The organism is Anoxybacillus sp. J5B_2022 (assembly GCF_026847645.1).
GTDB lineage: Bacteria > Bacillota > Bacilli > Bacillales > Anoxybacillaceae > Anoxybacteroides.
The window spans coordinates 1-55,959 of record NZ_JAPSMC010000007.1 but is presented as its reverse complement, the minus strand read 5'-3'; the positions used below and the strand labels follow the sequence as shown (position 1 = coordinate 55,959).

The following is a 55,959-nucleotide window of genomic DNA, read 5'->3' as shown; positions in this document are numbered from 1 at the left end:
GTACATCAAGTCGTTCTTTTTTCCCTTTCATCGCTCATGCCCTTTTTTGTTTTCTTGGTATCATTGTTTTCACATGATCCACGACGTGTGCTGTTGTTAAGCCGATTTCTTGCAGCAATTCTTTTACACTTCCGTGTTCAATGAAACGATCCGGAATGCCCATGCGCTGAATGACCGCCTGATGGTAGCCATGATCGTGCGCAAACTCGAGCACCGCACTACCGAAGCCGCCTTGTAACGCCGCTTCTTCAATCGTTAATAGCGGCATATTGCTTCCCAGCAACTCATGCAGCATCGTTTCGTCCATCGGCTTAATAAAGCGGGCGTTCACGACTTTGACGGAAACATTTTCTTTCGCTAATTTTTCCGCTGCCTCAAGCGCCATCGGAATCGTCGTTCCGAACGTTAAAATCGCAATGTCCCGTCCTTCACGCAACACTTCCCACGTGCCGATCGGGATGGTGCGAAGCTCGTCGTCCATTTTTACGCCAAGGCCGTTTCCGCGCGGAAAGCGAAGCGCAATCGGACCATCGTCGTATTGAATCGCCGTATACACCATATGCTGTCCTTCATTCTCATCTTTCGGCATCATGAGAACAAGATTTGGAACGTGGCGCAAAAAGGCAATATCAAACACCCCTTGGTGCGTTTCTCCGTCTGCGCCAACGAGTCCAGCCCGGTCGATCGCAAAAAAGACGTTTAAATTTTGCCGACAGACGTCGTGAACAACTTGGTCATACGCCCGCTGCAAAAAGGTGGAGTAAATCGCTAAAAACGGCTTCATGCCTTGTGTAGCGAGCCCTGCGGCCAACGTCGTCGCATGCTGTTCTGCAATGCCGACGTCGTACATTCGGTCTGGAAATTCGCTCGCAAATCCTTCTAGCTTCGAGCCGACCGGCATCGCTGGAGTAATCGCCACAATACGCGAGTCCGTGCGTGCCAACTTTCGCACCGTTTCGCTAATGAGTTCACTCCAAGACGGCGCTTGGTGGACCGGTTTTAAAAAGTCGCCCGTTTCAATTTTATAAGGTCCTGTTCCGTGCCACGTTCCGATTTTGTCATTTTCCGCCGGATGGTACCCTTTTCCTTTTTTCGTGATAACGTGAAGCAACACAGGTCCTTTAATTTTTTTCGCATAATGTAAATTCTCGAATAAATCATCAAAATCATGACCGTTGACCGGTCCGAGATACGTGAACCCAAGCTCTTCAAAAAAGACGCCGGATACGAGCAAATATTTTAGGCTATCTTTAATTCGTTCGGCGGTTGCTGCTAATTTCCCACCGACGGCTGGAATTTTTTTTAGCAGCATTTCTAGTTCATCTTTCACCCATTGATATTTTCCAGCGGTCCGTAAACGGCCGAGCACGTTATGAAGCGCACCGACATTCGGCGCAATCGACATTTCGTTGTCATTCAACACAACGATCATATCTTTTTTCTCATGGCCGATATGGTTAAGCGCTTCGAGCGCCATTCCGCCCGTTAATGCTCCGTCGCCGATAATTGGAACGATGTACTCATTCGTTCCTTTTAAATCGCGGGCAATCGCCATCCCCATCGCTGCTGATAACGATGTCGAGCTATGTCCTGTTTCCCACACATCATGCTCGCTTTCGCTTCGTTTCGGAAAGCCGCAAAGCCCTTTATATTGTCTTAACGTATCAAACTCTCCCGCACGCCCGGTTAAAATTTTATGGACATACGACTGATGACCGACATCCCACAACAATTTATCTTTCGGGCTATCAAATACTTTATGAAGCGCAATCGTCAACTCCACTACCCCGAGATTCGGTCCAATATGTCCGCCTGTTTTCGATAGCTTCTCAATTAAAAATTGCCGGATATCCGCGCTTAACTGAATGAGCTGCTCTTTAGACAGCGATTTTAAAAAGCGCGGATCTTTAATTTCAGTTAAATTCAAACGAGATCACTCGCTTTCGTTTTATCGTTCACTTTCAGTGCCCTGATATAATACAGATATTAGTTATTATACATGATAAATGAATAAAGAAAAATGTTCCGCCGCTATTTTCCTCACAAGCGAAAAAAGAGCCGCTAACACAAATGTGATAACGGCAGACCTCCATTCTTTCACTATAACATAAGAAACGGGGAAGCAGCAACGACCTCTCCTTCTTTTCAAGGAAACCTCCCCTTGAAACATATGGAAGAGGATTTAGCTTCCTCCCACAAACATTTTACTCATACCCGCGTTTAATGATCGCGCGTAGCGACTAAATCGCAAATATAGCGCAATACATCATCTTGTACGTCCGCAGCTTGCAAATAGCGCTTTGCTTCTGCAATATGAAAGTTTAGCTTTTCCTTAGCCCCTTCCATCGTCAATAGTAACGGATACGTTACTTTTTCATTTTCAATATCACTACCGACTTTTTTGCCGATTTTTTCTTCTGATCCTTCAATATCAAGAATATCGTCTCGGATTTGAAACGCTAGCCCTAAATGCGAAGCAAACGCATCTAAATTCGCTTTTTGCGCGTCATTCGCCCCCGCTAACAACGCTCCGGCCAGCACGCTATATTGGAGCATTTTCCCCGTTTTATGACGATGAATATACTCCAACTCTTCTAGCAAAAGCCGCTGTCCTTCTCCTTCCATATCCGCCACTTGTCCGGCAACCATTCCTTCGGGCCCTGCCGCTTTGGCAAGTTCAGCGATCAGAGTCAGTTTAGTCGCTGGCGTCACTTGCGCATCCGGCATATCGGCAATGACTTGAAACGCATACGTAAGCAATCCGTCCCCCGCCAAAATTGCCATTGCTTCGCCGAATACTTTATGGTTTGTCGGCTTTCCGCGCCGCAAATCGTCGTTATCCATGCTCGGCAAATCATCGTGGATTAACGAATACGTATGAATCATTTCAATGGCGCAGGCAACCGGTAGACCAATTTCTGTTTCTTTATGAAACGCATGCAACGTCGCCAATAAAAGGAGCGGACGGATGCGCTTTCCGCCTGCTTCAAGCGAGTATAACATCGCCTGTTTCAACGTGTCCGGTGCGTTCAATTCCGCGATATAGCGGGGAAGTTGTGCCTCGATGCGCTGTTTATGTTCCCGTAAAAATTGCTCCACCACCGTTATTCCTCCTCAATGGAGAAAGGCGCTAATTGTCCGTCTTCGCGCAAAATGTACTCCATTTGTTTTTCGGCATGTTGCAGTTTATCATGGCACCATTTGGAAAGACGCATTCCTTCTTGAAAAAACGAAATTGCCTTTTCAAGCGGAACGTTGCCTTCTTCTAATTTTTCCACGATTTCTTCAAGCTGTTTCATCGCTTCTTCAAACGTTAATTCTTTTTCTTCACTCATCGAACGCTTCCTCCATTCCCCATACGTGACAATCAAGACGCCCATCTTGCAAGCGCACTTGAATCGTATCTCCCGGCTGAACTTGCCGAACACTTTTTACTAATTCCTCTTTTTCATTATAGACTAAGCTGTAGCCGCGCTCCATGATTTTTAGCGGGCTTAACGCATGAAGCTGCGACAAAAGAGAGGTAAACTGCCATTGCTTTTGTTTCAAAAGCGACTGCATTTCTTTTTCTAACGATTTTGTCAGCGCTTGTTGTTTTTCCACCATTTTTGCTAACTGTTCCGCTGGATGATGGGCCTCTAACTTTAGGTGAAGCTGTTCGAAGCGCTCCCGTTTTCGCTCGAAAAGCCGCTCGGTTTGCCGCTTCAGCCGTTCTAAAAGTGTGTCCAGCTGCTGCTCTTTTTGTTCGTACAGTTTTTTCGGATAGCGAAACGCATACGATTTTTGCAGGCGGCTTAACCGCTCGGATTCGGCTGCCATTTTTTCTTTCATCGCCCGAATCAATCGCACTTTTCGTTGCGTCATCCGCTCGATCAATTCGGCGACATGAGGCACGGCTAATTCCGCCGCCCCGGTTGGCGTCGGCGCCCGCAAATCAGCAACGAAATCGGCGATCGTAAAGTCCGTTTCATGGCCGACCGCCGAAATGACCGGAACGCGGGAAGCGAAAATCGCCCGCGCCACCTGCTCTTCATTGAACGCCCAAAGCTCTTCAATCGACCCGCCGCCGCGGCCAACGATCAGCACATCGATATATCCGAGTTCATTCGCTTTTTCAATCGAGCGGACGATCGAATCGACCGCATGTTCGCCTTGAACGAGCGATGGAAACAAAATGACCGTCCCAAGCGGATAGCGGCGGCGAATTGTTGTGACAATATCGCGGATCGCCGCTCCGGTCGGCGATGTGACGACCCCAATATAGCGCGGAAAAGACGGGATCGGCTGTTTATGCTCTGGGGAAAACAATCCTTCTGCTTCGAGCCGCTGTTTCAGCTGTTCATAAGCCAAATACAAGTTCCCGATTCCTTCCGGCTGCATTTCTTTCACATAAATTTGATAGTTGCCGCTCGGTTCGTAGACAGAAATTTCACCGCGCACAAGCACTTTCATGCCGTTCTCCGGCCGAAACGCCAAATAACGGTTATAGCCCGCAAACATGACGGCTTGAATGCGCGCATTTTCGTCTTTGAGCGTAAAATACATATGGCCACGCGAATGATACGTAAAGTTGGAAATTTCCCCTTTAATCCATAAATCTTGCAAATGCGGATCAACTTCGAATTTGCGCTTAATGTATTTCGTCAGCGCCGTCACCGTTACATATTTAATTTCTGCCACAAGACCGTCCTCGCTTATCGCTGAACTTGTTGCGCATATTCGCGCGCTGCTTCTACCGTATTATGAAGAAGCATTGTAATCGTCATCGGACCGACCCCTTTTGGCACAGGCGTTAAATAGCTGGCCACTTCCTTCACTTCATCAAATCGGACGTCACCGCATAATTTTCCATTTTCCGACCGGTTGACGCCGACGTCGATGACGATTGCCCCTTCTTTTACATGTTGCGCACCAATGAGATTTGCCTTTCCGACCGCCACAATTAAAATGTCGGCTTGGCGGGTAATGGCAGCTAAATCTTTCGTTTTCGAATGGCAATACGTCACTGTGGCATGTTCCCGTAAAAACAGCTGACCGACTGGTTTGCCAACAATGTTGCTACGGCCGACGACGACGACATGTTTGCCGGCAATATCGACACCGAGCGACTGCACCATAAATAAAATGCCGTACGGAGTGCACGGAAGAAACGCCTTTTGTCCGACCATCATGCGGCCGACGTTAATCGGGTGAAAGCCATCAACATCTTTTTCAGGTGCAATCGCTTCGATCACTTTCAGTTCGTTAATATGGCTTGGAAGCGGGAGTTGTACTAAGATCCCGTGAATCGCCGGATCACGATTAAGCTGTTCGATTTGCTGCAATAAAAACGATTCTGTAACCGTTTCTGGAAACGTCAACAATGTCGAACGAATGCCGACTTCGGCGCACGCTTTTTGTTTCCCTTTCACGTATGAATGGGATGCTGGGTTGTCACCAACAAGAATGACCGCAAGTCCTGGCTCAATCCCTTTGCTCTTTAGCTCCTCCACTTCTTTTGCCAATTGGGCGCGTTTTGCGCTTGCTAATTCTGTTCCATTAATGATTTGTGCTGCCATCGTTCCTACTCCCCTTTTCTGATCGTTCATTTTGTGTCGTTTATATTTGGCATTGTATCAGCAATCATGACATTTGCAATGCGTCTTTCACTTTTGAAAGAACCGCGTTAATAAACCGGCTTGATTTATCATCGCCAAATTTTTTCGCTAATTCGATCGCTTCATCAAAGCTTACGTTCACTGGAACGTCGTCGATATATTTCATTTCGTATGTTGCCATGCGCAAAATGGAACGATCGACGTTTGCGACCCTCTCTAACGTCCACTTTTCAAGGTTGCTTCGCAATAGTTCATCGATTTCCGCTTGATGTTCAATGACTCCGAACACAAGCTGGTGTAAAAACGGATCCACTGCTTCGTCTTGGACGACGTTTTGAATCGCTTCTTCTGGCTCAATCCGACCGACGTCAATTTGAAACAGCGCTTGGAGCGCCTTTTCCCTCGCTGTATGTCGCTTCATCGTTTCCCTCCTTGTTTTCACTAGTAGCGACAGAGCTATACAGTCGCCTTCGCTTTTCGTATTGTCTAGCTACGGCTCCTAGCTCTCTTGTGCCAAACAACCTTCCTCCGTCGAAGCAAAAAGCGCTTCTCGTCGGAAGAACGTCTGGCTTCGAGAGCTATACAGTCGCCTTCGCTTTTCGTATTGTCTAGCTACGGCTCCTAGCTCTCTTGTGCCAAACAACCTTCCTCCGTCGAAGCAAAAAGCGCTTCTCGTCGGAAGAACGTCTGGCTTCGAGAGCTATACAGTCGCCTTCGCTTTTCGTATTGTCTAGCTACGGCTCCTAGCTCTCTTGTGCCAAACAACCTTCCTCCGTCGAAGCAAAAAGCGCTTCTCGTCGGAAGAACGTTTGGCTTCGAGAGCTATACAGTCGCCTTCGCTTTTCGTATAAACGAACGTTATGTGATGATCATACCATATTTTCGTGATAAACGACACTATAATCCGTACAAATCATTAATGTAGCACATGAAATTATCGCCTTTTATAATTCCTATAAAAAACGCGTCCGTTCACTAAGATAACAAATTTTTTGCAAAATACAAAGGGGGCTTTTTTTATGAGCCCCCGTTTTCTCATTTATTCGTTTTCATGCTCTTGTTTCGCCGTATCGAATTGAACACCAACGACGTGAACGTTAACTTCGCTCGTTTCTAATCCCGTCATATTAAATAGCGCTTGACGGACGTTTTCTTGAATTTTTTTCGCAACGCTCGGAATGGAAACGCCAAATTGAATAAAGCAATAAATGTCGATCGCAACCCCTTCTTCTCTTATGTCGACTTTGACGCCTTTTCCGTGATTTTTTTTGCCTAACCGCTCCACAACACCTGCTGCGAAGTTGCCGCGCATTTGCGCAACACCTTCCACTTCGCTTGCCGCAATACCAGCAATCACTTCAATTACTTCCGGAGCAATCTCCACCTTCCCTAAAGTAGGCTCTTGTTCCATTTCAAATACGTGCTCAGACATCTCCAGCACCTCCTATGATTTCATCACATCATACAACTCAAGAAACTTTGTGTTGAAGTCCCCTTGCACGAATTTTTCGTGCTCTAATAATTTTAAGTGAAAAGGAATCGTTGTATGAATCCCTTCGATAATAAATTCGCTGAGCGCCCGTTTCATTCTCGCAATCGCTTCTTCACGCGTCGGGGCATGGACGATGAGTTTAGCAATCATCGAATCGTAATAAGGGGGAATCATATACCCTGGATAAGCCGCCGAATCGACGCGCACTCCTAATCCTCCAGGCGGGAGGTACATTTGAATCCTTCCCGGTGACGGCATAAAGTTTTTCTCCGGATTTTCGGCATTAATTCGGCATTCAATTGCCCAGCCATTAAACGTCACTTCCTCTTGTGTCAACGATAGCTTTTCACCAGATGCGACGCGAATTTGTTCTTTAATTAAGTCAACGCCTGTAATTAATTCAGTAACAGGATGCTCCACTTGAATGCGCGTATTCATTTCCATAAAGTAAAATTTTTTCGCCTTATGGTCAAAAATGAACTCCACCGTTCCGGCACCGGAGTAGTTAACCGCTTTGGCTGCTTTAACAGCTGCTTCCCCCATCTGCTTACGCATGTCTTCATCTAATGCCGGAGATGGCGCTTCCTCGACAAGCTTTTGCAAACGGCGCTGAATCGAGCAATCACGTTCCCCTAAATGAATGACATTTCCATAAGAATCGGCGAGCACTTGAATTTCGACGTGGCGGAAATCTTCGATATATTTCTCGATGTATACACCCGGATTTCCAAACGCAGTCGCCGCTTCTTGTTGCGTGATGTTAATGCCTTTCACAAGCTCTTGTTCGTTTCTCGCGACGCGGATTCCTTTTCCGCCGCCGCCTGCCGTTGCTTTAATAATGACAGGATAGCCGATTTCGTCCGCTAAAGCAAGCGCCTCATCGATGTTTGCAATGATTCCTTTCGATCCTGGAACGACCGGAACGCCAGCCTCGCGCATCGTTTCGCGGGCAATATCTTTAATGCCCATTTTTGTAATCGCTTCCGGGCTTGGCCCGACAAACGTGATATTGCATTCGCGGCAAAGCTCCGCAAATGCGGCGTTTTCCGCCAAAAACCCATATCCTGGGTGAATGGCATCACAACCAGTTAAGGTGGCGACACTCATAATGTTCGTAAAGTTTAAATAGCTGTCTTTTGAAGCTGTCGGTCCAATACAATACGCTTCATCGGCTAATTGAACGTGTAGCGCTTCCCGGTCCGCTTCCGAAAACACCGCCACCGCTTCGATGCCAAGCTCTTTGCACGCGCGAATGACGCGAACGGCGATTTCCCCCCGGTTTGCTACTAATAACTTTTTGATCATGGCCCGTCCTCCTTATTATTCTGGCTTCACAAGGAATAGAGGTTGTCCATATTCGACGAGCTGGCCATTTTGGACAAGAATTTCTACGATTTCACCGTTGATTTCTGCTTCGATTTCGTTAAAGAGCTTCATCGCTTCGATGATACAAACAATCGTATCGGTTTTGACTTTATCGCCCACTTTGACATATGGCGGTGCGTCTGGAGATGGCGCGGCATAAAATGTTCCGACCATCGGCGATGTAATTTTATGCAAATTGTCTGCTTTCACTACTTCTTGTTTTGGCGGTTCTTCTTGCTTCACTTCTTGCACAGGCGCTTGCGGCGCTGTCACTTCTGGAACGACCACTTTTGGCGCTCGTTCCACGACCGTTTTAACAACCGCTTCGACCGGAACATTTCCGTTCGGTTTTTTCATATGTACTTTTGTGCCCTCGTGCTCGTATAAAAATTCCTCAATGTTTGCTTGGTCAATTAACCGAATGAGTTCACGAATTTCTTGAATTTTCAACATTGTTCACACCTCTCGCCCCATAATTGTGTCATATACTACCATCATACGACAGACCTTCCTTCATATTCAACAATAGAATGTGACTTTTCGGCAGATTTACTACCTAGTCATATAAACAATTATTATTATATAGCATTAAAATCATTTTTCCACTGTAAAAATAAAATACCCTTATTTTCAGAAAAAAAAGCCGGCCTCTATAAAGAAGCCAGCTTCTTCGCTATTTTACCGGTTGAAACTCGACAGCAATATCTTGCATGTCGTTCATCTCGCTTTTCACAAGTTGAATGATTTCATTGGCCGCTTTCGCAGAGCTAGTTTTCGCTTTTACGGTTACTCTTACCGTATCCCCATCAGCGCGAACGAGCACGTCTTCATACCCTCCTTTTGATTTAATGAGCGTTTCTAACGTCGCTTCTTTTTCAGCAAGCGCTTCAAGCTGCTGAATTTTGTCAATGGCTTCGCTCTTCTGCTCAGCGGTTGCGCTTGTGGAGGCAACGACCGCATTTAATTGGTCGCGCAAACGGCTGCGTTCGTCGTCAATTTGCATGCGCAAAGCGGTAAAGACGTCATCGCTGGCGATGCTCGATGTCACTTTGCCATCCTGCACATCCGTTTCTTCCACAGCCATATCGGCCCCTTTTGTTTCAGTTTGTTTTTTCGCATCGTTTGTTTTCGTTTGATCATTCATAAACGCTACACTATCATTCATATCTTTTGGAGCCGTCACATAATATACAGACAATACAACTACTAAACTTAACATCGTTAATAGCCAGACAGTTTGTTTTTTTAACATTTTGATCGATCCTCCCTTATTTTTTTGGCAAGACGGCGACGCGATAACTTGGTACATTGAGAACGCGTGTTACCGCTTCGACGATCCATTTTTTAATTTGCAAATTATCAGCCCCCTTAGCAACGACGAGCACTCCGCGAATGTCCGGTTTTTTCGTTGTTACAACAATCGGTTTTTCGCTTTCCCCATCGCGGACGATGACGACTTGTTCGTTAAATGAATGATTTTCGATTTTTCGTTTGCCGCCTTCACGGTCTGTTTCGTCCGTTGTTTGTTGCTGAGTGACCCGGTTTTTTTCTAACACTTTTATTTCGGTGGCATCAACGTTGACAACGACCGTTACGTCGTCTACTCCTTCAATGGCTTCTAGTGCAGCTTTTAGCTGTTCTTCATACCGCTGTTCATACTCAGCGATGACTTTTGCCTTCGTATCGGACGTTTGCCCGAATGCTTCAACTGCTTTGTCGGTCGCTTTTCCCGAAACCGCAACAGCATTTGTCGACGATGGAGCTTTCCACGTATGGTTCATGAGCATCACCAACACCCCAACGAAAAGCAGGAGCAGCACGTAAGAAGCGGGTGTAGGCTTCTTTTCTTTTGTCTCTTTTTCCGACGGCGCAAGCCATCGCTTAATGAACGGAAACATCCCCCCAGTCCCTCCCCTCGATTTGGACAACGATTTTTTCTTCGTGTACTCCCCATTTCGCCGCGAAAAACGACGCAAGCTTTTTTCGTAACGCTTCATCTTCTGCATTGTTTGGAATGGGCTTTGACACGTCGATCATAACAGGCTGAATCGTTTCTTGCTTTTGCTCCTGCTGCTGACTGACAATTACTTCAATTGCTTGAATATCGTCAGGAGTTTGCAATGATGAACTTTCTTTTGTTTGCAAAGTGATATGTTGCACGGTCAATCCATATTGTTTCATCAACTCCCCAGCTACTTGTTTTTTCATCTGGACAGCCATTTGTTCTAAAATATATGCACGTTGTGAGGCTTGTATTTCTTTTTTCTTCTGTTCTAGTTCATTTTTCATCGTTTCTTGTTGCCCGCTTCCTTCCGCTGTCACTGTTGCTAAAAGACGATCGACATCGATGGAAAAAATGTTTAACAGCGGGGATAGCATAATGAGAAGGAGAATAAGCCCGACGACCATTTTTACGTATTTTTGAAAACTTGAAGAAGGGAGTAATAAATCAATGACGATCGCAAACAAAATAAATACGATAATATTAGTGACCCATTCAATGATGAAGTGCACGGATTCTCCCTCCTTACCGAACCATCATCGTAATATTTCCAGCGGTAATGATGACCGTTAAACTAAGAAAAAACATGAGCGAGACGATCGCTAACGCAGCCAAAATATAGAGGATACTTTTGCTAATGATGTTTAAGCAAGAAATGACAGGACCGCCGCCGAGCGGTTGCAAAACGGCAGCAGATAGTTTGTAAACAAAAGCAATCGTGAAAATTTTTAAGGCCGGAAATGCAGCGATGATGAGCAATAATGCCACTCCAGCGACTCCAACCGCATTTTTCAACAACATCGAAGCGGTGACAACCGTATCCGTCGCGTCCGTAAACATTTTCCCGATGACTGGAATGAAATTTCCCGCGACAAATTTAGCGGTCCTTAACGCGATGCCGTCTGCGATCGCCGATGTTGCTCCTTTGACAGACATGACACCGAGAAAAATAGTTAAAATCGAACCGAGCGTTGCCATCCCTACTTTCGTGAATAAATCGGCTAGTTGCGTCACTTTATAATGTTCAGACATCGTACTGACGATGTTTAACAGCGCTGCTAAAAACAAAAGCGGCAACGCCACATACTCAACAATCCCTCCCGTCACATTCATTAAAAAAAGAATCATTGGGTGGAAAAAGGCAGCCGAAACAAGCCCTCCGGAAGAAGCTAACAGTGCCAGCAACAGCGGAATGAGGGCAATCATAAAATGAGTCATTGTTTGAATGGCCTCTTGGGCGTATTCCATCCCCAGCCGAAAGCTGTTTAGTGCGAGGATCATCAACACCATATACACGACTGCATATGCTACTTTGCTGACAGCTTGTTGTTCAAACGCGGTTTGCAGCGATTGTAAGAACATACTGAACACCGTCAATAAAATGAGCATACCGAGCAGCTTGCTATTCGCTTGCAGTTCGTAAATGAGAAATTTTAAAAACGCCGTAAGCCACGCTTTTAGCGACCATTCTTTCTCCCCTTGCAAAAATTCAACAAGCGACCCTTTCTGGCTTTCCGGCAAAAAACCGCCGTACTTTACGATGATGTCGTTCCAATAGTTTTGGATGTCCTTTATATCTATTGATTCCAGCTGTTTTTCGGCAAGTTGCTCTTCGTTAGGCGCAGCTTGTACTACATACGGCAACAAAAAAAAGGAAGCGGCAACTAACCACGAAATGATCGCTTTTTTCAATAAATCACCCCCTTGATGAAGGAATCAAGCCAATCACTGTTTCGATAATGGCCGTTAAAATCGGGATCGCCATCGCTAAAATTAAAATTTTGCCGCCAAGTTCGATCTTGGAAGCGATTGCTCCTTGCCCAGCATCTTTCGAGATTTGCGACGCAAATTCTGCGATATAAGCAATACCGATAATTTTTAAAATCGTTTCAAAATACACCATATTGACGTTCGTGTCAGAAGCCACTTTTTGCAACATGCGCAAAATCGCGCTAATTTGGTCAATTAAAAAAAGAAAAATGATGCATCCGACAAACACCGTTAGTAAAAACGCCACGCTCGATTTATGCTCCTTTAGCAGCACGACTAAAAACGTGGCGATCAATCCTATGCCAACAATTTGCAACATTTCAATCGCCATCTCCCCCTAACTTCGGAACAAAAACACGTCTTTTATCTTTTGGAACAAGTCGCTAATGACGGAGGCGACCATAAACAAAATGTAAATAAAGCCGAGCAGAGTGACCCATTGTGCAAACTCCTTTTTCCCCATTTGATCAAGTACTGTATGCAGTAAAGCGATCGCGATGCCTACTCCAGCGATTTTAAAAATGACATCGACATCAATCCCCATCATCGTTTTCCTCCTAGAGTTAAATCAATAAAATAATGAGAAGCAGCCCTACAAGAAACCCTAAACTTTTCGCCATCTTTTCATAGCGGGCTTTTTTTTCGAGCGCATCTTGTTCTTCGCGGTCAAGATGGACAAGCGCCAAAGCAATTTGCTTTTGTTGAGCAACTCTGTCATATTGGCCTAACGTTTCGCCAAATTGCTTCATCACTTCAAATTCTCCTTGTTTTAGCGCGGTCGCTCGCCAAATCGCCCGCAAGCTATCTTCCCACGCTTCGTGGACGCTCGTTTCCCCCGTTTGTAGTTTTTCAGCAAACCGCTCAAAGAAGCGCGAAAACGGAAAAGCGAGCTGCCGCGCTAAATGCAGCGCCGCTTCCGCTAACGGAGTGTGGCCATACATAATTTCCGCCTCTAGTGCCTGCAACGCTATTTTTAACTGCCGCAGTTGTCTAGGACGTTCGCTTAACTGACGCGATGCCTCAAATCCGCTCCATGTCGTCGCAAGCAAAATAAGCAACGCTCCAAACCACTTCATTTTCTCACCTCCGCCCCGAATAATACCGTCCCTGACCTGTCAATAATGCGCCGAATCGTTCCGGGACCGCGCTCATTCGTCAGTTCAATAAACCGTTCAAATACGCGTTGTTCGATGAGCGGACGCAACGTCGGTCGTTGGGCGATGTCACCCCAATTTTTTCCGTGAACGGTCGTCCATACGCAAACACCGGCATGAACGGCTTCCAACATCGCCTCGCTATCTTCCCAGCGCCCAATTTCATCAACAATGAGCACGTCTGGGCTCATCGATCGAATCATCATCATCATTCCTTCTGCTTTCGGGCAAGCGTCAAGCACATCGACGCGATGCCCTAGCTCAAATTGTGGTATACCTTTGACACATCCAGCAATTTCGGAACGTTCATCGACAATACCTACTTTTTGCGCCGGAATGTTTTTCGCTGGGACACCGCTGCTAATCGTGCGGGCAATGTCACGAAGCAAAGTTGTTTTTCCTGTCTGAGGAGAGCCAATAATCATCGTGTTGCACCACCGTCCGTTATGCACATATGGAATGAGCGGTTGGGCGATGCCGATTTTTTGCTTGGCAACGCGAATATTAAAAGAGGTGACGTGACGAATTGCTTTCACACTTCCACCGTCGGTAATGACTTTCCCTGCTAATCCGACACGATGTCCGCCTTGAATCGTAATAAATCCTCGTTTTAATTCTTCTTCGATCGCATAAATCGAATAATGGCTGAGCTTGTTCAAAAGGTGAACACCGTCTTCCGCTGTCACTTCATAAGGCAGAAAGTATGGAGTGCCTTTCGCGATCACTTCTAACGGGCGCTGCACGCGAATGCGAATTTCCTCGATCTCGCTTTTCAACGAAAACGGCCATTGCTCCAGTGCAGCAGCAATTGTTTTCGGCAACACGTCCATGATCGTTTGCATACGCCCCCGCCTCCTTATGTATTACTTATAAATTCCGAAGAGAATGAACGCGACACCGAGCCCGATCCAAAATAGTTTTGCAAAAGAAAGCTCGTCCGTTAGCGAAAGAAGGCCGATGGTCATCGTCATGATGAAAATGATTGGACCGACGATCGCAAGCAGTGCATTGATTGCCACCGCTTTTTTCACATCGTTGAAAGCTAACATCGTCATCGCTGCCGTCAATTCAATTGCTGCGGATAATAAACGCAATCCTGCCATCGAAAGAACCGTTGCATCGATCAGCGCGAACCATCGTTTCATTGAATCCCCCTAAAATAATATGATTAGTACAAACTATGCAAAGCCGCTTCGTTTCAGAAGTGGTTTTTAGGCAAAATCAAGAAAAACGGAGCTAAGCAATAAAAAAACCCCTTGCTATACAGCAAGGAGTTTCTTATAGTTACGCGCGGGATACGTATGTTCCGTCTGTCGTATTGATGATAAGTACGTCGCCTTCGTTTACGAAGAACGGCACTTGCACGACAAGGCCTGTTTCCAATGTTGCCGGTTTAGAGCCGCCAGAAGCCGTATCGCCTTTAATGCCTGGCTCTGTTTCTACGACTTTTAGTTCCACTGTGTTCGGAAGCTCAACGCCAATCGTTTCGCCTTGATACATCATAATGAATACTTCCATATTTTCTTTTAAGAATTTTAATTCGTGCTCGATTTGTTGCGAAGAAAGCTCAATTTGCTCATATGTTTCCGTGTCCATAAAGACGTGTTGATCACCGTTCGCATATAAATATTGCATTTTCCGGTTGTCAATTTGGGCACGGTTGACTTTTTCACCTGCACGGAACGTTTTTTCTTGAATCGATCCAGTGCGAAGGTTGCGTAATTTAGAGCGAACGAACGCCGCTCCTTTCCCTGGTTTCACGTGTTGGAACTCGATGACGCGCCAAATATCGCCATCTACTTCGATCGTTAGTCCTGTACGAAAGTCGTTCACTGAAATCATTGACAAATGTCCTCCTACTTCCAATATTATAAAATAATTAACTCTTTTGGTGAGCGAGTCAGCGACTCGTTACCGTCCGCAGTGACAACGGTATCGTCTTCAATGCGCACGCCGCCAAGTCCTGCTATGTAAATACCCGGCTCTACGGTGACGACCATCCCCGGCTCTAGCACGATGTCGGAACGGGCGGATAACGCTGGTCCTTCGTGCACTTCCAATCCGATTCCGTGACCGGTAGAATGGCCAAAATATTCACCATATCCTTTTTCGGCGATATAGTCACGAGTGAGCGCATCCGCTTCCCGACCGGTCATCCCTGGCTTAATACCAGCCATGCCGCGCAATTGCGCTTGTAACACGACGTCATATATTTGTTTCAGCTCGTCGCTTACATCACCGACCGCAACGGTTCGCGTAATGTCTGAACAATAGCCTTTGTAATAAGCACCGAAGTCAAGGGTAACAAACTCGCCTTTTTCAATGACCTTCTCGCTTGCCACTCCGTGCGGTAACGCCGAACGATAGCCAGATGCAACGATAATATCAAATGAAGAAGAAACAGCGCCTTGTTTGCGCATAAAAAACTCTAGCTCATTCGCCACTTCGATTTCGGTTACGCCAGGGCGGATAAACCGAATGATATGATCAAACGCTGCATCCGCAATCTCCGCTGCTTCCTTTAATATCTTAATCTCTGCGGCTGACTTAATCAAGCGCAACTTTTCAACGATGCCGGAAACAGGCACAAGTTCGGCCTTTATTTCTTTTGCGTATGTTTGGAACGTTGCGTACGACATATGGTCTTGCTCGAAGCCAAGCTTCTTGATTCCAAGCTCCGTAACTTGTTTGGCGACCTCTTCGATGATTAGCCCAGTATGTTGAACGATTTCGTACCCTTCCACTTGTCTAGCAGCTTGTTCTGTATACCGAAAATCGGTGATGAATACCGCATGCGCGGGTCCGATCACGACAACGCCGGCCGTACCAGTAAACCCCGTCATGTAACGGCGGTTATAGCCGTTCGTGATCAGCATGCCATCGATGCCGTATTCGGCAAAACGTGCACGCAGTTTTTCTATTTTCTCCATATTTTCTCTCTCCCTTTCACCTTCTCTAACAGCGCCAAAATCGCCAACCGATAACCAGTAAAGCCAAGCCCGACAATTTGTCCGATCGTCACAGGTGCAATGACGGACACATGGCGAAACGGTTCGCGGGCATGGATGTTGGAGATATGTACTTCCACGACAGGGACAGTAACACTAGCAATCGCATCGCGAATGGCATAACTATAATGAGTAAACGCCCCTGCATTCAAAATAATGCCGTCATATGCGCCTTCGGCGGCATGAATTTGTTCGATAATATCTCCTTCATGGTTGCTTTGAAAACAAGTAAGTTCTGTGTCGTGCTCCGCGGCAAAAGCAATGAGTTGCTGCTCAAGGTCGTGCAACGTATCGCTGCCGTAAATGTGCGGTTCACGCTTGCCAAGACGGTTTAAGTTCGGACCGTTAATGAGAAGAAGACGCGCCATGTTCACCGCCCCTTAAAGAAAAAGAATGTTCAAACAATCCCATTTTATCATAAAATACCTATTATCACTACTCATTTGCGGTTTTTGTCGGTTGTTTTTGTTGCTCGTTTTCTTGCGCTTCAAATGAAATCGAATAGCCGACGAACAGTCCATATAAAATGTACAAGCAAATGGTGGTGATGATCGTATTTCGTTCTAGTTGTGAAACAGGGCGCAATCCTGGGAGCATTGGATTGAACACGTAAAAAACGAGGATCCATAGCGCAAGGCCATAGCCGATTCCTACCCACATGCTTTTCATTTTGCGAAGCAGCACGTAATAAAGAAGCGCTACGACAATCGAAAGTACGCCAATGAGGAAAATCGCTAAATAATTTCCTGTTTTTCCATATTTCCAATCCCCGATCTTCCACGGCAATAAAATCATGTTTGGACTTAGTTCTGTAAAGTGAAAAAAATGTGCTAAATAGCCTAATAAGCTCCAAAATACGCCACCAACAAACCCAGTGATGGCTGCTTTCATCCATAACGCCATCGGTTGTTCTCGTTGATTTTGTTCTAACTGTTGATTGTCTTTCATGACCGTTTGCCACCTCCGTTTTTAGTATGGCCTTTGGCGAGCAAGCTCATGAATAAATTTGCAAATACCATGTCTATCCATTTTTATTTTTGGCAATGATAATCATAACATCAACCTAGAGGTTTCCGACTATTTCTTGTAGAATAAAATAATAAGGAAGGCAGAGACGACAAACAAAATTGAAATAGGTTGGTGTAAACAATGGAGAAAGCGATGAAACCGGTATATGGCGGACAGGCGGTTGTCGAAGGAGTCATGTTCGCAGGAAGAAGGCATTCTGTGACCGCGATTCGCCGCAAAGACAAATCAATCGAATTTTTTCATGTGCCTCGGCAAACGAATCCAACGTTGGCGACGCTGAAAAAAATTCCGTTTATTCGCGGGATTATTGCCATTTTAGAAGCAAGTGCAAACGGGGCAAAACATTTTCAATTTGCGAGCGAGCGTTACGATTTAGACCCAAACGAGGATAACATACAGAACGAAGCAAAGAAAGAGAGTTCGAGGTTATCGATCGTTTTAAGCGTCGCTGTTGTAGGGATTTTATCCTTTTTGTTTGGTAAATTTCTATTTACGATGATTCCAGCTTTTTTAGCGAACTTTACGAAACCTATTTTTCCATCAAAAATGGCGCAAATTTTCGTCGAAGGGGCTTTTAAGCTGTTATTGTTGCTGTTGTATATTTACTTTATTTCGTTGACTCCGCTTGTTAGACGAGTGTTTCAATACCACGGGGCGGAACATAAAGTTATTAACGCGTTTGAAAACGGGGTACCGTTGACCGTCGAGCACGTTCAACAACAGTCGCGGCTCCATTACCGCTGCGGCAGCAGTTTTATTTTATTTACTGTCATCGTCAGCGTATTCGTGTATATGTTCGTTCCGGTCGATCCGCTTTGGGTGCGAATTGTGAACCGTCTCGCGCTAATTCCGGTCGTTCTCGGCATTTCGTTTGAAGTGTTGCAGTTTACAAACCGACTAAGAAATGTGCCAGTATTGCGCTGGCTCGGATATCCAGGGTTATGGCTACAGCTGTTGACGACAAAAGAACCGACCGATGACCAAGTGGAAGTAGCGATCGCATCGTTTCAACAATTGCTTCGTTTAGAGGAACAGGAAGCAACAAAAGTCGCTCGTTAATTTTTCAAAGGAGGTGGGGGCGGAATGTTTCGGCGTACGACTCATCCGTTGATTGGGATTGTCCTTTTTCTTGGAGCGTTTGGGTTAGTGTATACGTTGTTTGCACAGCCGGCATTGCTTTTCCGTCGCATCATTTTTATCGGGTTGATTGTAGCCTTGCTTTACGCCATTTACTATTTTGTTTATCAGCGACGGATGGATAAAGAGAGAGCCGCTTATTTAAAGGCCGTACAACAGTCAAAAAAACGGCATGTGGAGCGAGGGAAAGTGCCGGCGAAATTATCCCATTCGAAAAAAGGAACGCACCACCGTTTACCGAAAAAACGCAGCACAACACATTTAACTGTCATCGAAGGGAAGAAGGGAAAAAAGAAAAATCGGGCTTCGTTTTAGCCCGATTTTTTAGTATGTCCACTTTTTTAAAAACTGTTCTGTTTTTTGTTTGCCGTATACAATTAACTTGTCGCGAACGTCGGTTGTCATTGCGAATTCCGTCGATAGAACGTGTCGGATAGGAATAAAGACGATATTTTTTTCGTGCCGTCGCGAAATGTAACGGGCGTCATGCGCTTCTTTCATCGCGTTAAATAACGCCTCGTACAGTTCGATTGCGTTGCGAATGTTCTTTTTTGGTCGTTCTTCTAGTTTGGCGCTCAGTTGAATGCCGAGGACAGGGCGTTTTTTCATTTGCTTTTCGTCGTCAAATAAAAAAAGCGGAAAGTTGCTTAACACACCACCATCAACAACAACACATGCTCCTTGCGGTGTCTCGATTTTCACTGGTTCGAAAAAATATGGGATGCTTGTGCTCATTCGCACCGCTTTCGCTACGGAAAACGTATTCGGGTCGATGCCATATTGCGGCAAGTCGGCAGGCAAGACGAGGATACGGCCGTTCGTAACGTCAGAAGCGACGATATGTAAACGGTCTTTTGGCAAATCAGCAAACGTTCGTACTCCTTTTGCTGCTAACGCACGTTCGAGCCACTCTTCTAACATTTTTCCTTTATACAATCCCATTTTCCAATATAAGAAAACCCATTTCATCAGGGGAAACGATACAGCTAGTTTTCGCACATCAAGCAGCTTTCGCAAGTCTAGCTCGTCGATCATCGCAATCATTTCGTCGCTCGTATACCCAGCGGCGATAAGGGCAGCAATGAGCGAACCAGCGCTCGTTCCTGCTATCCGTTTTGGCGTCATTCCTTTTTCTTCAAGCGCCTGGTACGCCCCAATAAGCGCAAATCCTTTCACTCCGCCTCCTGAAAACACGATGTCTACGTCCACGCAGTTCTCCCCCTTCTGGCGATTTTATATATGTATAAGAGGGAGACGGGAGATTTAGGTGTAAAAATAAAAAAAGAGTAAGAAACCTTACTCTACCGTCTGCTCATTTTGTTTTTGAATCGTGCGAAGCGCTTGAATACGTTCGGGATCTTCTTGAAAATATTGCACTAAATCGCCGATGCGGTCGATGGCATTCCAACTTAAATGGTGTTCGATTCCTTCCACGTCGCGATAAATGTTCTCCTCATCAACGCCGATGATGCGCATAAACTGCTCTAGCAACTCATGGCGGTACACGAGCCGCTTGCCGATTTTTTTTCCTTTCGCGGTTAATACGAGCCCACGATATTTTTCATATACTAAATATTCGTCTTTATCGAGTTTTTGCACCATTTTTGTGACAGAGGAGGGATGAACGGACAATGCCTCGGCAATATCTGATACGCGGGCATATCCTTTTTCTTCAATTAGGATATAAATTTGTTCGATATAGTCCTCCATGCTTGGTGTCGGCATAACAGTCCCCTCCCATAAACCAATACTATCAAAAATAGCAATCAGTATTATTATATCATGGGACAGTAAATTGACAAGGACATCTGCAGAGCCAACTTTTTATATTAAGAAAGGGGCGGAAATTTCCACCCCCTTTATGTTATAATCCACACTTTAATTGCGCACCGCAGCTTGTGCATGTGTTGCAGCCGCCGATTTCTTCGACCGTTCCTTCGCGGCATACTGGACAAATGTTTCCGACTTCCGAGCCGATCGTAACGTCGGTTGCGCGTAAATCTGGAATCGTTTCAACGAGGGCAACGGTTCGTTTTTTCGGTTCTTCTGGAATTAATTCAAGCTGTTCTTCGACTGCATTTTCTTCCGCCTTTAATGTCAATACTTGCGCATCGCGGCTGCCGTCAACATAGACCGTACCGCCTTTTGCGCCGCCTCTCCATAACCGCTCGTACACTTTTTGCACTTGCTCGACCGTATAGCCGCGCGGTGCGTTCACTGTTTTTGAGAGGCTGGAGTCGACCCAGCGCTGGATGATGCATTGCACATCGGCATGCGCTTCCGGCGGTAAATCCATCGCGGTTACAAACCAATGCGGCAAATTGTTCGGATCTGCTTCTGGATGGTTGTCCAAATATTCTTGGACGATATCCGCCTTCACTTCAATAAACTTGCCAAGACGGCCGCTTCGATAATAAGAAAAGGAAAAATATGGTTCAAGCCCTGTGGACACGCCGATCATGGTTCCGGTACTCACTTGTGTTACTTCTATCTAAGCAATATTTTAGAATAGAAGGTGAATGAATAAATCACTCACTCCATATGTCGCCATATGGGTCAGACTATATCTTCAACCAAATCTCTTGTGAATGTCTTTTGCGATGACAAGGATATTCACATAAGGTAATTAAATTAGATAATTCATTTGCCTTTGCCCAATCACCATTGAAAGCCCTAAATGGTATAATGTGATGAACTGATAATTCACGCCCATATTCCGCTTCTGTTATCCCACAATCTTGACAAGTAAAATTATCTCGTTCTCTAGCCTTTCTACGCTGAATTCTCCAATTGGGCCCATAATATTCTATATCTCCTCCTGCCCAAGCACCATTGTTTTCTCCAGAGAACATCCCAGTTCTTTCATAATAATTGCTCATGCAATGCACAGAACAGAAATTAAGGTTTCTAACAACAGAAGGTTTTTTCTCGATTTTTTTGCCACAATTATTACATGTGACAATAATTCGCTTTTTATATTGAGCTTTTCCTCTTTCCCCGTTCGCTTTGCCTAGACATGTTCTCGAACAATATTTTGCGCTTAATTTTCGATTTTCTGGGACATCGAACGTTTTTCCGCAAGTTTCACAAATTTTTTCGACACGTTTTCTCAAGTGTTGATTAATTTGATGGGCGTTCTGTATTAGATACATTCTCCTACATTGTTTGTTACAAAAATTATTTTTTTGAATAATAGAAGGCTTTCGAAGCATTTCCCTTCCACAAAACGAGCAAAAAACTTTAATTTTTTTACTCATCTTTTTCCAAAATAATGGTGGATTCTTTTTTTGATACTCTGTTTTGCAAGATCGAGAACAAAACTTTTTTCTTTCAAAGTGACTAGGTTTTACATAAATTTCTTCATCGCAATTAAGACATTTTTTCTTCACAGGAACATCTCTCCTTTTCTGTCCTAATATGATTATTATAAAACAGAACAAGTGTTCCTGTCACAAGATTTGGTTGCTCGGCGTATAGTCGTTGAGGGGTCAGCCACGACTTCCCTGCGGATTGTCTGGTAGGATAACCCAACACTCTTGCATTTTTACCTCTTTAATGTGCTGGCAAGGCACAGGTAGCAAGAGATACGCCAGATTTCCCCGCATATAGCCGAGTTTTCACTGTATTTTTACAAATACAGGGGGCAACTACTTACCCGTCGGAGCCACGGTCAGCAAATGCGAGTTGCGAATGCCGTATGTTAAAATATCTTGGCGAATATCGTCCGGCATTTTTTTCATATAACCGGTGTGAATAAACGCTTCACGCAGTTTCATCGTTTCTTCTTCTGTTTCGCCAACTAAAAACGGAAAGCTTCCTTTTTCTTTTGCGAGCTCAATCGACGCGCGGTATGCCGTTGTCGCAATTGTTTTAAACAGCTCGTCCACTAACTGATTGCCTTCTTCAGAGCCGTACTCTTTTTCGCAATAAATGAGCAAATCAGCTAATCCCATCACGCCGAGACCGACGCGGCGCTCCCCGAGCGCTTGCTTTTTATTTTCCTCAAGGAAGTATGGGGTTGCATCAATGACGTTATCTTGCATACGGACACCGACTTCAACCGTCCGCTTTAATTTTTCATAGTCGACGACTTTCTTTTCTTTATCGACCATATTCGCCAAATTAATCGCAGCTAAATTGCACACAGAATAAGGTGCGAGTGGTTGTTCCAGCTTATGTTACCCTATCGGCTTTTTATCCGATAGCTCTAACGGTTCATTTCCCGTTAGCTCAGCATACGTTTTCATTACACACGCTTTTCATAAACTTAAGAAGTTCTTTTCTCCCTAAATCTTTTCCAAAAACAGCTTTTGAAATCACTCTAAGATCCTTTACTCCAAACAAATCGTGAATTTCATTTAATAATGGGGCAATAACTGTACTAACTTTATTCAACTTAGCATTGAGAACAATCTCTTTATTTAGTTTCGACCATTGAATAGTGTAATCTCTTATTTCGACATGTAATATCTCCCTTTTACTAACGTACACTTCAGTCGCTTTTTTTATTGCATTCTTCCCAGCACAAGATTGACTACAAAATTTTCTTGATGAAGTTTTTATTACAGTGAAGCAGTCACCGCAGTTCTTGCAAACCCTTTTTTCCCTAGGAATTTTAATCTTTCCTTTTTGTGATAATCCAGACTTTCTTAAACCTTCTAACATTCTTTGCTTTGCATAGCTATCAGTTTCCCACAACTTCTTTGTATGTTCACCAATTTTTTTCTTTGTATCCTCTCGATGCTTCATACTGTAATGACCGTTTAAACTACCAGAAGCGACTTTACTAATAGTAGTCTCATTTGAATTTATCCATTCTTCGATAGTACCCGTCAACGTAAAAGGCAAATGTTCATAGATTACTCGCAGTTTCTCATAAGAAACTAGCTCACATTCAATGCCATATTTACGATGAATTTCAGTTAAATCATTTAAAGCCTTTTCTATCTCCTTCTTGTTCCTTGATTTAACTTCCACTATTCTGCAAACATTCCCATTATTATCGTAAATAAAGAAGTCTGGTTTATATAACCTATAACCTAGATCAAAAACTTGATCCTCGTAGCCCCATTGAATTGAATGATAATCTAAATATTTGGCATATGCATATTCATAAGAACTTCTCAAATAAAAACCTCTGTAAAATCCGGCATATCCCCTATTCATCCGGCAGTACACCGTCCTTGCGAAAAGCGTGTGTAATGCTGCGGCCTCTTGCGGAGATTATATTCTGCCTTTTTAGACAGGTTCACTCCGTATGCGTTGCCCCTGACTGAGTTTTTAGGCTCAGCCTTCGGTTCAGGTTCCCATCTCAGGGTTCCTGCTTCATTCCGCAGTTTTTTACGTGAGGCAAACTATTCACCACACGGATTTGTTGCGACTACTTTTTGTCCGTACGCTCTTGCATTCGTCATGTCGTTGGCGTTGTCGATAAAGAAAATGCCTGGTTCTGCTGAATACGTTGCGCAAATGTTAATGAGCTTCCATAGCTCGCGGGCACGAATTTTTCGATAGACGCGAACGCGATAACCCATTTTCTCCCATTCGCGCACATCGCCGACTTCGTGCCATTTTTCGTTGTAGATGCGCATTTCTTCTTCCGAGTACGTTTCCACATCTGGGAAGCGCAATTCGTATTCTTCATCGTTTTCTACTGCCTGCATAAACTCTTTCGTTAAGCAAACAGAAATGTTCGCTCCTGTTAAAAAGTCCGGATTGTGCACGCTATACGTACCACCTGTCCGCAACTTTTCTTCCGCATCTTTAATAATTTTTTCTGAAAAGCCGCCGTATCCTGGGATGTTTTTATAGTTGACGATCCCTTGATACATCGCGCGTTCTTGTTCGGTAAGTGGCGTAAACTTTAATTTTTCTTTCGCTGCTTTTTGAATACCTTCATCTTCTGTATTTTCAAGCAAATAGCGCAAAATGCGCGGATTTTGCATTTTTGAAATAATAAATTCAATAATGTCCGGGTGCCAATCGGCTAGCATAATCATTTGAGCGCCACGCAATTTGTTACTCACTCATTTGAGTGGGTGTGGTCATTTCTGCCACACTCTCTAGCTTTCACTAGAGGTCGGACTATCTCATCAAAGAGAAGCCTCTTTGTCTCGTGCCCCATCATCTCGTTTCCGAGCATGATAGTCTACTCCTTCCATTTTTGAAGCAGGAAGTTTCGATAGTCTCTGAACCTTCATCTCCGTTTCCAGAGATGCTTGGCTGCTGGTTGCCCATTGTTCCATCCAATTGATTTTCACACCATCACGCCTGCCGTTGCCAGCTACGTTGTGGTTCAATTGGCTTTAGGGTGTTCCAGCAATTCACGAGATTTTACTCCCGCCGATGGCGCTCTGTTAACGGGAGCCACCTTGTTCCACAAGATGGGTAAGTTTCGCAATGTCGTCAAGCCATGATACCGATCCGGACGATTTTCCGTTGACTCCGCGCGCGAGTGTATTGCGTGGGCGAAGGGTAGAACCGTTCGTTCCGACACCGCCACCGCGGCTCATAATTTCCATCACTTGTTTTCGATGTTCAGAAATGCCTTCGCGCGAGTCTTTAACAAACGGCATCACATAGCAGTTGAAGTACGTCACTTCTGTTCCAGAACCTGCCCCGTACAACACGCGTCCAGCTGGAACAAAGTTAAGGCTGACGAGCTGTTCATAAAACTTTTCAAACCATTCTTGCCGCTTTTCTTCTGTTTTTTCAACAGCAGCTAGCCCGGTTGCGTTCCGTTTCGCAATTTGCTCATAAAAAATTTCAAGCGGCTTTTCAATGACATCGAGCGAGCGAACAACAATGCCTGTTTTCGCCTCCTCTTCTTCTAACACATGACGATATTCTTCTTCAACGAGCACGTGTGCTTTTTTATTTTCCCAGTCCAACTCAACGATAAATCCAAGCCCGCGCGCCGGAAACTTCGGATCTTCCTTTACGGTTAAAACGACAAAATCTCCGACGCTTAACGTTAATTTTTCCGTATCTTTAAACGAGTAGCGGTCAAGCATAACTAAACGCGACACGCCTTTATGCGTAATGTGCATGTCCTCCGTAATCGGATGCACTTGCGGAAATAAGCGAATGTCCGCATTTAGTTTAGCAATATCCAATTTCATTCGTTCAGAAGACGCAACCGTCATTCTTCAATCTCTCCTCTTCTTTCAAATTGTCCACTTTCTGCCTGCAAATTCTGTCTAGATTAAATTACCATATCGCCAACAAAAAAACAATATATAGTATGATTTTTTTATCGATACATACTATATATTGTGTGTTAGGTCAACTATTTCTCATTTTGTCAAATAACAAAAACGAGAGAAACGAGAGAAAACAAAAGAAAACCGTTCGAAATCGACGTATTTTCCCGATAAACAAAACATTTTGCTGGTTGCTTTTCAACGAAAACGAAGAAACGCGGATTTTTCCGCGTTTATCGTTTAAAATTCCACTCATCGCTCGCATATTTTTTTTCCGCGAGCTCGTTCACATACGCCATTTCTTCTGCCGATAACGTATACGGTTCTAACACAATCTCTAGCCCTTTTTCAAACCCTTTGAAAAACGCTTCTTTCGCCTCCGGAAGCGTAATTTTCCGCTCGGTTAGTTCATTAATTGCGACCGCCTTATGTTTAAAGTTTTGCCGCAGCCGCTCTTTCACCCGCTCATTTGGATACTTAAACAAGCGAAAAAGCATCTCTTCATCTAAGTCTAATAAAATCGAACCGTGCTGTAAAATGACGCCTTTTTGCCGCGTTTGTGCGCTTCCTGCCACTTTTCTTCCTTCGACAACGAGCTCATACCAAGACGGTGCATCAAAACAAACAGCCGAGCGCGGGTTTTTCAAATCCGCTTTTTCTTCTTTTGTTTTTGGAACAGCAAAATACGCATCAAGCCCTAGGAAACGAAATCCTTCTAAAATGCCTTGTGAAATGACGCGATACGCTTCCGTCACCGTTTGCGGCATTTTCGGATGTGCCTCCGATACGATGACGCTATATGTCAATTCTTGATCATGCAGCACTCCGCGTCCACCTGTTGGCCGTCTGACAAAACCGAGGCCGTGCTTTTTCACTGCCTCCATATCAATTTCTTTTTCGACTTTTTGAAAATAGCCAATCGAAAGCGTCGGTGGATTCCAGCCGTAAAACCGAATCGTCGGCGGAATTTTTCCTTCGCTATGCCACTCTAACAACGCTTCATCAAGCGCCATATTAAACGCTGGAGAACAATCGCCCGAGTCAATAAATCGCCATCTTTCTTTTTCCACTTCTCCACCTTCTTTCCCCTTCTTTTGCGTCTATTAGTTTAACAAACAAAGTGGACGAAGAAAAGCGAAAATGCTTTGCGTCCGATGTATAACATCGATATAATAGGATTTGTCGAATGTTGAAAGAAAAGGGGGCTTGTTGCTCATGCAATGGCTATGGATTATCATTGGCGCCTTGATTACCTATTCTGCTGTCATGTATTTCATGCAGCGCAAAATGGTGAAAACGCTCACGGAAGAAGAATTCCGCGCTGGCTACCGGAAAGCACAACTCATCGATGTTCGCGAACCAGATGAATACGCTGCTGGACATATTTTAGGCGCACGCAATATTCCGCTGACGCAATTACGCATGCGCATGAACGAATTGCGCAAAGACCAACCGATTTATTTATATTGCCAAAGCGGACTTCGTAGCGGCCGTGCGGCGCAAATGCTCTACCGCAAAGGCTACCGTGACTTGTACCACTTAAAAGGTGGATTTAAAACGTGGACAGGAAAAGTGAAGAAAAAATAAGGTGCCAAGCAAAAACGCCTGGCACCTTTTGTTTTACTTCTGATAACGCAAAATTGGTTTGCGAGCGGCAGTCGTTTCATCCAAGCGTTTGACGACCGTTGTATGCGGCGCTTCTTGGACGATTTCCGGCGTTTCTTCCGCTTCTTTCGCAATTTGGATCATCGCGTCAATGAACGCATCGAGCGTTTCTTTTGACTCGGTTTCCGTCGGCTCGATCATCATGCACTCTTCGACGATGAGCGGGAAGTAGATCGTTGGCGGATGGTAGCCGAAATCAAGCAAACGCTTCGCAATATCAAGCGTGCGCACCCCTAATTTCTTTTGCCGCTTTCCTGATAACACAAATTCATGCTTACAATGACGGTTGTATGGCAAATCGTAATATTCCGCTAAGCGACGCATCATGTAGTTGGCGTTTAATACCGCATATTCTGTTACGGCCTTTAAGCCGTCTGGACCCATCGAACGAATATACGTATACGCGCGAACGTTAATGCCGAAGTTCCCATAAAACGGCTTTACGCGGCCGATCGCTTGCGGTCTGTCGTAGTCAAGATAATAGCCTTTTTCTCCTTTTTCGACCGTTGGTTTCGGTAAAAACGGAATAAGGTCAGCCTTCACGCCAACAGGACCAGAACCAGGACCACCGCCGCCGTGCGGGCCGGTAAATGTTTTATGAAGGTTTAAATGCACGACGTCAAAGCCCATATCGCCAGGTCGTGCTTTGCTTAATACGGCGTTTAAGTTCGCTCCGTCGTAATACAGCTTTCCGCCTGCGGCATGCACGATTTCCGCCATTTCTAAAATGTTTTCTTCAAAAAGACCGAGCGTATTTGGGTTTGTAAGCATAAGCGCCGCTGTATCTGAACCGACGACGCGGCGTAAATCGTCTAAATCGACAAGCCCTTCTTCTGTCGATTTCACCGTCACCGTCTCAAACCCTGCGACCGTAGCCGAAGCAGGATTCGTACCGTGCGCCGTATCAGGAACAATGACTTTCGTCCGGTTGTAGTCGCCGTTTGCTTCATGATAGGCGCGAATCATCATCAGTCCTGTCCATTCCCCATGCGCGCCAGCTGCTGGCTGCAACGTCACCGCATCCATTCCAATAATTTCTTTTAAATGCTCTTGTAGGTCATACATTAATTCAAGCGCCCCTTGCACCGTTTCTTCCGGCTGAAGCGGGTGAATGTGGGCAAACCCAGCAAAGCGGGCAACGTTTTCGTTAATTTTTGGATTGTATTTCATCGTACACGACCCAAGCGGATAAAAGCCGGAATCGACCCCGTGGTTGCGCTTCGATAACGCTGTATAATGGCGCATAATGTCAAGCTCCGACACTTCTGGAAGCTCCGGTGCTTCTTGCCGAATGTAGTCGGTTGGGACGACTTGTGCGACATCGACTGCTGGTACGTCTAGTGCTGGTAAGCTGTACCCGATTCGTCCTGGCTTGCTTAATTCAAAAATAAGCGGTTGGTCTTTATGCATGACAATCCCCCAATTCTTTCACAAGCGTGTCGATTTCTTCTTTCGTGCGCAATTCTGTCACCGCAATTAACATGCAGTTTTGCAATTCAGGATAATCGCGCCCGAGATCGTAGCCGCCGATCATTCCTTTTTCCAATAGCTTTTTATTTACTTCCGCTACCGGCTTGTTCATGCGAACGACAAACTCATTGAAAAACGGTCCTGTAAATACGACATCAAACCCATAATTTACGAACGCTTCTTTTGCATAATGCGCTTTTTGAATATTCATCGTCGCCATTTCTTTCACGCCGTTTTTGCCGAGCGCTGTCATCGCCACCGATGCAGCAAGAGCGTTTAACGCTTGGTTGGAGCAAATATTCGATGTTGCTTTGTCGCGGCGAATGTGTTGCTCGCGCGCTTGCAGCGTTAATACAAAGCCGCGGCGTCCTTCTTCATCTGTCGTTTGTCCGACGAGACGCCCTGGGATTTTGCGCATCAGCGCCGATTTGACCGCAAAATAGCCGCAATGCGGGCCGCCAAATTGCGTTGGAATACCAAAGGCTTGAGCATCCCCAACAACGATGTCCGCACCAAACGTTCCTGGTGGCGTCAATACCCCAAGCGCAAGCGGATTGCTTGCGACAACGAACATTCCTTTATGCGCATGAGCAATCGGTTCGATTTCTTTTAGCGGTTCAATTTGTCCAAAAAAGTTTGGATATTGTACAATGACACATGCGACATCTTCATTCATTTCTGCTTGCAGCGCTTCTAAATCGGTGACGCCGTTTTCGTACGGAATTTCAATCACTTCGAGTCCAGGTCCTTTCGCGTACGTTTTCACGACGTCGCGATATTCTGGATGCACCGCGTTTGATAATAATACTTTTTTCTTTTTCGTATGCGCTGCGCTTAATAACGCTGCTTCTGCTAGCGCTGTTCCACCATCATACATCGATGAGTTCGCAACATCCATGCCGGTTAATTCGCAAATCATCGTTTGAAACTCAAAAATCGCTTGCAGTTCCCCTTGAGAAATTTCTGGCTGGTATGGCGTATACGCGGTATAAAACTCCGAACGCGAAATAACGTGGTCAACAATCGTCGGAATGTAATGGTCGTACACCCCTGCTCCTAAAAATGAGGTATACGTCTTTATATCCGCATTTTTCGCCGCAAGTGCCATTAATTCTTTCATTAACTCCGGCTCTGATTTTGCTGGCTTAATGTTGTACTCGCCTTGAAAACGAACGCTTTCTGGAATGTCGGAAAACAGTTCATCAATGGATTGTACCCCGATTGTTTGCAACATTTGTTGCTTATCTTCTTCCGTCATTGGCAAATAACGATGAAGCATAACTCTCTCTCCTCACATTATTTTGTGCGCTTATAAAACGGTGTCGCCACCACTTTCGCTTTTAGCCGTTTCCCGCGAACGTCTACTTCCACTTCTGTACCAAGTGACGAAAACGCAGTAGAAATAAGCGCTAGTCCGATATTTTTTTTAAGCGTTGGCGATTGTGTTCCGGTCGTGACGAAGCCAATTTGCTCATTGTTGACATACACCGCATATCCGTGACGCGGAATGCCTTTGTCGATCATTTCAATGCCGACAAGCTTCCGTGTCGTTCCTTCTTCTTTTTGTTTCTTTAATACTTCTTTTCCGAAAAAGTCAACGTCTTTATTCGTTTTGACCGCAAATCCAAGCCCTGCTTCGATTGGCGTAATGTCTTTTGACAACTCTTGCCCGTAAAGCGGCAAGCATGCTTCAAAACGAAGCGTGTCGCGTGCACCGAGCCCGCATGGAAGTACCCCTTCTTCTTTTCCTGCTTCTAAAATGGTGCGCCAAAGCGTTTGGGCATCTTCTGCTCGGCAATATAGCTCAAACCCGTCTTCTCCTGTATATCCTGTCCGCGACACGAGCGCTTGAACCCCTGCGACATCGACATCATCGGAGAAAGCGAAAAATTTGATTGCAGATAAATCGGTAGCCGTCAATGGTTGCAACACTTTTTCGGCAAGCGGCCCTTGCAGCGCTAGTTGCGCGATATCGTTCGAGATATTGGCAAGTTCGACATCGCCAACGACATGCTCTTGAAGCCAAGCGAAATCTTTTTCAATATTTGCAGCGTTCACCACAAGAAGATAATGGTCGTCCGCTTTTTTATAAACAAGTAAATCATCAACGGTTCCCCCATCTTCATAACACATCAACGTGTATTGGGCGCGACCGTCCGTTAACTTCGCAACGTCGTTTGTCATCATTTTTTGTAAAAAAGCAAGACTATCTTTTCCTTTCACTTCAAACTCGCCCATATGGGACACATCAAATAACCCCGCACGCGTTCGTACAGCTTCATGTTCTTCTTTAATGCTAGAAAATTGCACAGGCAACTCCCAGCCACCAAAATCAATCGTTTTTGCGCCATACTCTGCATACAGAGGAAATAGCGGTGTTCTTTGTAACATATGCTCCCTCCTTGTTCATAAAAAAAGACAGACGACTCCCATATATCGCAATATGGAAGTCTCTGTCCTTTCACCTGAAAGTTTCCCTGTAATAGGTGTCCTCGTGGGTGGTTCACGTTTGTGAACGCTCTCCAGAGCTGCGTCAAACAAGAGTTCTTTTGCCTGAGAGATTCGTGTTGCCACTTGCTCCTTCGGCGCTACATGCTGTAGTCTCTCCCCTTGTTCTCATCCGCCCATATATAATTTTCAAAAAAATGGTCAAACTATAGGAAAAGATGCTGTAGTTTTTTTAACTTTCTAATTTATTATTATACTACCATTAATATGCGCACAAGGGCAATAAAAATTCAGCGCGGCAGACAAAAAATACCCGAACTTTTTATTAGTAATTTCAGTAAACAATCGTTTATTTACATATATTACTCCCTATTCAACTAAAAACGTTCGGTATTAAAGGAGACGAAACAATGATGGTCGAGATTACATTTGATTCCGCGTGGACAACGGGACTATTGGAACGAATCGAAAAAGACGGACCGTGGGCGAGTTGGGAAATGTATCAACTAGCATTGGAAGCGGCAGAGCATCTTGCCGTTCCTGACTTTGACGGCTTGCAAGCCCCGAAACATTTGCCGCATTTAACGCCCCTTCCACATCAGCTCGAAGTCGCCAAACAAGTCGTCGAAACGATGAACGGCAAAGCGATTTTAGCGGATGAAGTCGGACTTGGGAAAACGATTGAAGCCGGGCTGATCTTAAAAGAATATATGATTCGCGGGCTTGTGAAAAAAGTGCTTATTCTCGTCCCCGCTTCCCTCGTCTCTCAATGGACGATGGAATTGAACGAAAAGTTTTTCATTCCGGCCGTTGCGCAAAAAAAGAGCTACGTGTGGGAACAGTGCGATGTCGTCGTTTCCTCCATCGACACCGCAAAACGAAGTCCGCATCGTGACATCATTTATGCCCAGCAGTATGACATGGTCATTATTGACGAAGCGCATAAATTAAAAAACAATAAAACGAAAAACTATGAATTCGTACAGCATTTAAAAAAGAAATTTTGTTTATTGCTCACTGCAACCCCGATTCAAAACCGAATCGAAGAAATTTTTCATCTCGTTTCTTTACTGAAGCCTGGCCATTTAGGAAACGCTTCTTACTTTGCCGAAACGTACGGAAAGGGGCGCACGCTGCAAACCGATGAGCACTTAAAAGCGCTTGTCAATAAAGTGATGATTCGCAATCGCCGCATTGATACCGGTATCGAATGGTCGAAGCGGCATGTCGAAACGGTGATGATTGAATTTTCCAAAGAAGAGCGGGAGTTATACGACGCTGTTCACGCGTTAAAAATAGACGACGGGCAATTTTCGCTTATAACGATGTTGCGCGAAGCTTGCAGTAGCCGCGAAGCGCTCTTTCTTACGTTAAAAAATATGATGAGCAAATATCCAGAACCACCTGCGTATTTTGACACGTTAATCGAAAAAATAAACGCCGTCACGACCAATGCAAAAGCCGAAAAAGCACTTGAACTTATTCAGCGCATTAACGACAAAGTCATTATTTTTACGGAATATCGGGCGACGCAATTATATTTGCAATGGTTTTTGCAGCAGCACGGTATTTCCTCCGTTCCGTTTCGCGGCGGATTTAAGCGCGGAAAAAAAGATTGGATGAAAGAACTATTCAAAAACCGCGCACAAGTGCTCATTGCGACTGAGGCAGGGGGAGAAGGGATTAACTTACAATTTTGCCATCATGTCATTAACTACGACCTTCCATGGAACCCGATGCGGCTTGAGCAACGCATCGGGCGCGTACACCGCTTAGGGCAAACGAATGACGTATATATTTACAATTTTGCCGTGAAAGATACAGTCGAAGAACATGTATTGAAGCTTCTCTATGAAAAAATTCGGCTGTTTGAACGGGTCGTTGGTGAATTGGACGATATTTTAACAAAGATGAACATGACGGATTTCGAAGAATATTTGCACGATATTTTCCAATCCCGCAACGAGCGAGAAATGAAAATTAAAATGGAAAATTTAACGGCAATGATTGATTTTGCGGATCAATTTACTAGAGGTGATGAATATGCGGCAAGATGAAATTCAACAGTTTCTTGAACGGTATTTTTGCGCGAACGACTGCGACATTATCGAAAACGAAGACGGATATATAACGGTGCAATTGACGGTTGCAATGGATAAAGAATTGATGAACCGCCCGTTTTATTGGCATTACATCGAGCGAACGGGCGGCACTCCGGCACCGATGCAGCTGACGTTAATAACAAAGCAGAATGAAAAAACAAAGACCCTCAACGGAGAGCAGCTTCATTTCGGCTCTCCAAGGCTGCATCAAATATTTCAATCCGCACAGCGTCACGGCAGCTATATTCGCCTGTACGAAGAAGCAAACGCTTCCGTTCAATCATCGGTTCCACTTCATCCGTGGCTAGGGATAAACGCCAAAATTTCGTATCAATGCGACCGAAAAAAAGACACTATTTTGTCACTCGGACTGCATTTGATTACCGGAACGATCGTCGAGCAGTTTCATGAAAAACTACAGAAACTGCCACTAACTCCAAAAATTCCGGACTATTGTTTTACCATTTCTCCTATCATTAAACCGCAAAGCGGAATGGCGCGCCTTGAGCAATATATCGGAAAAAAAATCGAACAAGATGATCATACGTGGGCGGAACAAGCGATCGCGCGCTGGAACGAAGACTTAGCGCTACTAGATCATTTTTATGAAGAAATGGAAGAAAAACCAGAATGTTATTATATGGAAAAACAAGCGTTAGAAGAACAATATAAACCGAAAATTACGATTTCCATCATTAACGGTGGGCTGTTTTACTTGCAGCAACGTCCATAAAAAGATCTCCCTGCAACGCAAGGGAGATCTTTATGATTTTCGGCGAAAAAGCAGTTTGAGCGAAAACGGAATCATGCCGAACCAATGGTACAAAAACGGCGGTTTTTCTTGTTTCCGTTTTTCTCGCAGCTTTTTTCGTTCCTCTTTCGGCTGATCCATATAGCGGACAAACTGCTCGGTGACAAATTTCATATAGTCGTTCGTTGCCATCAACCGTCACCGCCTTTTTTACTATTAGTCTTGCCGCTTTTCCTCTTTTTTAATCAATGGAATAATTTCTGCAACAATTTGTTCAACGCTTTTTCCGGTCGTGTTAATGACCCAATCCGCCTCATAATAGTAAGGCAACCGTTGCTTCCACAACGACTCTAATCCGTCGCGATCATGTTGTGAGAGCAAAGGACGTGTATCGTCATCGGCGAGCCTACGCATGATTTCTGCAAACTCACAATGCAAATAAATAACGGTGCCTGTTCGTTTCATCCATTCACGGTTTTCTTGTTGGATAACCATCCCACCGCCGGTCGTGACAACGAGCCGCTCACCCGGCAACGTTCGCAAAAACTCGCGTTCGTATTGGCGAAACGCTACTTCTCCTTCTTCGGCAAAAATTTGCTTAATCGACTTGCCGACTTTCTCTTCAATATAGCTGTCTGTATCGATCATCGGCACACATAGCTGCTCGGCTAATGCTCGACCAACTGTCGTTTTTCCCGCTCCCATAAACCCAGTTAAATACACTCGTTTCATTTGCCAACCTCACCTTTTCTTTTTTATCAACATACCATATTGACGGCCAATAATGAACTATGAATATGTTTCTTTCCATTCGATTAACTCCAAGGCGGGAAAAGAAACGGTAAACTCGGCGCTATAGCGAATGCCTTCGTGCGAAATAACGGCGATCGTCACCTTTATTTCGTTTTTCGTCCCCTGTTTCCACTCATATTGCGCCGTGCCGTTCGGATATATGAACGTCCCTTGTCCTGTTTGTTTCGCCGGAACGCTAGCCGCGATTTGCGCCTTCACATCGACAACCGCCATTTGCATGAGCGAATCGACATCATACGATTGTTGCTCGTATTCCGCCAGCTGCATTTCGATATGGTACAGCTCCAACACGTGAAGCACTGATAAGCAAAACAAAAGAGAAAACATCATCGTCAGCGGAAAAATGACACCTTTTTCGTTTTTCATCACGGCTTCACCTGCACCGGAAAAAAGGTAGAAACAAACGCCTCGTATCGCTTTCCTTTCGTCGTTATCACCTCAATCCACACACCGTTTTGCGCCAATTCGTATCGCACGTCGGAAATGGACTGTAACACGACTTCATTTCCTTGGCCGTTCACACGCCGTCGAATGAGCGAGCCATATTTTTCAAAGCTCACTTTCTCTCCTGTTGGCTTATACGCATACAGTATCGTTTCTGTAGTTTGAAGCTGTTTTGATTCGCGAATTTCGCTTTTCATTTGTTCGAGAAACACTTGCCATTCGAGCGGATGAAATTGGTTGAGCTGCTTTTCGTGCAACCAACGAACATCTAATAAAAATGGCAAAAACGAAACGACGAGTAACACGATCGATAAAACAACAAGCATTTCAAGCAATGTAAACCCACGATGATTCATTTTTTTACATATTCGCACCTTTCTACCGTTCGGCTCACATAGTCGTTCCAACGGACGCACGCTTTTCTCATCCCGTTGCCTACTTCCGTCCAAGAAATCGCGTACGTCACCCCTGCAACCGTCACCGTTTTGTCCGCTGGCTGAGCGTCACGGTTCATTTCTGCATGAAGAAGTTGTTGGGCTTTGTTTTTTAAAGCGACATTATGCCGCTCTACCATAATTTGCGTCAATAGCGGCAACAACGCTATCGTGATCATGAGCAGCACCGCCGATGCGACAAGCGCCTCGACAAATGTAAAGCCGTTACAATTTTTGTACATAAAATCTTCCTTTCCCGAGTAAAAACACGAGTTTGTACGTTGTTTTTCCGTTTTTCAGCAATACCGTTCCTGATTTATTCACATTGCCGTTTGCTAAAAACGTTAGCGGATTTTGCAATGTTGCTAGTTCGATTTTCCACGGACTTGGAAGCGACCGATCAATCAAGACGCGACCTAGCGTATAGCGCTCGGTCATTCGATACCGCCCCTGTGCATTATAAAAAACGACAACGACTGATTGTCTATGTGTCAATGCATATGCTTGGGCATATAATAAGTCATCCGTCAACTGCTCGAGCATATGTGTCTCTTCTTTCGCTTTCTTGAGCCGATCGATTTGCGGAATAGCGACGATCGTCAGCGTGCTGACGATCATCAACACGATAAGCAACTCGAGAAGCGTAAAACCGTTTTTACGAGCCACTTTCGCTCACTTCACCATCGCTGCCGATTTGAATCGTATGGCCATTCGGGCATTTATTCGATTTAATATAGTTTCCATCCAACAGCTGCTGAACAGTCGGGATCACATCGTTTTCCATTTGATACGCCTTCACTTGTGCTTGAACGGTCTTCACGAACGCCTGGCATCCTTTATCATTAATCATTCCATTATGTTTCGTAATGTTTGGAATCATAATTAATAGCAATACAGAAATGACCATAAGCACAATTAACATTTCGATTAACGTAAAGCCTTTTTCTTTCATAGATAAATTCCCCCTTACAGTTGATTCATTGTTTCAAACATCGGCAATAAAATCGCTAAATACAGACAAACAACGAGCAAACCGATGAAAGCGAACAACAGTGGTTGAATAAAACGCGTCCATTTTTCGATTCGCTCTTCCATTTTTTGTAAAACAAACTGACTGTAATGAAACAGCTCCTTCGCTAATTCACCGTTCGATTGGCCGTGACGAATGACGAGCAGAAGCGCTCGTTCATAATAAGGGCGCTCTGCAATTAATGTTTCTAACTTCTCGCCTTTTGCCAACTGCTCTTTCATCGTACTTCCTTCCGCACACAAAAACGGAACGTGATGTTGTCTTTCGAATACTTGCAGCGATTCATAAACCGACAATCCACCGTTTAATAAGTGACTAAACTGTAAAGAAAAGACGTGTGTGTAGTAAAGTGTGGCAACCGTACGAAGAAACGGGATTTTCAACCATAAGCGAATTTGCGTTAGAGGAGGAAGTCGTTTCGCCCATATGGCATACACACTTCCCCCTATCACGCAAAGAAAACAGACGGATAGAAAAAGCACCGGCACTATCGAAACGATTTGTATGAGGAAGTACGAAACGGAAGAACGAGTGGTGGCAAACGAAGACGAAAGATGAACAAACTGCGGAAGAAGCATTTGTTGAACAATAAGAAGCATGACCACCATAAAACAAAGAAGAAATAGCGGATAACTTGCTGCTTTGCGCAGGCGCTGCCAGTACTTCGCTTTATTTAAAAGCATATTTCCTGCCTCGACTAATCCTTGAGCGAACTGCCCGTGTTGTTCGGCAAAAAATAAATACCCTACCGCTTCCGAATGAAACGAAAGCGGCTGTAACGCTTCGTGAAAAGATAAGCCAGAACGGAAAAAAGATAGACAACGCTGCAAATCATGCTGGCGAGCAAGCGGCTGTTGAAATTGCAAAAATTCCATCGCCTGTGCCAACGAATACCCTTTCTCAAGCAGTTTCCCAAGTTGCAATAAAAATTGCCCTTGCTCTTCTAACGGCCATGTTTTATTACGCTTCATCCATTCCCCACCCTTTCGAAGAAGGGGATAAAAACCCGAGAGCGATTCCTTTTTTAATCATTTGTGGCAACGTCGGATATCGGTAAGTGACGTGTTCGCCCCGCGCTTCTTCGATAGCTTTTCCCAACGCTTCTCCATACAGCCACTCATAAATAGCCGCTCGCCGTACCGATCTTTGCCTGCGGCAAAACGGGGAACACGCTTCCCCGCAAAACGGGCAGACTAATTCAACAAGACGTTGAGCTGTAACAGCTAATAACGTTTGCTCGATTTCTTGTAAGGAAACATCAAATTCAAGCAGCCGGTAAATCGCACCGACAGCATTTTTCGTATGCATCGTCGTCAACACTAAATGCCCTGTTAGCGCTGCACGAACAGAAATTTTCGCCGTTTCCGCATCGCGAATCTCCCCGACCATAATAACGTCAGGGTCATGGCGCAAAATCGCTTTCAATCCTGTCGCATACGTAATACCTGCTTTTTCATTCACTTGCACTTGTAAGACGTTTTCCGTTCGCTTTTCAATGGGATCTTCTAGCGTAATGACGTTTCGGTTCCATTCGTCTTGGCATACGCGCAACAACGTATACAGCGTCGTCGTCTTTCCGGAACCGGTCGGCCCTGTGAAAATGATTAGCCCGTGAGAATGATGGAGAAACGACAATAACTTTTTCGTCGCACTCGGGAATAGTGAAAGCTGTGATAGAGGAAGAAATGAGTCTTGCGGAAGAAGACGAATAACGAGGCTCTCATCGTAAAACGTCGGCAACGTGGATAGCCGCAAACTGATGATGCCGCTATCGATTTCCATTTCCATCGCCCCGTTTTGCGGGCGCCGCCGCTCACCGATATCCATATCGGCCAAAAATTTAAAATGGGCCACAAGCCGTTCGTGCAAGTCTTTTGGCAATTTTTCTTTCATCACTAATACCCCATCAAGCCGAAACTGCACGATGGCGCCATCCTTTTTTGGAACGATATGAATATCTGACGCCTGTAGAGCACTTGCCTCCCGTACTAACCGATCCGCTACTTTTTCTACGTCGTTCATTCGTTCACCCCTTTCATTTTGTTTCGCCATACTTATTTCGCCACCTTTTTTCAAATTCCTTCTTCTATTCCGAAAACATAACAAATTTTTTTGCTTTTTAGGGCAAAAAGGTGAATAATTTATGAATTTTGCCCGAACTTTACAATTAATTACTATAAATATGATTCCAATGAAAAAATAGGTGTATTATAATAAACGTAGCATCGACAGTTTAGAGGTGAAAACAATGGATCAAGTTTTAAAAATTACAAACGTATTGGCCGATCCGACTCGCTACCACATTTATGAATATATTACAAAAAAACATAAAGAAGTATCCGTTCAAGAAATTGCGGAAGCGTTTAACATCCATCCAAACGTCGCTCGGCTTCATTTAACGAAACTGGAAGATGTCAATATGCTCGTTTCTGAAACACAAAAAACGGGAAAAGGCGGGCGTCCAAGTCGTCTATATCGTCTGTCGGACGATGTCATTCAGCTTCATTTTCCGTTCCGAGATTATCAACTTCTTTCGAAAATCGCCATCCAAACGATGATGAAGCTCGGAGAAGCAGGGAAACAAGTGTTGTACGAAACAGGGAAACATTTTGGCAAAGAATTAGTCGAGCAACGTCTTTCTCATGACCAATCGACAGGATCGTTAACGTTTGCAGAAAAAGTGAACATTTTAAAAGAAGCGGCGGAAACGGCTGGGTTTTATCCATCGTTTGACTATAATGAACAAGAACAAAAAATTTATTTTCAAGTCTTTAACTGTCCGTTTAAAGAAGTCGCTTTTCAGCAACCGGAAATGGTATGCGGCATGCACCATGCGTTTTTGCGCGGCATGTTGGAAGCGCTGTTCGATCGGGTAGAGTTAGCGGAGCTAGAGAGCATGACGAGCGGCTGTGATTTTTGCGCATATCGCGCCATTGTCGATTCCCCTAGCCAACATTGAATTTTGAAAGCGTTGTTTACACGTGGATTGCATGTACATTATAATATGTAAAGGCAATCATTTAACGGAAAAGGAGGGATACATAATGGATCGCATGTTTCGCGTGTTGTCGTTCTGGACGGGCATTTTCGCCGTCATGTTTTATCTTGGCCATATGCAAACAACATCGTTGATTTTCTTTGGTCAAACGGTATTTTTCTTATTGCTTGGATACTTAAAATTAACCGAACGGATGTACATTTACATCTTCGGCGCATATTTAACCATCTTCTTCGCTGCGTTTACGTACTGGACGACGTTTATGATGGTTCCAGGCATGGGCGAGTAAGGAAAAAAGCGATGGCAAGCCATCGCTTTTTTATTTTAAAAACCGCGGTTCTTTCCATAATGTATCCCACTCTAGTTTAATCCCTTTTTGCTGAATCATCACATGAAAGGACGAACTAATTCCTTCATCAGTAATGAGCGACCGAATCGCTCGGTTACGCCGGCTTTGCTCCGAAAACGGATTTGGGTCGTGGTGTGCCACTAAATAATCAAGAATGCCTGCCGCCAATAAAAACCGGTCTTGTCGAATCGTATGTACCCATTCCCAACCAGCTTTCTCTCCATACAACCGAAGGGCGTCCCATGGAACGTGGGAAGTGATGTCCATTTCGCTTGGGTAGGCAAGCGGATTCGCAATGAGCCGATGTTGGTAATAGCCGCGTAAACTTCCTTCTCGGCGCGGCGCCTGTTTCCACTCTTCGTCCGTATATCCGTAGTCGACGGTAAACATCACGCATTTGTTAAATAGCGAGGCATATTCCAATAGAAACGCTTTCATCGCAAGCGGTACTTCGATTCGCTGCCCGTCCATGAGCGAAAGATTTCGTTCACGCAAATAGGAAACGATCGCTTCGTTTTCAAGCGGCTGTTTTTCTTCTTGTAGCCGGCCGTTTTTGACAGTAACAAACGATTCATACAATTGGCCTTGTTCGCTTGTAATGACGTGGACAGGCAATGCATCAAAAAATTCGTTGCTAAAGACGATGCCGGAAAACTGTTGTTGTTTCTGGTAGAACATTTCCATATCCGCATATTGAACAACGGTTTGTTGAAAATCGGCGAGTGCTTCCTGTTGTCTCGCCCGCTGATAAGGGCTTGTGTCAATGATGATATACGTCAATTGTTCATATGTAGAAAACGACCGGTCTCTCCATTCTGTTAACACCGCGCGAGCAAACTTTCCATCCCCACCGCCAAGTTCACAAATGCGCGGAGGAATTTTTCCTGTCTCCACGAGCTTAATAAATAACGAAGCAAATAATTTCCCGAACACGTCAGAAACATAGATGCTTGTAAAAAAATCGCCGGAGCGTCCGATTTTGGCGCGATCTTTCATGTAATAGCCGTTTTTTTCATCATATAATGCAAGATTCATATAATCGGCGTACGAGATTCGCTGCTGTGGCGATGACATAATCGCTTCTACAATGTAATTGCTCATGATTATTTGCTCCTTTTATGTTTTCACTATTGACATAGTAAAAATATTATTATATCGTTAAGGTAGTAGCTTAACTATATCCCCTCCCATTATTGAGGATAGAACATCCCCCAAAGCCCCTTCTCGATGGAGAAGGGCCTTTTTTTGTTGAATAAATGATGATCGCTGCCGTATTTTCCCCATGAGTGGAGAGTTTTTTGTTTTAAAAGCCGTTTAAAAACGGATTCGTATCCATTTCTGCCTCAAGCGTCGTTTCCCGACCGTGACCCGGCAATACGACCGTTTCTTCCGGCAACAAAAGCAAACGGTCATGAATGCTTTGCATCAGTTCATCATAGTTCCCGCCAGGTAAATCCGTCCGACCGATACTTCCGGCAAACAATACGTCACCAGAAAAGACAGCTCCGATCTTTTGACAGTAGTAAGATACGCTGCCCGGCGAATGTCCTAGCGTTTCGAGCAATTCAAACGTAAAGGAACCGATCGTCAATGGCTTTCTCGTCTGTAGACACTGCGGAACGTAGCCAACTTTTACTTGTTTGCCGATAAAATAAGCTGAGCCGTTCAATAGCGGATCCGCTAGCCATTCTTTTTCATTCTCATGAATATATACTGGAACCGCCCATTTTTCCACGACTTCATTAATCGCGCCGATATGGTCGAAATGCGCATGCGTCAATAAAATGGCCAACGGTTTATATCCTTTTTCTTCTATATAGCGAACGAGCTTCTCTCCTTCGCTGCCTGGATCGAAAATGACACACGTTTGGTCAGCGTCTGCCAAAATATATGCGTTTGTTTGCAACGGTCCGAGTGGAATACGCTCCCACTTCATCATCATCCCTCCATTTCTTTATACCCATCATTTTACTCTACGGATTTGTTTGTTACAATGAAAGAAAACGTAAAAGAAGGAGTATTTTATGAGAAAAAGATATGCTGTAGCTGCTTCTGAATCGGTGGAGCCGCATACGATCACCGACTGCGACGAAGAGTGGCTAATCGTTTCCGAACTTCCGGATCACGCCCACGACTATGAAGCACTGATCGAGCTCGACGCGCCGACCGTCACGCCGCTTTTCACTGATTACGGATTCACCTCTTTCAACGGACGGGTTTACCTTTATGAATCGCTTGTCACTGCGTTTACGATTGTCGCTTTCAACAAAGTCGAAACGGACATGTTTTTGCTTCAGCTTGAGGAATATATGATCGCCCAAGAACAAACAATTTATTATATCGCGAAGCATCATCAACCATTGTTGGAAAAAACAGCTGCTACCTATCGTGTAGCCATCCACATTTTCGACCTCGACAAATATAGAAAAAACGATTAAAATGTAAAGAGATTGTTCTTACATATAGTTTCATTGATAAAAGGGGGGAAGTGGCATGGGTTTAGTCATTATTTTTGCGTTAGTGACATTGTTAGCGCTTTACGGCGTCGTCCGCTCGCTTCGTGAAAAAAATATACTCGCTTTATTGTTCGGTTTAGGGACAGCAGCTGTATTCGGCTGGTTCACGGTAATGACGGTTCTTCACAACGGATTCCCAACAAGCACAGTCTAAAAACAAGAGGCGCGTTTTAAGCCTCTTGTTTTCGTTTTGCTTCGACACTTGCGACTTTATCCACCATGCGCTGCTTTTTGTCGCGGCGATCGTCGATGCGAATATTCGTCGCTACCCGCTGAACGCCTTTTGCAAACGGGACTTCGTGAATCGCTTGAACGACCTCAAACAATACCGGAAGCTCCCCTTCAATGATCGTATTCATCGGCGTAAGCATAAACTCAATTTTTCCGTCCCGTTTATATGTGTCCAACACTTTGTGAATTTCCGCTACATACTCACTGACGCTCGGGCTCGCTGTCCCAATCGGGATAACGGTTACGTCTACAATCGCCATTTGAATTGCTCCTTCCCATTCATTTATCCTTAAAACTTGTTTCTCAACAAACAGCTAACAAAGCAAAAAGCATGTTACGGCTTGCTTCGTAAATCGTTTCAAACTGCTCAAGCGGCAGCGGATTGACCCCTTCTCCTAATTCGACCGTATATCCTGGGCGTTTCCACGTTTGAATAAACCAGTCGCGATAGCCTGCATGGCTATCAATGTAGCGAATCGCTTGATACCCGCTTGCGTTCGCTAATTCGTTCACAATGAGCTCCGATTCTTTCGGTTCAAAGCCTTCATAGCCCCAATAAATTTCTTTTCCTTGCGTATGAAAAGCGACAATTAGCGAAAAATCGCTGTCTTCTGTTAACGCCACCATTGCCTTCACTTCCGGTTCCGTCAGCGGAGCAACCCCTGGAAAATCGCGCGGCGCAGGCGCTTTTGGGATTTTGCGCTGTTGTTCTATTTCCCATTTTGCAGGAAATTGATTATTTAAATCCACCCCACAAATATTTGCTTTCCATTGCGAGAAATCAGAACTTCCATCATTTATCTGAAGGACGTTGCTTCGATATGGCTCTGCCGCCGGCGGACCATGTAACACTAAATTCACGCCGTCTGGGTTGACCATTGGAACAATCGATAATGTCACTTTTTTATAATAATCAAGCAACGAACGGTCAACGGGACATGTTCCGTTCGTTAGCCTTAATACATATTCATTCACAAACGCCATGACAACCGCCGTTGTAATCCATTCATTCGCATGAAACGAAGCGTTCACATGAATTTTTTTCGGCCCTCGCCCGATCGAAAGCTCGATTAACGGACAACCAAGCACGCTCGTTCCGATCACTCTTTGTTTCATAAACGGATAATACGTGCATAAGTCGTCAATATCTTGTTTCATTACCGTAAAATCATAGTTTTGTTTGCCGTTGACAATCGGTGTTTCTAGGCGACGCGGAATCCTTAACAGCAGCCGATCCTCGTTCATTCGCTCGAGCGCTTCGACAGGGAGAGAAAGCGATTTGGCGATTTGGTCAAACGTTTCCGCTGTTTGGCTATGATAAGTAACGACATCGTACCCTGGGATACGAACGACCTCGCCTTCGTGCAATTCATGAGGAAGATGCGGATTCGCATCTCTTATTAATTCAGGTGGAACGGAAAACCATTGACTATACCACTCCCATGTATCCCCTTTACGCGCGTAAATCATAAACGTATCGCCCCCTTTTTTTCAACATATGAACAAATGAAGAAAAAATGTGCACAAAACGGAGGGCTTCACGTCATCTGTTTGTTTAGCAGAAAAGGGCGTCTATCAAAGACACCCCTTTATTCCCCAAACGCTTGTTTCGCTAGCCAAGCGCCGCCGATAACACCGGCATCGTTGCCGAGAGTGGCAATGACAATGGACGCACTTTCGGCCACTCGCGGAAATGCAAACCGCTTGAAATATTCTGTCACTCGCTCCGCTAACCAATTTCCTGCTTTCGATACACCGCCACCGATGACGATTTTTTCAGGATTTAACGCATTCGCTGCGTTCGCTAACGCCAAGCCGAGATGAAAGAACACTTCTTCGACCACTTCAAGCGCTAAACGGTCGTTTTCCTTTGCCGCATCGAGCACGTCTTTCGCTGTAATCGTTTCTAGCTTCCGCAACGAACTATCTGTCTCGCTTGTTGCCAGCTTTTCTTTCGCTAGTCGAACGATTCCAGTTGCGGAAGCAATTGTTTCGAGGCAGCCGGTTTTGCCGCAGTTGCATGGCGCGCCACCTTCGGGCACAGAAGTAATGTGTCCGATTTCTCCCGCTGCGCCGTTCGCCCCACGGACGATTTGACCGTTGGCAATGACACCGCCACCTACCCCTGTACCGAGCGTGACACAAATTAAATTTTTTGCACCGTTCCCTGCGCCTTTCCACATCTCGCCGATGGCCGCGATATTCGCATCATTATCCACCACCGCCGGCAGCGATGTTTCCACTTCCAACAAATTTTTTAACGGATAATTTTTCCATCCCAAATTAACAGCCTCATACACTAATCCCGTATCGCCATCGACTGGTCCCGGTGCCCCCATTCCGATGCCGATCAGCTTCTCTTTTGTTTGCCCGTGTTCTTGTAGTTTTTGATCAATTGATTTAGCAATATCCGTCACAATATACTTCCCTTGATCTTCAAGATTCGTAACAATTTCCCATTTGTCGATCAACTCACCGTATACGTTCACAAACGCCATTTTAATCGTCGTCCCGCCTAAATCTACGCCTACTACCCATTTTTCCGCCATCGTCACTCATTCCTTTTTCATCCGTTTTTCTCGTTCAAATTGCGCTTCATGTCTAACGATTAACAGCGCCATTTGGTAGTCTTTCACATCAATTAATTGCGATTGATATAGCTCTTTTAATTCTTCTTCCATCAGCTCTAAATCGGCTAAACGATCACCGACATAAATAATCGTGCCGAATTTTTTTAGCAGCTGCTGCACGTCGTACACGCTTTTCATCTCTTCACCTACTGCATCTTCTTTTTTACCCACTATAAATGTATAAAGAAACAATAAGAACCGTCAAGGAAAGAACGAAGAACGACGTAAAAAATTCACAGGAAAAAAGCAACCGCTGCGACTTCAGATCGCAAAAAAAAGCCTATCTCTCAATCGAGATAAGCGTTTAGCGATCCGGATCGCGCGGATGCAATACGGTTGGCCGCCGATTTTTAAGCGGAATCGGGGAACGAATTAACACATCGCGCATCGCTCGATATGAAAATGGAATAAACGGCCATAAATACGGCACGGTGAACGATTTCATTCTTGCAAGCATGACAAGCCAAAGCGTAATGCCCCCTACATAACCGTAAACACCAAACAGTGCGGTCACAATCAACAACCCGATACGGACGAGGCGATTCGCTAATCCCATTTCATAGCTTGGAGTCGCGAACGTCCCAATCGTCGCAATTGAAAAATAAAGAATGACTTCGTTCGAAAAAATGCCGACCTCGACCGCAATTCCGCCAATCATTAGCGCTGCAACAAGCCCGAGCGCAGTCGCTAGCGAAGAAGGGGTATGAATCGCTGCCATTCGTAGCATATCAATCCCTAGTTCAATAATCAAAAGCTGTGCAAATAACGGTAACGCTCCTTCGCTCGCTTTTCCAATAAACGAAAGCGCTGCCGGTAATCGCTCTGGTTCGGTCATAAATAAATACCAAAGCGGCAACAAAAAAAGCGACGCCCAAACCGCAAAAAATCGGACGAGGCGCAAATACGCCCCGACAATCGGCTTATTGCGATATTCCTCCGCGTGTTGCAAATGATGCCAAAAAGTTGCCGGCATAATTAACACACTCGGTGAGCCGTCGACGATGACAAGCACATGGCCTTCGTATAAATGAGCTGCTGCTGTATCGGGCCGTTCCGTATAGCGAACGACCGGATACGGATTCCAATGTCTTCCCGAAATAAACTCTTCTAACGTTTTTTCGCCCATCGGCAATCCGTCCGTGTCAATCTTGGCAATCGCTTCTTTAATGTTATGAACAATTTCAGGATTAGCAATGTCTTCAATGTAGCACACGCAAAGATCCGTTTTGGAACGTCGCCCCACTTGCATATATTCCATCCGCAACGTTCGGTCGCGAACTCTTCGCCGCGTTAACGCGGTATTAAAGACGATCGTTTCAACAAACCCGTCGCGTGCGCCGCGAACGACGCGCTCCATATCCGGCTCCTGTGGTCCACGCACCGGATACGTACGCGCATCAATTAAAATTGCATAGTCAAGCCCATCGACAATTAAAGCGGTAGGGCCTGCTAATACTCCATCGACGACGCGGTTCAAATTATCTGTTTTTTCTAATTCCACATATGGGATATACGTTTTCAACAATTTTTCTAATGGATTGTCACGAAGCATTTCATCGTTTAAAACCGCAAAAAATTGCATAATATAATGCAAAATGTCATCTTTCACAAATCCATCGATCATAAAAAAAGCCATTTCCCGTCCAGCGTACTCGACATCCAAATGAATAACGTCAAAACTTTTGCCAACCCCGAGCCGCTCCCGCAAATAAGCGACATTTTCCGATAGCGCTGCCGAAACCGCTCGTTTTTCTTGCTTCATTTTTCCCACCTGCCCGCTCCGTTATTTACCTTCCATCATGGACAATTTCCAAGAAATTCATACATATTTTTCAACTGAACGGCATACATTGGTGAAAAACTTGTCCGCACAGATGGAGGAAACTATGAAACGAACATTCCAGTGGATGACTTTGTTGATCGCATTTTTGCTCACTTTGTATGCCTTTCCATTCTCTCTTGAGAAGCCAACAAAAGAAACAATCATTTTTTTCCCGATTGACCGGACAGCTTCCTTTACAAAAACAGCGACTACTTTGCAAGCTCAACCGCAAAAGCCACACGGTCCTTACTCGCTCCTTTGGACCGTCTCTTCTTCGCTAAACCGAAACGCATACTTGCGCCAAGATATTTCTTTACTTTTTGCCGATGGTCAATTAATTGGAACGTTATCCAAATGGAATGAAAATAACCAGACGCTACTTCAAGAGGGGGAAATAAAACAAAAAGATAGTCATTTTTTCCAAGCAATTTCGTTTCATTACGGGGAAATTCATCGGGATCACAAAATCACTAGCACCCAAAGCATGAGCGGAGATTATTTATATGTCATCGCTTCACCGTATGATCCGTTTACGTCGTTTCGACGAGGCAAAACAGCAGCAGAAAAAGAATGGCAGCGCGTGCTAACAAAAACGACGACCGATTTTCTCCAATACAATGCGAAGACCATGTTGGACGATTTAGCGATTCATGTACAAAACTACTATCATTTTTATTTGCCAGAATTACTTGCCTACAACGAACAGCCATTCCCGGATTTATCGCTAGAAAAAACACAAAAAATTATCGGTAATCTTTGGGAAGGATTGTATAAAAATTATTTTCTCGGCGTGAAACAAAAAGATGGGACCATCGTTTCGCCAATTGGCAGTACGATGCCGCTTCTTCTCATCAGCAAAGATTACTCCCATTTGATCGTGCTGACGAAAACAAAAAATGGGGAAACGGTGCAACTTTTGCAACAAATTTCCCCTTAAATCTCTCACCGACTAAAGTCGTGGGGTTCTTGTGTACTAAAAGGTTTCCCTTATACCTGCGTATAGGAACTCTCCCTTGTTCCACAAGACTTTCATGGGCAAACACCTTTGCAGTGTTTCACGCCCTGTACGCCCGATTCAAGACGTTTGGTTTCGCTGAACAACCTATCTATAAATAATATAATATCACGTTTGGCTACGCCAAAGTCATTTCGTCATTGGAACCCGATGGATAAACCGACCGCTACCAACAAAGCGGTCAACATAAAAAACGTTAGCTGCCGCCTCCATTGGCGGTGGCGCGGCAAATGAACGATGCCGGCCGCTAAAAAACCGCCAACTAAACCGCCAATATGACCTGCATTATCAATGCCAGGGAGCAACAATCCGAGCCCTAAATTCAGCACGACAAGCCCGATAATATTCGTTCCCATCGTTTGAAAAAAGAGGTGGCGATACACCGTCCCAAAATAAAGAAGCGCACCAAACAGACCAAAAATCGCTCCTGACGCTCCTGCGGAAAGCGATGTGGTAAATAGAAAACTGCCGAGCGTCCCGAAAAAACCAGCGACCAAATAAATGAATAAAAAACGCCAAGAACCGTACAACCGCTCCGTCGTCATTCCTAAATAATAAAGCGCCATCGTGTTCATGAATAGATGAAAAAAGCCGATGTGCAAAAAAATCGGCGTAATAAAGCGCCACCATTCTCCTTGCTGCATCAGCGGGTTAAACTTCGCCCCATAGCGAATTAATACGTCCGGGTTCGTGCTGCCACCTTGCAGTTCAAGAATAAGAAACATCAATATTTGTAGACCGATGAACACGTATGTAAACAACGGGTTTCCATATTCAAGCACACGTGCTTCTTTTTCCCGCCGCTCTTTTTCTAAGCGAAAAATCGTTCGCTGAATATGCTGCGCCGCTAAAAACGGATCAGCTTCACGCGCTACACTGTCCAACACAACAGGCTCGTTCACTATTTCGCTTATTTGCTGCAACGCCTGTATCGCATTACTAGAATGGAACAATACCGTTTTCAACTGCGGGAGATCCGCTTGGACGTTAGCGACAACCCACTCCCAATCATCAACGGGAGGATAAGTAGACACATACACATTCAACACTTGAACAGATCGCCGCAAATGCCGTTTTTGCAACTGCGTAGCGACGTGCCACGTATATTCAAGGTCGCGCTTCAACCAGTTACTCCAGTCCACGTCATAGCGAACGAGGCGAATGAGCGGCACATCTTTCCGTCCGAACGACTCGAGCCAAATTTCATGAGGGACATTGGCTAGTTTAATGATGCGGTATTGCTTTTTTATAAAAAAATAAACAAGCTGCCAGTAGACAAGATCCACGTTCCCCTCTCCCTTTCTTATCACCAAAAAGAGCAATTTTTTTCCCATTGTATCATACTTCACGAAAAACTTGGGAAACAATTGTATTGCGGATGACCGGAACCTTCATCCCTACCCGCACCATCCATTGTTGTAACGGACGAATACGCAAAATCACATTCAACGTCCGATACCGATAGCGGTAAACAACTAACACTAATAACAAAACAAATACGGAATAGATTGCCCTTCTCATCTTTTCTCCTCCTCTCTACCGTTTCTTTATTCTTTTCTCCAAAAGGGGAAAAAATTATAAAAGCGCCCCCTTTAAGGGCGCACTTCGTTTTGGAAAAACGGCTCCATTACCTGCTTTAACACATTTGCCGAGTGAGCAAATTTCGCACGTTCTTCTTCTGTCAGCTTTAACTCGATGATTTCGCGAATGCCGGTTCGATTGACAATGGCCGGAACGCCAATGTAAATGTCATGTTGGTCGTATTCGCCATCTAAATAGGCGGATACCGTTAACACAGAGTTTTCGTTTTGTAAAATCGCCTTCGTCAAACGGACAAGCCCCATGGCAATGCCGTAATAAGTAGCTCCTTTTCGTTCGATAATGTGGTAAGCGGCATCGCGAACGTTTACAAAAATTTCTTCCAAATCTTCTTGTTTGTACTGTTGTCGCTCCTTCACAAGATCAACTACCGATCTTCCTCCGATATCAGCGTGGCTCCAAACCGGCAACTCCGTATCGCCATGTTCGCCAATAATATAAGCGTGTACGTTTCTCGCATCCACTTGGAAATATTCTCCTAATAAATAACGGAAACGAGCCGTATCTAAAATCGTTCCTGACCCGATTACCCGTTCTTTCGGCAGCCCAGAAAATTTCCATGTTGCGTATGTTAAAATGTCGACCGGATTAGTGGCGACGAGAAAAATGCCATCGAACCCACTCGCCATTACTTGCGAAACGATCGACTCAAAAATTTTCATATTTTTATGAACTAAATCGAGACGCGTTTCCCCTGGTTTTTGATTCGCTCCTGCCGTAATGACGACGAGATCTGCATCTTTGCAGTCGCTGTAATCGCCAAACCAAATTTTCGTTGGTGACGGAGCAAACGGAAGTCCATGGTTTAAATCCATCGCATCACCTTCCGATTTTTCTTTATTGAGATCAATTAACACAAGCTCTTCCGTTACCCCTTGGTTGAGCATCGCAAACGCATAGCTTGAACCGACAAACCCGGTTCCGATGAGAGCCACGCGGTTTACACCGTTCGCCATTCTTTTCTCCACCTTTCACGTTTATTAACGTTTTTATCTCCTTTGCCGTTTACCATTGTACATCGTTTCCTTTTTGTTTCTTCTTGCATTTATTGCAATTTTGTGACAAGAAAATAAACAATGATTGAACAAAAAATCGCCAACCAGTTGACAACATCATTATTGAACCAATCTCGCCCTTTTATTCGTACAGTCTGCCTTCCACAGTGCTTCCTTTTTTCTGTTTCCATCCCGCAAACGGTACAACGGTATGCCGCTTGCCAAACCGCTCCGAAATATGTATCAATGAGGCTTCCGAATAAGCCGAACAAGCTCACTGTTACGATCGGAACGTCGTGCCACAATAGAAATCCGACCACAGCAATTAAGAGAGCACCGAAATAGGACGCTAACGTTCCTGCCATTGTTACGGCTCCCGATGTGCCGGGATCTACTTTTTTCCACGTTGTGATCAGTCGCGGCGTTTCGCGGCTTACACTCCCGATTTCCGACGCCCACGTGTCGGCATTCGCTGCTGCAAGCGAAACGACAAACAATACATGCCAAAGCGGCGAAGGAAAAGCGAGCGAAATAAGGCTAATCCCTGCTGGTATGCTGCCGTTCGCCAACACTTGAACATAATCACGCTGCGCTCCTTTTTCCACTTTCTCAGCTAGTTTTTGTTTTTGTTGGTGGCGAAAATGGCTCCAAAAACTAGACGTAACAAAAAATACTCCTAGCAAACATAACCCTTGCCACGAAAAACTAACCGCTACCGCCATCCCGACCAACACGGTCGCTGCCGCTCCCGATAACGAAAGCGAGCGAACGAAAAATCCACCGATTGCGACGATCAGCACTGCGGCCATATACAACCATTCATTCATGGCAAACGATAACCTTTTCGTTTGTAATAATGATATCGACCGGAAGATCATGCGGCTCAGTCGGAAGATGATCGACTACTTGAAACGCATACGCTAACGAAATAGTCGGTTTTTTTACCTGTTGTAAATATCGGTCATAATAGCCGCCACCGTAGCCAATTCGATATCCGTCTTTTGAAAAACAAATTCCTGGAACGACCATCAAGTCGATGGCCGCCGGCTTCACTTCATCCGTCAACGCTTCAATCGGCTCTTGTAAACCGAAATAAACTGTTTCTAATTGCGCAAACGAACGAATGGCACGAAACGTCATCGTTTTCGTTGCCGGATCACATTTCGGGACGCATACTGTTTTTCCTGTTTGCCAGGCGTTTTCAATCATCGGGATCGTATTGATTTCATGTCTCTTTGCAATGGTCAGCGCTACTGTTTGTGCCTCTTGCCAAAGCGGTAGCGCGTATAAATTTCTCACCATTTGCTCCTCGTACGCTCGTTTTTCTTCGACCGTTAATTCGTGTAACCGAGCTTTCATTTGTTCGCGAATCCTTTGTTTTTCTTCCATGTTGCCCCTCCTTTTAACAAAAAAGCAGCAGGAAATCGCTTCCTACTGCTTACTTTGTTTCACGGTGAACGGTTGCTTTTTTATCTCTTGGGCAATATTTTTTTAATTCAAGACGGTCTGGGTTATTGCGTTTATTTTTTGTCGAAATATAGTTACGTTCGCCGCATTCTGTGCAAGCTAATGTAATGTTTACGCGCATCTTTTTCCCTCCAAACTTTTTATAATCAGACCTTTCTATGATAGCATTTTTTTTTTGCGATTTCCATATTTAATTTATACATTTTGATATTGGCGGATTTTTTTTATATAGCGCGTCACCGTTTCCCGTGCTTTTTGCCCATCAAATGCTTCCGAATAAATAGTAAATATCGGTTGGTCTAACTCCGGTAAAATAAATGTCCATCCACCATCAGGGTGCCACACCTTTATTCCCCCGCTCACGTCGAGATTCGTTTCTATTTCATCCTCCATCAGCTTTCGCATCACGACAGCGCGAGCGTTCCAAGGGCAGAAAACATAATCTTTTAACCAATGCAACCGCGGGATCGAAGCAATCACTTGCGACAGCGGACGCGCTTCCACCGCAAAAAGCTGAAGCAGTTGAACAAACGCAAACACCGCATCGTATAAAAAATGAAACGGGTGCGGCCATGCGCGCAATATTTCTCTTCGCGTCCCCTCCACCCTTTTTACTTGCCCATTCAAACGGCTCGCAATCACCTCAAGGGTGGAAGGGGCATAGTTTGGAATCGGCACAGAGCGATCGGCACGAAACCATAGCGATATGATTGTGTAAAGAAAAAATAGTTGCTCCTCTGTTAATATATTCCCTTTTTCGTCCATGACTAAAAACTGTTCTCCGTCATTTTTCGCAATGAGTGCAAATAATGCATTCGTCGTCTTGAGATACTCACTTAGTTCATGAAGAGGTGCGTTTTTTAAAATCGCCATGTCGCACTGCTGATCGTGAAGCAGCTGTTCCACAAGGCGATAAACGTTTTCGTCGGAAACAAAAATGGCTTTTGCATGACAAAGAGGCAATGCAATATGTTGGTGTATCGCTTGGATATAAGAGGTACTTGGCTGTAGTTCGTAATTAGAAAAACCGATTTGTTCAAGCGAAACACGGCGGAGTTTCTCTTGAACGAACGCGTGTTCAACTGCTTTTTCACGAAAGCGATCGAGCGGGTAGCCGTGTTCATCATATAAATCAATATATACTTTTTGTTCGCTTTCCTCTAAAAAAATATAAACCCCACCTGCATATGGTGACTGCGATAGGTGATAACGAACGACTGGTGCTGTTACACCTTCTTGCCATTCAGCCGTGCAAATTCCGGACGTGTGCAACCCTTGAGCGAACGCTTGCTTCATAAGGTTCGTAAACGGATGCCCATCACCGGCAACGATAATATGACTATGCAGCGGAAGTGTGCTTCCATAAGCTGCACCGAGTTTCGTTACATATTCCGGCGTCATCTCGACATTCGCTACCCCGGAAATGCCACGTGTGCCAAATAGCGGCTGCAACGCTTGCTTTCCCCAAAACAGGGAAGAATGGACGACTGTTCCTTCGCCAATCGTTTTTTTCGGCCATATTTTAATAGTTGGCTTAACCTGCACGTTCGGTTGAATCGTACAATGGCTACCAATAACGGATTGCTCTAGCAATTCGACATGATTCGCTACATACGTATCGCCTGCCAACAAGCTACCGCGCAGCTCACAATAACGGCCAATATATACGCGATCCCAAATAACGCTTCGTTTAACGGAAGTATGCTCACCAATTTGCACGTTCGCACCGATAACAGTATACGGCTCAATTTTTACGTTTTTGCGGATGCAAGCTCCATCCCCGATAAACGCAGGACCGATAATGACCGCTCCGTCTTCGATTTGTACATCGGCGCCGACCCACACGTGCGGAAACAGCTCTTTCCCATTGATCGAAACGTGTACATGTTTATTTAAAATATCTATATGCGCTTTTCGATATTGCTGAATCGTGCCAATATCAAGCCAATATCCTTTTGCTAAAAAGGCGTATAGCGGTGCATCGTTCTTCAATAACATCGGAAAAATATCGCTGCTGAAATCGCATGTTTCATTTTCATTAATATGTTGTAAAATATCTCGTTCAAAAATATAAATGCCCGTATTCACGAAATCACTATATACTTCATTCCATTTCGGCTTTTCGATCAACTGTTTGACTTTCCCGTCGTTTGCCGCAATAATCCCCCCGTAATCAAGCGGATTTGCCTGTTGCGACGTCACGATCGTCGCAAGTGCATGACGGTCACGGTGAAACGCTATCGCTTCCGATAAATCAACATCCGTTAAGGCGTCGCCGCTGACGACGACGAACGTATCGTCAATAAATGATTCCGCATGTTTAATGCTCCCCGCTGTCCCAAGCGGCTCTTGTTCTTCAAAATAACAAATGTTTACGCCAAAGCGGCTTCCGTCTCCAAAGTATTGTTTAATCGTTTCGCCTAGATAGTGAATCGTAATCGCAATATCCGTCACCCCAAATCGCTTCAGCCACTCGATCGTATATTCCAGCACCGGCTTCCCGACAAGCGGAACCATCGGTTTTGGAACATCGCAAGTAAGCGGACGTAACCGTGTCCCCCTTCCTCCAGCCATGATAATCCCTTTCATCTCCCCTCCACCTCCTATTCATTTTTTTTGTACAGAATATTCTTACAACATCTTTTTATTTTCATTTTATCCCTTGCTATTCACGCTTACAATATGGACATTTTGTCGATTTTATGTATTTACTTATGATATATTCAAAGAGGGGGATAAGAATGATGGAATATACGATGTTTACATTGATCGGCATCTCGTTTTTGCTATTGCTCGCATCCTTTTTTGGAAAAGACCGCATCAAACATCTAGAAGAACAGCTCGATCATTTAACGCTTTCGCTTGCTCAAGAAACATACCAGTTGAAAAAGCGGCTCAAAGTATTAGAAGAAGAATTGTTGATGGAGGACGAATCGAGCGCAGAACCGCTGAAAAAGCGAAGCGACGATGCCTTTTTCTCCGCGCACGACCGCATCTGGCTGCTTTACAAACAAGGGCTCTCCGCGGAGCAAATTGCGCGTGAAACAGCGATGACAACGGAAGAAGTCCGTATGATTTTACGGGGGATTGCCCGATGAAAAAAGAGATTCGTGCTTTTGCGCTCGGCATGTTGCTCTCGACCTCCATCATTGGCGCCGTGTATTACAATGAGCCGCAAAAGCTGACAGAAGCACAAGTAGACGCTTATTTGAAAAAAAAGAACGAAATCGCGATGAGCAAAGCGCAGTATAGAGCACTCAAAGAAAAAGCAAGCCAAACGAACAAGCCAACGAACACAATGGTACCGAATCCTGCAACGATTCGCATTTACCATCTCGTCATCCAAAAAGGGGACGTTCCCACCAAGTTTGCGAAAGAGTTAGAGGCAGCGAAAATTATTGCCGATGCTAAAGCGCTCACGAAC

66 protein-coding genes, 4 pseudogenes and 1 riboswitch (1 of these 71 only partly in view) are annotated in these 55,959 nt (G+C 44.7%); of the genes and pseudogenes, 12 read left to right on the top strand and 58 right to left on the bottom strand.

Annotated elements, in window-relative coordinates; all coding sequences use genetic code 11:
• The 23 genes from M4I42_RS03715 to M4I42_RS03605 form a co-directional block, all read right to left on the bottom strand.
• Positions 1-31: the start of a TlyA family RNA methyltransferase gene (locus M4I42_RS03715; protein WP_268850900.1), read on the bottom strand. It extends 809 nt beyond the left edge of the window; the window shows 31 of its 840 coding nt (coding positions 1-31); its start codon is at positions 29-31; its stop codon lies off the left edge, out of view.
• Positions 32-34: 3 nt separating this feature from the next.
• Positions 35-1,927 carry a 1-deoxy-D-xylulose-5-phosphate synthase gene (gene dxs, locus M4I42_RS03710; protein WP_268850899.1) on the bottom strand — a complete coding sequence of 631 codons (1,893 nt, stop codon included), beginning with the start codon at positions 1,925-1,927 and terminating at the stop codon, positions 35-37.
• A 293-nt stretch (positions 1,928-2,220) separates the two neighbouring features.
• On the bottom strand, positions 2,221-3,099 hold the full coding sequence (locus tag M4I42_RS03705) for a polyprenyl synthetase family protein (RefSeq protein ID WP_328284584.1): 879 nt from the start codon (positions 3,097-3,099) through the stop codon (positions 2,221-2,223).
• A 5-nt stretch (positions 3,100-3,104) separates the two neighbouring features.
• Positions 3,105-3,335 (bottom strand): exodeoxyribonuclease VII small subunit, encoded by a 231-nt coding sequence (locus tag M4I42_RS03700; protein ID WP_268850898.1) that lies wholly within the window; start codon positions 3,333-3,335, stop codon positions 3,105-3,107.
• A complete protein-coding gene (xseA, locus tag M4I42_RS03695) occupies positions 3,328-4,680 on the bottom strand; it encodes an exodeoxyribonuclease VII large subunit (RefSeq protein ID WP_268850897.1) in 1,353 nt (450 codons plus the stop codon). Before xseA ends, M4I42_RS03700 begins: the two co-directional genes overlap by 8 nt.
• Before the next feature lie 14 nt (positions 4,681-4,694).
• Positions 4,695-5,558, bottom strand: a complete 864-nt coding sequence (gene folD / locus M4I42_RS03690) for a bifunctional methylenetetrahydrofolate dehydrogenase/methenyltetrahydrofolate cyclohydrolase FolD (RefSeq protein WP_268850896.1) — start codon at positions 5,556-5,558, stop codon at positions 4,695-4,697.
• 64 nt (positions 5,559-5,622) lie between these two features.
• Positions 5,623-6,018 (bottom strand): transcription antitermination factor NusB, encoded by a 396-nt coding sequence (gene nusB, locus M4I42_RS03685; RefSeq protein ID WP_268850895.1) that lies wholly within the window; start codon positions 6,016-6,018, stop codon positions 5,623-5,625.
• A 618-nt stretch (positions 6,019-6,636) separates the two neighbouring features.
• The gene (locus M4I42_RS03680; RefSeq protein ID WP_268850894.1) at positions 6,637-7,029 is read right to left on the bottom strand and encodes an Asp23/Gls24 family envelope stress response protein; all 393 of its coding nucleotides are present in this window, start codon (positions 7,027-7,029) and stop codon (positions 6,637-6,639) included.
• Positions 7,030-7,041: 12 nt separating this feature from the next.
• Positions 7,042-8,394 carry an acetyl-CoA carboxylase biotin carboxylase subunit gene (gene accC, locus M4I42_RS03675; protein WP_268850893.1) on the bottom strand — a complete coding sequence of 451 codons (1,353 nt, stop codon included), beginning with the start codon at positions 8,392-8,394 and terminating at the stop codon, positions 7,042-7,044.
• 15 nt (positions 8,395-8,409) lie between these two features.
• Positions 8,410-8,907, bottom strand: a complete 498-nt coding sequence (accB, locus tag M4I42_RS03670; protein ID WP_268850892.1) for an acetyl-CoA carboxylase biotin carboxyl carrier protein — start codon at positions 8,905-8,907, stop codon at positions 8,410-8,412.
• 220 nt (positions 8,908-9,127) lie between these two features.
• On the bottom strand, positions 9,128-9,706 hold the full coding sequence (locus M4I42_RS03665; protein WP_268850891.1) for a SpoIIIAH-like family protein: 579 nt from the start codon (positions 9,704-9,706) through the stop codon (positions 9,128-9,130).
• A 16-nt stretch (positions 9,707-9,722) separates the two neighbouring features.
• Entirely contained in the window at positions 9,723-10,352 is a 630-nt protein-coding gene (gene spoIIIAG, locus M4I42_RS03660; RefSeq protein ID WP_268850890.1) for a stage III sporulation protein AG, read from the bottom strand.
• Complete coding sequence (gene spoIIIAF, locus M4I42_RS03655; RefSeq protein WP_268850889.1) at positions 10,336-10,968, bottom strand: stage III sporulation protein AF; 633 nt, start codon at positions 10,966-10,968, stop codon at positions 10,336-10,338. Before spoIIIAF ends, spoIIIAG begins: the two co-directional genes overlap by 17 nt.
• 13 nt (positions 10,969-10,981) lie before the next feature.
• Positions 10,982-12,148, bottom strand: coding sequence for a stage III sporulation protein AE (spoIIIAE, locus tag M4I42_RS03650; RefSeq protein ID WP_268850888.1), 1,167 nt, complete (start codon positions 12,146-12,148; stop codon positions 10,982-10,984).
• A gap of 4 nt (positions 12,149-12,152) precedes the next feature.
• Positions 12,153-12,557 carry a stage III sporulation protein AD gene (gene spoIIIAD / locus M4I42_RS03645; protein ID WP_268850887.1) on the bottom strand — a complete coding sequence of 135 codons (405 nt, stop codon included), beginning with the start codon at positions 12,555-12,557 and terminating at the stop codon, positions 12,153-12,155.
• 6 nt (positions 12,558-12,563) lie between these two features.
• Complete coding sequence (spoIIIAC, locus tag M4I42_RS03640; protein ID WP_268850917.1) at positions 12,564-12,770, bottom strand: stage III sporulation protein AC; 207 nt, start codon at positions 12,768-12,770, stop codon at positions 12,564-12,566.
• Between the two features lie 19 nt (positions 12,771-12,789).
• Positions 12,790-13,302 carry a stage III sporulation protein SpoIIIAB gene (spoIIIAB, locus tag M4I42_RS03635; protein ID WP_268850886.1) on the bottom strand — a complete coding sequence of 171 codons (513 nt, stop codon included), beginning with the start codon at positions 13,300-13,302 and terminating at the stop codon, positions 12,790-12,792.
• Positions 13,299-14,222, bottom strand: a complete 924-nt coding sequence (gene spoIIIAA / locus M4I42_RS03630) for a stage III sporulation protein AA (RefSeq protein WP_268850885.1) — start codon at positions 14,220-14,222, stop codon at positions 13,299-13,301. The genes spoIIIAB and spoIIIAA overlap by 4 nt, the downstream gene beginning before the upstream one ends.
• Positions 14,223-14,243: 21 nt before the next feature.
• On the bottom strand, positions 14,244-14,525 hold the full coding sequence (locus M4I42_RS03625; RefSeq protein WP_268850884.1) for a YqhV family protein: 282 nt from the start codon (positions 14,523-14,525) through the stop codon (positions 14,244-14,246).
• 139 nt (positions 14,526-14,664) lie between these two features.
• Positions 14,665-15,222, bottom strand: coding sequence for an elongation factor P (gene efp, locus M4I42_RS03620; RefSeq protein ID WP_183254609.1), 558 nt, complete (start codon positions 15,220-15,222; stop codon positions 14,665-14,667).
• Between the two features lie 26 nt (positions 15,223-15,248).
• Entirely contained in the window at positions 15,249-16,310 is a 1,062-nt protein-coding gene (gene pepQ / locus M4I42_RS03615) for a Xaa-Pro dipeptidase (protein ID WP_268850883.1), read from the bottom strand.
• Positions 16,298-16,756 (bottom strand): type II 3-dehydroquinate dehydratase, encoded by a 459-nt coding sequence (gene aroQ, locus M4I42_RS03610; protein ID WP_268850882.1) that lies wholly within the window; start codon positions 16,754-16,756, stop codon positions 16,298-16,300. The genes pepQ and aroQ overlap by 13 nt, the downstream gene beginning before the upstream one ends.
• Positions 16,757-16,823: 67 nt before the next feature.
• A complete protein-coding gene (locus M4I42_RS03605; RefSeq protein ID WP_268850881.1) occupies positions 16,824-17,336 on the bottom strand; it encodes a YqhR family membrane protein in 513 nt (170 codons plus the stop codon).
• Between the two features lie 201 nt (positions 17,337-17,537).
• Here M4I42_RS03605 and M4I42_RS03600 point away from each other — a divergent pair, with 201 nt between their 5' ends.
• Both M4I42_RS03600 and M4I42_RS03595 read left to right on the top strand, forming a co-directional pair.
• Complete coding sequence (locus M4I42_RS03600) at positions 17,538-18,476, top strand: DUF1385 domain-containing protein (RefSeq protein WP_268850880.1); 939 nt, start codon at positions 17,538-17,540, stop codon at positions 18,474-18,476.
• Between the two features lie 24 nt (positions 18,477-18,500).
• Complete coding sequence (locus M4I42_RS03595) at positions 18,501-18,869, top strand: SA1362 family protein (protein ID WP_268850879.1); 369 nt, start codon at positions 18,501-18,503, stop codon at positions 18,867-18,869.
• 9 nt (positions 18,870-18,878) lie between these two features.
• Here M4I42_RS03595 and M4I42_RS03590 read toward each other — a convergent pair whose 3' ends face one another.
• From M4I42_RS03590 to M4I42_RS03550, 9 genes and pseudogenes are all read right to left on the bottom strand, one after another.
• The gene (locus M4I42_RS03590) at positions 18,879-19,763 is read right to left on the bottom strand and encodes a patatin-like phospholipase family protein (RefSeq protein WP_268850878.1); all 885 of its coding nucleotides are present in this window, start codon (positions 19,761-19,763) and stop codon (positions 18,879-18,881) included.
• 87 nt (positions 19,764-19,850) lie between these two features.
• On the bottom strand, positions 19,851-20,279 hold the full coding sequence (gene mntR / locus M4I42_RS03585; RefSeq protein ID WP_268850877.1) for a transcriptional regulator MntR: 429 nt from the start codon (positions 20,277-20,279) through the stop codon (positions 19,851-19,853).
• A 139-nt stretch (positions 20,280-20,418) separates the two neighbouring features.
• Positions 20,419-21,027 (bottom strand): annotated as a pseudogene (locus M4I42_RS03580) (vitamin B12-dependent ribonucleotide reductase); the annotation flags it as partial.
• Between the two features lie 88 nt (positions 21,028-21,115).
• Positions 21,116-21,943 carry an HNH endonuclease gene (locus M4I42_RS03575; RefSeq protein ID WP_268850875.1) on the bottom strand — a complete coding sequence of 276 codons (828 nt, stop codon included), beginning with the start codon at positions 21,941-21,943 and terminating at the stop codon, positions 21,116-21,118.
• A 264-nt stretch (positions 21,944-22,207) separates the two neighbouring features.
• Positions 22,208-22,723 (bottom strand): annotated as a pseudogene (locus M4I42_RS03570) (vitamin B12-dependent ribonucleotide reductase); the annotation flags it as partial.
• Positions 22,724-22,784: 61 nt separating this feature from the next.
• Complete coding sequence (locus tag M4I42_RS03565; RefSeq protein ID WP_268850874.1) at positions 22,785-23,681, bottom strand: restriction endonuclease; 897 nt, start codon at positions 23,679-23,681, stop codon at positions 22,785-22,787.
• A gap of 230 nt (positions 23,682-23,911) precedes the next feature.
• Positions 23,912-24,565, bottom strand: a pseudogene (locus M4I42_RS03560) (vitamin B12-dependent ribonucleotide reductase); the annotation flags it as partial.
• 348 nt (positions 24,566-24,913) lie between these two features.
• A pseudogene (locus M4I42_RS03555) lies at positions 24,914-25,699 on the bottom strand (ribonucleotide reductase N-terminal alpha domain-containing protein); the annotation flags it as partial.
• A gap of 290 nt (positions 25,700-25,989) precedes the next feature.
• The gene (locus M4I42_RS03550; protein WP_268850873.1) at positions 25,990-26,826 is read right to left on the bottom strand and encodes a lipoate--protein ligase family protein; all 837 of its coding nucleotides are present in this window, start codon (positions 26,824-26,826) and stop codon (positions 25,990-25,992) included.
• Positions 26,827-26,971: 145 nt separating this feature from the next.
• On the opposite strand from M4I42_RS03550, the gene M4I42_RS03545 reads away from it, so the two are divergent.
• Entirely contained in the window at positions 26,972-27,343 is a 372-nt protein-coding gene (locus tag M4I42_RS03545) for a rhodanese-like domain-containing protein (protein ID WP_268850872.1), read from the top strand.
• Between the two features lie 33 nt (positions 27,344-27,376).
• On the opposite strand, the gene gcvPB is transcribed toward M4I42_RS03545, so the two are convergent.
• From gcvPB to gcvT, 3 genes are read right to left on the bottom strand one after another with little or no spacing between them, the layout of a single operon-like run.
• Positions 27,377-28,831 carry an aminomethyl-transferring glycine dehydrogenase subunit GcvPB gene (gene gcvPB, locus M4I42_RS03540; RefSeq protein WP_268850871.1) on the bottom strand — a complete coding sequence of 485 codons (1,455 nt, stop codon included), beginning with the start codon at positions 28,829-28,831 and terminating at the stop codon, positions 27,377-27,379.
• Positions 28,824-30,170, bottom strand: a complete 1,347-nt coding sequence (gene gcvPA / locus M4I42_RS03535) for an aminomethyl-transferring glycine dehydrogenase subunit GcvPA (protein ID WP_268850870.1) — start codon at positions 30,168-30,170, stop codon at positions 28,824-28,826. The genes gcvPB and gcvPA overlap by 8 nt, the downstream gene beginning before the upstream one ends.
• A 17-nt stretch (positions 30,171-30,187) precedes the next feature.
• Positions 30,188-31,282: a glycine cleavage system aminomethyltransferase GcvT gene (gcvT, locus tag M4I42_RS03530; protein WP_268850869.1), complete on the bottom strand. Its 1,095-nt coding sequence runs from the start codon at positions 31,280-31,282 to the stop codon at positions 30,188-30,190.
• A 140-nt stretch (positions 31,283-31,422) separates the two neighbouring features.
• Positions 31,423-31,511, bottom strand: a riboswitch (glycine riboswitch).
• 238 nt (positions 31,512-31,749) lie between these two features.
• On the opposite strand from gcvT, the gene M4I42_RS03525 reads away from it, so the two are divergent.
• Positions 31,750-33,396: a DEAD/DEAH box helicase gene (locus M4I42_RS03525; RefSeq protein WP_268850868.1), complete on the top strand. Its 1,647-nt coding sequence runs from the start codon at positions 31,750-31,752 to the stop codon at positions 33,394-33,396.
• Positions 33,383-34,174: a YqhG family protein gene (locus tag M4I42_RS03520; RefSeq protein WP_268850867.1), complete on the top strand. Its 792-nt coding sequence runs from the start codon at positions 33,383-33,385 to the stop codon at positions 34,172-34,174. The genes M4I42_RS03525 and M4I42_RS03520 overlap by 14 nt, the downstream gene beginning before the upstream one ends.
• Before the next feature lie 30 nt (positions 34,175-34,204).
• Here the strand turns inward: M4I42_RS03520 and M4I42_RS03515 are convergent, their stop codons facing one another.
• Genes M4I42_RS03515 through comGA form a run of 9 tightly spaced genes read right to left on the bottom strand, consistent with a single transcriptional unit; the run spans position 34,205 to position 38,935 of the window.
• A complete protein-coding gene (locus M4I42_RS03515; RefSeq protein WP_268850866.1) occupies positions 34,205-34,384 on the bottom strand; it encodes a YqzE family protein in 180 nt (59 codons plus the stop codon).
• A gap of 24 nt (positions 34,385-34,408) precedes the next feature.
• Positions 34,409-34,924, bottom strand: a complete 516-nt coding sequence (locus M4I42_RS03510) for a shikimate kinase (RefSeq protein ID WP_268850865.1) — start codon at positions 34,922-34,924, stop codon at positions 34,409-34,411.
• A gap of 57 nt (positions 34,925-34,981) precedes the next feature.
• Positions 34,982-35,371, bottom strand: coding sequence for a competence type IV pilus minor pilin ComGG (gene comGG, locus M4I42_RS03505; protein WP_268850864.1), 390 nt, complete (start codon positions 35,369-35,371; stop codon positions 34,982-34,984).
• On the bottom strand, positions 35,371-35,805 hold the full coding sequence (comGF, locus tag M4I42_RS03500; protein ID WP_268850863.1) for a competence type IV pilus minor pilin ComGF: 435 nt from the start codon (positions 35,803-35,805) through the stop codon (positions 35,371-35,373). The genes comGG and comGF overlap by 1 nt, the downstream gene beginning before the upstream one ends.
• Positions 35,802-36,125, bottom strand: coding sequence for a competence type IV pilus minor pilin ComGE (gene comGE / locus M4I42_RS03495; RefSeq protein WP_268850862.1), 324 nt, complete (start codon positions 36,123-36,125; stop codon positions 35,802-35,804). The genes comGF and comGE overlap by 4 nt, the downstream gene beginning before the upstream one ends.
• The gene (gene comGD / locus M4I42_RS03490) at positions 36,109-36,549 is read right to left on the bottom strand and encodes a competence type IV pilus minor pilin ComGD (protein WP_268850861.1); all 441 of its coding nucleotides are present in this window, start codon (positions 36,547-36,549) and stop codon (positions 36,109-36,111) included. Before comGD ends, comGE begins: the two co-directional genes overlap by 17 nt.
• Positions 36,539-36,835: a competence type IV pilus major pilin ComGC gene (gene comGC, locus M4I42_RS03485; RefSeq protein WP_268850860.1), complete on the bottom strand. Its 297-nt coding sequence runs from the start codon at positions 36,833-36,835 to the stop codon at positions 36,539-36,541. Before comGC ends, comGD begins: the two co-directional genes overlap by 11 nt.
• Before the next feature lie 14 nt (positions 36,836-36,849).
• A complete protein-coding gene (gene comGB / locus M4I42_RS03480) occupies positions 36,850-37,884 on the bottom strand; it encodes a competence type IV pilus assembly protein ComGB (protein ID WP_268850859.1) in 1,035 nt (344 codons plus the stop codon).
• The gene (gene comGA, locus M4I42_RS03475) at positions 37,874-38,935 is read right to left on the bottom strand and encodes a competence type IV pilus ATPase ComGA (protein WP_268850858.1); all 1,062 of its coding nucleotides are present in this window, start codon (positions 38,933-38,935) and stop codon (positions 37,874-37,876) included. Before comGA ends, comGB begins: the two co-directional genes overlap by 11 nt.
• 226 nt (positions 38,936-39,161) lie before the next feature.
• Here comGA and M4I42_RS03470 point away from each other — a divergent pair, with 226 nt between their 5' ends.
• Positions 39,162-39,872, top strand: a complete 711-nt coding sequence (locus M4I42_RS03470) for a helix-turn-helix transcriptional regulator (protein WP_268850857.1) — start codon at positions 39,162-39,164, stop codon at positions 39,870-39,872.
• Between the two features lie 85 nt (positions 39,873-39,957).
• Positions 39,958-40,200: a DUF2626 domain-containing protein gene (locus M4I42_RS03465; RefSeq protein WP_268850856.1), complete on the top strand. Its 243-nt coding sequence runs from the start codon at positions 39,958-39,960 to the stop codon at positions 40,198-40,200.
• 30 nt (positions 40,201-40,230) lie between these two features.
• Here M4I42_RS03465 and M4I42_RS03460 read toward each other — a convergent pair whose 3' ends face one another.
• Both M4I42_RS03460 and M4I42_RS03455 read right to left on the bottom strand, forming a co-directional pair.
• Positions 40,231-41,361 carry a class I SAM-dependent methyltransferase gene (locus tag M4I42_RS03460; protein WP_268850855.1) on the bottom strand — a complete coding sequence of 377 codons (1,131 nt, stop codon included), beginning with the start codon at positions 41,359-41,361 and terminating at the stop codon, positions 40,231-40,233.
• 202 nt (positions 41,362-41,563) lie between these two features.
• The gene (locus M4I42_RS03455) at positions 41,564-42,196 is read right to left on the bottom strand and encodes an MBL fold metallo-hydrolase (RefSeq protein WP_268850854.1); all 633 of its coding nucleotides are present in this window, start codon (positions 42,194-42,196) and stop codon (positions 41,564-41,566) included.
• Positions 42,197-42,284: 88 nt separating this feature from the next.
• Here M4I42_RS03455 and M4I42_RS03450 point away from each other — a divergent pair, with 88 nt between their 5' ends.
• Both M4I42_RS03450 and M4I42_RS03445 read left to right on the top strand, forming a co-directional pair.
• A complete protein-coding gene (locus tag M4I42_RS03450) occupies positions 42,285-42,698 on the top strand; it encodes a hypothetical protein (RefSeq protein WP_268850853.1) in 414 nt (137 codons plus the stop codon).
• Between the two features lie 55 nt (positions 42,699-42,753).
• Positions 42,754-42,930, top strand: coding sequence for a DUF2759 domain-containing protein (locus M4I42_RS03445; protein WP_268850852.1), 177 nt, complete (start codon positions 42,754-42,756; stop codon positions 42,928-42,930).
• Between the two features lie 16 nt (positions 42,931-42,946).
• Here M4I42_RS03445 and M4I42_RS03440 read toward each other — a convergent pair whose 3' ends face one another.
• From M4I42_RS03440 to M4I42_RS03420, 5 genes are all read right to left on the bottom strand, one after another.
• Positions 42,947-43,267: an MTH1187 family thiamine-binding protein gene (locus M4I42_RS03440; RefSeq protein WP_268850851.1), complete on the bottom strand. Its 321-nt coding sequence runs from the start codon at positions 43,265-43,267 to the stop codon at positions 42,947-42,949.
• Positions 43,268-43,310: 43 nt separating this feature from the next.
• Positions 43,311-44,477, bottom strand: a complete 1,167-nt coding sequence (locus M4I42_RS03435) for a M14 family metallopeptidase (RefSeq protein ID WP_268850850.1) — start codon at positions 44,475-44,477, stop codon at positions 43,311-43,313.
• A 119-nt stretch (positions 44,478-44,596) separates the two neighbouring features.
• Complete coding sequence (locus M4I42_RS03430) at positions 44,597-45,556, bottom strand: ROK family glucokinase (protein ID WP_268850849.1); 960 nt, start codon at positions 45,554-45,556, stop codon at positions 44,597-44,599.
• A gap of 6 nt (positions 45,557-45,562) precedes the next feature.
• Positions 45,563-45,775, bottom strand: a complete 213-nt coding sequence (locus M4I42_RS03425) for a YqgQ family protein (protein WP_268850848.1) — start codon at positions 45,773-45,775, stop codon at positions 45,563-45,565.
• Positions 45,776-45,941: 166 nt separating this feature from the next.
• Positions 45,942-47,399 (bottom strand): spore germination protein, encoded by a 1,458-nt coding sequence (locus M4I42_RS03420; protein WP_268850847.1) that lies wholly within the window; start codon positions 47,397-47,399, stop codon positions 45,942-45,944.
• A gap of 124 nt (positions 47,400-47,523) precedes the next feature.
• Between M4I42_RS03420 and M4I42_RS03415 the strand changes: the two genes are divergently transcribed.
• Positions 47,524-48,396 carry a hypothetical protein gene (locus M4I42_RS03415; RefSeq protein WP_268850846.1) on the top strand — a complete coding sequence of 291 codons (873 nt, stop codon included), beginning with the start codon at positions 47,524-47,526 and terminating at the stop codon, positions 48,394-48,396.
• Between the two features lie 215 nt (positions 48,397-48,611).
• On the opposite strand, the gene M4I42_RS03410 is transcribed toward M4I42_RS03415, so the two are convergent.
• The 7 genes from M4I42_RS03410 to M4I42_RS03380 all read right to left on the bottom strand — a co-directional run bounded on the left by M4I42_RS03410 (position 48,612) and on the right by M4I42_RS03380 (position 55,124).
• Positions 48,612-49,808, bottom strand: a complete 1,197-nt coding sequence (locus tag M4I42_RS03410; RefSeq protein WP_268850845.1) for a rhomboid family intramembrane serine protease — start codon at positions 49,806-49,808, stop codon at positions 48,612-48,614.
• A gap of 4 nt (positions 49,809-49,812) precedes the next feature.
• Entirely contained in the window at positions 49,813-49,995 is a 183-nt protein-coding gene (locus tag M4I42_RS03405; RefSeq protein WP_268850844.1) for a hypothetical protein, read from the bottom strand.
• Between the two features lie 71 nt (positions 49,996-50,066).
• A complete protein-coding gene (locus tag M4I42_RS03400) occupies positions 50,067-51,029 on the bottom strand; it encodes an L-lactate dehydrogenase (RefSeq protein WP_268850843.1) in 963 nt (320 codons plus the stop codon).
• 89 nt (positions 51,030-51,118) lie between these two features.
• Positions 51,119-51,895, bottom strand: coding sequence for a DUF92 domain-containing protein (locus M4I42_RS03395; RefSeq protein ID WP_268850842.1), 777 nt, complete (start codon positions 51,893-51,895; stop codon positions 51,119-51,121).
• Complete coding sequence (locus M4I42_RS03390) at positions 51,888-52,457, bottom strand: 5-formyltetrahydrofolate cyclo-ligase (RefSeq protein ID WP_268850841.1); 570 nt, start codon at positions 52,455-52,457, stop codon at positions 51,888-51,890. Before M4I42_RS03390 ends, M4I42_RS03395 begins: the two co-directional genes overlap by 8 nt.
• A 49-nt stretch (positions 52,458-52,506) precedes the next feature.
• Positions 52,507-52,656 carry a 50S ribosomal protein L33 gene (rpmG, locus tag M4I42_RS03385; RefSeq protein ID WP_066326207.1) on the bottom strand — a complete coding sequence of 50 codons (150 nt, stop codon included), beginning with the start codon at positions 52,654-52,656 and terminating at the stop codon, positions 52,507-52,509.
• Positions 52,657-52,730: 74 nt separating this feature from the next.
• Positions 52,731-55,124, bottom strand: a complete 2,394-nt coding sequence (locus M4I42_RS03380) for a sugar phosphate nucleotidyltransferase (protein WP_268850840.1) — start codon at positions 55,122-55,124, stop codon at positions 52,731-52,733.
• Positions 55,125-55,276: 152 nt separating this feature from the next.
• Between M4I42_RS03380 and M4I42_RS03375 the strand changes: the two genes are divergently transcribed.
• Both M4I42_RS03375 and M4I42_RS03370 read left to right on the top strand, forming a co-directional pair.
• A complete protein-coding gene (locus M4I42_RS03375) occupies positions 55,277-55,633 on the top strand; it encodes a hypothetical protein (protein WP_268850839.1) in 357 nt (118 codons plus the stop codon).
• Positions 55,630-55,959: aminodeoxychorismate lyase (locus M4I42_RS03370; protein WP_268850838.1), on the top strand; the 330-nt coding region annotated here is incomplete at its 3' end. The genes M4I42_RS03375 and M4I42_RS03370, both read left to right, overlap by 4 nt.

Bases quoted from the DNA above. Each gene is read 5' to 3' on its own strand.
- spoIIIAG (WP_268850890.1), bottom strand. From the start codon at position 10,352: ATGTTTCCGTTCATTAAGCGATGGCTTGCGCCGTCGGAAAAAGAGACA.
- M4I42_RS03680 (WP_268850894.1), bottom strand. From the start codon at position 7,029: ATGTCTGAGCACGTATTTGAAATGGAACAAGAGCCTACTTTAGGGAAG.
- gcvT (WP_268850869.1), bottom strand. From the start codon at position 31,282: ATGTTACAAAGAACACCGCTATTTCCTCTGTATGCAGAGTATGGCGCA.
- spoIIIAB (WP_268850886.1), bottom strand. From the start codon at position 13,302: ATGAAGTGGTTTGGAGCGTTGCTTATTTTGCTTGCGACGACATGGAGC.
- rpmG (WP_066326207.1), bottom strand. From the start codon at position 52,656: ATGCGCGTAAACATTACATTAGCTTGCACAGAATGCGGCGAACGTAAC.
- M4I42_RS03425 (WP_268850848.1), bottom strand. From the start codon at position 45,775: ATGAAAAGCGTGTACGACGTGCAGCAGCTGCTAAAAAAATTCGGCACG.
- M4I42_RS03525 (WP_268850868.1), top strand. From the start codon at position 31,750: ATGATGGTCGAGATTACATTTGATTCCGCGTGGACAACGGGACTATTG.
- M4I42_RS03415 (WP_268850846.1), top strand. From the start codon at position 47,524: ATGAAACGAACATTCCAGTGGATGACTTTGTTGATCGCATTTTTGCTC.
- M4I42_RS03700 (WP_268850898.1), bottom strand. From the start codon at position 3,335: ATGAGTGAAGAAAAAGAATTAACGTTTGAAGAAGCGATGAAACAGCTT.
- M4I42_RS03545 (WP_268850872.1), top strand. From the start codon at position 26,972: ATGCAATGGCTATGGATTATCATTGGCGCCTTGATTACCTATTCTGCT.
- M4I42_RS03390 (WP_268850841.1), bottom strand. From the start codon at position 52,457: ATGGAAGAAAAACAAAGGATTCGCGAACAAATGAAAGCTCGGTTACAC.
- M4I42_RS03595 (WP_268850879.1), top strand. From the start codon at position 18,501: ATGTTTCGGCGTACGACTCATCCGTTGATTGGGATTGTCCTTTTTCTT.
- comGE (WP_268850862.1), bottom strand. From the start codon at position 36,125: ATGTACAAAAATTGTAACGGCTTTACATTTGTCGAGGCGCTTGTCGCA.
- M4I42_RS03420 (WP_268850847.1), bottom strand. From the start codon at position 47,399: ATGAAGCAAGAAAAACGAGCGGTTTCGGCAGCGCTATCGGAAAATGTC.
- M4I42_RS03605 (WP_268850881.1), bottom strand. From the start codon at position 17,336: ATGAAAGACAATCAACAGTTAGAACAAAATCAACGAGAACAACCGATG.
- M4I42_RS03600 (WP_268850880.1), top strand. From the start codon at position 17,538: ATGGAGAAAGCGATGAAACCGGTATATGGCGGACAGGCGGTTGTCGAA.
- comGF (WP_268850863.1), bottom strand. From the start codon at position 35,805: ATGAATCATCGTGGGTTTACATTGCTTGAAATGCTTGTTGTTTTATCG.
- spoIIIAC (WP_268850917.1), bottom strand. From the start codon at position 12,770: ATGGGGATTGATGTCGATGTCATTTTTAAAATCGCTGGAGTAGGCATC.
- M4I42_RS03510 (WP_268850865.1), bottom strand. From the start codon at position 34,924: ATGAAACGAGTGTATTTAACTGGGTTTATGGGAGCGGGAAAAACGACA.
- comGA (WP_268850858.1), bottom strand. From the start codon at position 38,935: ATGAACGACGTAGAAAAAGTAGCGGATCGGTTAGTACGGGAGGCAAGT.
- spoIIIAD (WP_268850887.1), bottom strand. From the start codon at position 12,557: ATGGCGATTGAAATGTTGCAAATTGTTGGCATAGGATTGATCGCCACG.
- M4I42_RS03380 (WP_268850840.1), bottom strand. From the start codon at position 55,124: ATGAAAGGGATTATCATGGCTGGAGGAAGGGGGACACGGTTACGTCCG.
- M4I42_RS03665 (WP_268850891.1), bottom strand. From the start codon at position 9,706: ATGTTAAAAAAACAAACTGTCTGGCTATTAACGATGTTAAGTTTAGTA.
- gcvPA (WP_268850870.1), bottom strand. From the start codon at position 30,170: ATGCTTCATCGTTATTTGCCAATGACGGAAGAAGATAAGCAACAAATG.
- M4I42_RS03410 (WP_268850845.1), bottom strand. From the start codon at position 49,808: ATGGGAAAAAAATTGCTCTTTTTGGTGATAAGAAAGGGAGAGGGGAAC.
- comGG (WP_268850864.1), bottom strand. From the start codon at position 35,371: ATGAAAAACGAAAAAGGTGTCATTTTTCCGCTGACGATGATGTTTTCT.
- M4I42_RS03625 (WP_268850884.1), bottom strand. From the start codon at position 14,525: ATGAAACGATGGTTCGCGCTGATCGATGCAACGGTTCTTTCGATGGCA.
- M4I42_RS03375 (WP_268850839.1), top strand. From the start codon at position 55,277: ATGATGGAATATACGATGTTTACATTGATCGGCATCTCGTTTTTGCTA.
- accC (WP_268850893.1), bottom strand. From the start codon at position 8,394: ATGATCAAAAAGTTATTAGTAGCAAACCGGGGGGAAATCGCCGTTCGC.
- pepQ (WP_268850883.1), bottom strand. From the start codon at position 16,310: ATGGAGAAAATAGAAAAACTGCGTGCACGTTTTGCCGAATACGGCATC.
- M4I42_RS03515 (WP_268850866.1), bottom strand. From the start codon at position 34,384: ATGGCAACGAACGACTATATGAAATTTGTCACCGAGCAGTTTGTCCGC.
- M4I42_RS03405 (WP_268850844.1), bottom strand. From the start codon at position 49,995: ATGAGAAGGGCAATCTATTCCGTATTTGTTTTGTTATTAGTGTTAGTT.
- M4I42_RS03460 (WP_268850855.1), bottom strand. From the start codon at position 41,361: ATGAGCAATTACATTGTAGAAGCGATTATGTCATCGCCACAGCAGCGA.
- efp (WP_183254609.1), bottom strand. From the start codon at position 15,222: ATGATTTCAGTGAACGACTTTCGTACAGGACTAACGATCGAAGTAGAT.
- M4I42_RS03470 (WP_268850857.1), top strand. From the start codon at position 39,162: ATGGATCAAGTTTTAAAAATTACAAACGTATTGGCCGATCCGACTCGC.
- gcvPB (WP_268850871.1), bottom strand. From the start codon at position 28,831: ATGCATAAAGACCAACCGCTTATTTTTGAATTAAGCAAGCCAGGACGA.
- folD (WP_268850896.1), bottom strand. From the start codon at position 5,558: ATGGCAGCACAAATCATTAATGGAACAGAATTAGCAAGCGCAAAACGC.
- spoIIIAA (WP_268850885.1), bottom strand. From the start codon at position 14,222: ATGCAAACGATCATGGACGTGTTGCCGAAAACAATTGCTGCTGCACTG.
- comGC (WP_268850860.1), bottom strand. From the start codon at position 36,835: ATGAAAGAAAAAGGCTTTACGTTAATCGAAATGTTAATTGTGCTTATG.
- M4I42_RS03430 (WP_268850849.1), bottom strand. From the start codon at position 45,556: ATGGCGGAAAAATGGGTAGTAGGCGTAGATTTAGGCGGGACGACGATT.
- M4I42_RS03395 (WP_268850842.1), bottom strand. From the start codon at position 51,895: ATGAATGAATGGTTGTATATGGCCGCAGTGCTGATCGTCGCAATCGGT.
- mntR (WP_268850877.1), bottom strand. From the start codon at position 20,279: ATGCCGACACCAAGCATGGAGGACTATATCGAACAAATTTATATCCTA.
- M4I42_RS03435 (WP_268850850.1), bottom strand. From the start codon at position 44,477: ATGATTTACGCGCGTAAAGGGGATACATGGGAGTGGTATAGTCAATGG.
- M4I42_RS03465 (WP_268850856.1), top strand. From the start codon at position 39,958: ATGGATCGCATGTTTCGCGTGTTGTCGTTCTGGACGGGCATTTTCGCC.
- M4I42_RS03440 (WP_268850851.1), bottom strand. From the start codon at position 43,267: ATGGCGATTGTAGACGTAACCGTTATCCCGATTGGGACAGCGAGCCCG.
- M4I42_RS03455 (WP_268850854.1), bottom strand. From the start codon at position 42,196: ATGAAGTGGGAGCGTATTCCACTCGGACCGTTGCAAACAAACGCATAT.
- aroQ (WP_268850882.1), bottom strand. From the start codon at position 16,756: ATGGCGCGTCTTCTTCTCATTAACGGTCCGAACTTAAACCGTCTTGGC.
- comGB (WP_268850859.1), bottom strand. From the start codon at position 37,884: ATGAAGCGTAATAAAACATGGCCGTTAGAAGAGCAAGGGCAATTTTTA.
- M4I42_RS03400 (WP_268850843.1), bottom strand. From the start codon at position 51,029: ATGGCGAACGGTGTAAACCGCGTGGCTCTCATCGGAACCGGGTTTGTC.
- M4I42_RS03520 (WP_268850867.1), top strand. From the start codon at position 33,383: ATGCGGCAAGATGAAATTCAACAGTTTCTTGAACGGTATTTTTGCGCG.
- nusB (WP_268850895.1), bottom strand. From the start codon at position 6,018: ATGAAGCGACATACAGCGAGGGAAAAGGCGCTCCAAGCGCTGTTTCAA.
- accB (WP_268850892.1), bottom strand. From the start codon at position 8,907: ATGTTGAAAATTCAAGAAATTCGTGAACTCATTCGGTTAATTGACCAA.
- M4I42_RS03450 (WP_268850853.1), top strand. From the start codon at position 42,285: ATGAGAAAAAGATATGCTGTAGCTGCTTCTGAATCGGTGGAGCCGCAT.
- M4I42_RS03445 (WP_268850852.1), top strand. From the start codon at position 42,754: ATGGGTTTAGTCATTATTTTTGCGTTAGTGACATTGTTAGCGCTTTAC.